Source organism: Brumicola blandensis, assembly GCF_031846165.1.
GTDB lineage: Bacteria > Pseudomonadota > Gammaproteobacteria > Enterobacterales > Alteromonadaceae > Glaciecola > Glaciecola blandensis.
Window position 1 is genome coordinate 576716 of sequence record NZ_JAVRIE010000001.1, and the last position, 57671, is coordinate 634386.

Below are 57671 nucleotides of genomic sequence, written 5' to 3' on the forward strand. Positions count from 1 at the left end.
TTGTCACAGGTCTCTGAGTTTGTAGGGATTGATCTAGCGGGTGATGAACGAGGATACCCCGCAGCATTGTTTGAGAGTCACTTTAAACAAGCGCGAGACAGTGGACTCCATGTAACCGTGCATGCCGGTGAAGCCGCGGGGCCGGAGAGTGTATGGGATGCAATAAAATTACTCGGTGCTGAAAGAATCGGTCATGGCGTTGCCGTCGTCAATGATAATAAACTCATAGATTATATGCTAAAGCATAATATCGGCATTGAGTCGTGTCTGACCTCGAATTATCAGACTGGCACATGGACTCAATTATCGACACATCCATTGAAACAGTTCTTAGATTTGGGGCTGTCCGTGAGTTTAAATACAGACGACCCTGCGATTTCCAATATTACGATTCAAGATGAGTATAAGTTAGCTGAGAAGGTTTTAGGGTTAAATACTCATCAAATAGAAACGTTACGTAAAAACGGCTATCGCCAAATTTTTAAAAAGTAATGTTTTCACGATGTAAAAAAAAGGCTACCTAACTAGGTAGCCTTCTCATTTGTTCTCTAGCGAACTAAGCAGCTTTCACTGCTTTGGTTGATTTGCGCTTAGCTGCCGGTTTCTTAACTTTTTTGCTGGTCGACATTAATAACTCTTGCGGATCAAAGTCATCCACGTTGATAGTTCTCAATCTGCCAGCTTCTGTTTCTATTAATAAATCAGCTTGTTCTTTATCAATAATACCGGCTTCAAGTGCGCGCTCAGCAACTAAGTCCAAGTTCGTCATCGGGAGCTTTTCACCTAACTCTTTGCATATCTTGTCGAAGATAGGTTCAACTTTCACGATATTGAGCAGCGTTTTCTCTAAATCACCAAACAAGTTACCTTCCTCTTGGGTCAAGTATTGACCATGACCCAGTCTGTCTCTGGTTTTATTCGGATGTTGTAAGATATGCGCAATTTTGTGTTCTATGTCATCAGATGGAGCAGAGTAGCGCTTACCAAACGGCAGAACTAGAGCTCTCAACGACACACCAATCACTTTATTAGGGAAATTACGCAGGAAGTCGTCTAAGGCTACTTCTAGCTTAGAAAGACAATCTTGCATCGCCCAATGGACAAAAGGTAAATCGTCATGGTTACGACCTTGCTCATCAAAGCGCTTAAGCACGGCAGAACCAAGATATAGATAACTTAGAATATCACCTAGTCGGGCTGACAGTCTTTCTCTTCGTTTTAAAGAACCACCTAAAACACCCATACTAACATCAGTGAGTAATGCTAGGTTTGCACTATATCCTTGCATACTTTTATAGTACTTCGCAGTTTCATCTTTGAATGGCGCAGAACTCAAACGGCCGCCGACCAAACTAAACCAGATAGAACGGAAGGTATTACTAACAGCAAAACGAATGTGCCCGAATACTGCTGAATCAAACGCTTCCAATTGTTCTTCTCTATCTTCCATTTGAGAGGCGTAGATCTCTTTCAATACGTAAGGGTGACAACGCATTGCGCCTTGGCCAAAGATCATCATATTTCGCGTCAGTATGTTTGCACCTTCAACGGTAATAGAAATAGGAACGCCTTGATATGCGCGGCCTAAGTAATTATTTGGACCTAAACAAATTCCCTTACCGCCATGAACGTCCATAGAGTCATTAACAATTTGACGCATTCTTTCAGTTAAGTGGTATTTACATATGGCAGAAATAACTGACGGCTTTTCGCCTAAGTCAACGCCCGCAGTAGACAGTGTTGTTACGGCATCCATCAGGTAGGCATTACCACCGATGCGACCTAACATCTCTTCAACACCCTCCATCTGACCAATTGGCATACGGAATTGTCGACGGATACGTGAGTAAGCGCCTGTTGAGAGTGCTAACGCTTTTGCACCACCAGCAGCGGATGATGGCAGGGTAATGCAGCGTCCAACTGATAAACACTCCATCAGCATACGCCAACCTTTACCAGCCATCGCTTCACCACCAATGATGTAACTCAGTGGTACAAAAATATCCTTTCCGCGCACCGGACCATTGTGAAATGGCACATTCAACGGGAAGTGACGACGACCACAATCGAGTCCTTTGGTATCTCTTGGAATCAATGCACAAGTAATACCCAGGTCCTTCGTTTCGCCGAGCAGACCCTCTGGATCCTTGAGTTTAAACGCTAACCCAATAACAGTAGCGACGGGGGCGAGTGTGATATAACGTTTTGAGAAAGTTAAACGCATCCCTAGCACTTCTTTACCGTCAAATTTCCCCTTGCAAACAATGCCTTCATCTGGAATTGCGCCTGCGTCAGAACCGGCTTCCGGACTTGTTAGAGCAAAACATGGGATTTCATCGCCGACAGCGAGGCGAGGGAGATAATGATCTTGCTGTTCTTTCGTACCATAGTGTTGAAGCAACTCACCCGGGCCGAGTGAATTTGGCACACCGACGGTGCTAGACAAAACAGCACTAACACCTGCTAATTTTTGTAATACTCTTGATTGTGCATAAGCAGAAAAGTCGAGACCGCCGTATTGCTTTTTAATGATCATGGCAAAGAATTTTTTGTCTTTCAAAAACTGCCAAATTTCATCAGATAGGTCAGCATCAACATGATTTATCTGCCATTCGTCAACCATATTGCAGACTTCTTCACAAGGTCCGTCAAGGAAAGCTTGCTCTTCTGCACTTAGTCGAGGCTGACTGATAGCATGAAATTTCTGCCAGTCTGGCTTACCGCTGAAAATGTCTCCGTCCCACCAAACAGTGCCGGCATCGATAGCCTCTTGTTCAGTCGTCGACATTTCAGGCATCACACTTTTGTAGAAAGCCAATAACTTTTTGGTGATAAATTCTTTACGCCAAGGTGCGTAACTTAGCGGAATAGCCACTACCGCAAATGCTATCCAACCAAAAATACCGACGCCATCAGCGACAGTACCCACAACCATCGCGACGGTGACCGCAACTAAGGTTGTTTGAGGAGAAGTTTGTTTATACGCCGTGGCGCCATAAACACTAAGTACAATAAGTAACCACAATAATTCGTTCATCTTTGCTCCCGCAGGTCTGACCAGATTAGGTAACGGTATTACTTGAGGACAAAAAGATCAAGTAAAACGGTACAAAAGAGGAGGCTTATCCTCACAAGATTGTTTACGTATTATACAGGATTTAGATGTTATTGTTTTGTATATGAAGAAAGCTGGATATCGCCTTGTTCTTCACCTTCTTTAAACTGTTGTAATCGTACGAGAACAAAGTCGAGGGAAGGGGCAAACCATGCATAGGTTTGGCGCTTATTTGAATCTCTATTGACCTTAACCTTGATTGCCTCAAGTTGACCAAAAGGTAAATCTACCGTTTCTGTTTTTACAACTTCTATAGAGTAACTGCGTTTTTCACCACGGTAATTTAGAAATTTGTAATCGAATTGATTTTTTCCTGAAACGAGTTGGCGTGAAATATCAATTCTGAAAAGTTGATTGTCATATTCGCCTTCCCATTTGAGCGTTTCACTTTTATTAATTTTTATCTCTTGTTTTTTCTTATCGAAAACAACCTTTAAGGATTTGTTAGGCCCCGTTCCTTTGCGAGCAAATTCGTATTTGGTCGGTGTAATAATACCTGCATTATAATTGAAAAAGCTCGTTTCATAGCGTTTGTCGGAAAGAAAGAAACGAGATACTTTAGATTGATAATCTAATTTATATGTTGATGACGCTACAAGAGACAGCGACAAACTGGCAGTACCAATTTTTTTGTCATGCCGTAAGGCATCGTATTTAGCGATAAATGGGGGAGGTAGGGAGACTTCAGATTCTGACTGAGCTAGCGCGGGCGGAGAATATCCGCCAGCAATGAGAGCGATGAATCCGACTAACTTCATTGTTCTAGTTAATGTGTCTAGTCCTTTGACCCATTTAATCGCTTGCATAACCTTGCTCCGAGAGTAATTCGTCATCTAAATACGCTTTATATTCTGCCAGCTTAACACGCTCAGCACACAACCAGCTAACAACAAGTGGATAAATATCATGCTCTTGCACCAACACTCTCTGTGCCAACTCGTCAGCAGTGTCGTCTTCGAACACCGGCACCTTTGCTTGTAATATAACGGGGCCACCATCAAGTTCTGGAGTGACAAAGTGCACAGAAGTCCCGTGTTCCTCGTCGCCGGCATCGATTGCTCGTTGATGTGTATTTAGTCCTGGGTACTTCGGCAACAAAGATGGGTGAATGTTCAATAATTTGCCCAAATACTTATTTACGAACTGCGTACTTAAAATACGCATGAAACCAGCGAGTACAATAACATCTGCGTGCGAAGTATCTATTTCGGCACTGAGGGCGATGTCAAATGCTTCTCTTGTATCAAATTGCGTGTGATCAACACAGACACCTTTAATGCCAGCTTGTTCTGCACGGTTTAGAACACCTGCACCGGGAATATTACTGATAACTTTGCACACTTCGCCAGATATTTTTTGATTAACGCATGCATCGATAATTACCTGAGCATTTGAACCGCCACCAGAAGCAATAATGACTATTTGCTTTTTGGCGGCGACAGTTGTTTGCGACTGAGACTGTTTGGTAGTGGCTGTCATTATTAATTAATAACCACTTGTTCTTGGTCTTCTTGGCGTTGCTTAATGTCACCGATTATCCATGCATTTTCACCAAGGTCGTTAAAAGCATCACTTATAGCTTGTGCATCTTTTTCTTCAACGGCCAATATCAAACCGACACCGCAGTTAAACGTACGATACATTTCATGAGTTGTGACATTGCCTTTCTTTTGAAGAAGTTCAAAAATCGCTGGCCACTGCCAAGAGGAACCATCGATTACCGCCTGCATATTATCAGGGAGCACGCGAGGTATATTTTCCCAAAAGCCGCCACCAGTAATATGGGAAATCGCGTTTACCTTAAATGATTCCAATACTTTTAATACAGATTTTACGTAGATTCTAGTCGGTTCTAATAAATGATCAGAAATCGTTTTTTCATTTAAGTTGGCCGACAAGTCGAGGTGACTGACTTCAATGATTTTTCGTATTAACGAGTAGCCATTTGAATGTGGACCGGAGGAGGCGAGAGCAATCAGTTTGTTACCCGTGGCAACATTACTACCATCAATGACATCTTCAGCTTCTACGACACCCACACAAAAACCGGCAACATCATAATCTTCGCCATCATACATGCCTGGCATCTCTGCAGTTTCGCCACCAATAAGTGCGCAACCAGCTAGTTGGCAACCTTCTCCAATGCCCGTGACAACACGCGTCGCTGTATCAACATCAAGTTTGCCTGTTGCATAATAATCTAGGAAGAAAAGGGGCTCTGCACCTTGAACGATCAGGTCATTCACGCACATCGCGACTAGGTCAATACCAATGCCATCGTGCTTATTTTCATCCATTGCAAGACGAAGCTTAGTGCCAACACCATCTGTACCAGACACGAGTAAAGGTTGTTTATATTTTGTAGGCAGCGAACAAAGCGCGCCGAAACCACCCAAACCACCTTTAACTTCTGGACGATGTGTTTTTTTCGTCACAGATTTAATTCTTTCTACTAACTGATTGCCAGCATCAATGTCTACACCAGCATCTTTATAACTAAGGGGTTTGTTTTGTTCAGCCACGCGCTTTCCTCTGAAAAATTTGAAGGCAGAATTTTAGCAGTTCATCGACATAAAAGGTATCAAAAAACAATGTGGAACAAATATCTGATGCAAAAAAGCATGAAATATCTCACAATAGCGGCTTAGATATGAATAGGAACAAACACTTTTGAATAAAACGCTGTTACTTTTTGCTGTTGCTTTATTGTTCACTTTCCCTGTGAGCAAGGTACACGCTCAGATTGATCACCTCAATGTGGGAGAAGTTGTGGTATCTGATCAATCTATTTACTCACAAAAACGCGCTGGTAAGAGAGCGTTTGAGCAAGTTGTCACTAAAATGAGTGGCGAAAGTACGAGCAACGAGAATATTACTGTTCGTCGTGCTGCCACAAACTTTGAACAATATTTGATCTCCAGTTCATACCGACAAGAAAAAGAAGCACTAATATACCGAGCTGAGTTTAACCAAGATAAAATTATTGACTTGTTACGATCTGAAGGGCTTAGAGTTTGGGGCAAACGCAGGCCATCAAGTCTGTTATGGATAGCCATTGAGGACGACACAACTAAAGATAAAACGTTGTTGACCCAAACTACAGAAAGTGATCTCAAGACCTTATTGAATACCGCTGCATTTCAGCGCGGTATCGAAGTTGTATTTCCATTAGGTGATTTGAGCGATTCGATGAACGTAAGTACCAATGATGTTTGGGGTTTATATTCTTCAAGTATCTATAATCACTCAATTCGGTACGGCACTAACTACGTCATTGGCGCTAAAATAGGCTTGGGTTTTGATGACTACAGCGCAAGTGAAAAATTCATTCTTAACTATTTTGTGACGGACGGTCAGTCTATAGAAACTGCGCAAGTTGCTGGTGATTCATTACCTGTGTTATTGGGCGAATTTATTAATCGCTACGCAGACGAACTGGGTTTGAAATATGCGGTGAGCTCAGATGATACGAACGAGACCTACGATATCGTATTAAAAGTATCCAACGTGAATAGTTTGCTAGATTACAGAACGGTATTAAGTATTCTTAGTTCTCTGACAATAACCAAGAGTGTGGAGTTAGTGGCGCAACAAAATGATGTGTCAGAATTTCACATCACAACAAACGTACCGGCTCTGCGTTTACGCTCCATATTGAAACTCGAAAACACTATCTACGAGGGAGAACCTGCTAGCGACGATGAGCAGAGTTTGACATATATCTGGCGAGGTAAATAGGTTTGCAGTTGAGTTTACCTGTCTCACTGAATGTTGATGAGACATTTGATTCTTTTTATTCCGCTGGTAATGATTTCGTTGTTGAGTATTTAAAACAGTTTTTATATTCCGAGAACGCAAGTTCAACCGTGATTTGCTATCTACATGGTAGCAGAGGCTTAGGCAAATCACATTTGCTATATGCGATGTGTCAACATGCCAATCAAATCGATCGCTCCGCGATGTATTTGGATATGTCGATCCTTGTGGAAATGCCAGTAGAAGTTGTAGCAGGGCTCACAGAATATCAACTTTTGTGTATCGATAACTTGCACATCATTGCTGGGGTTAGAGAGTGGGAAGTGGCGATTTTTGACCTCATTAATCAGTTTATCGAATTGGGAGGCAATCATCGCATTGTATTAGCCAGTGGATCTTCACCGATAAGCTCTGGCTTTGTCTTGCCAGATTTGGTCTCCAGACTCAGTTGGGGAGCCGTTTTTAAACTAGCTTCACGCAGTGAAGACGAGCTCTTAGCAATCATTTCGCTTAGGCTTAGTCTTCGTGGGCTTGATGCCAGTGACGAGTCTCTGCGATTCTTACTCAGCCGGGTAGGACGAGAATTAGGCAGTTTAATGGATATTCTCGATGAATTAGATAAAAAGTCACTACAAGAGCAGCGAAAAGTCACTATCCCATTCATTAAACAAGTGCTTAATGTTTAAATAATCGTGAGTTTACGCCATTCCTTTCTGTCTACTCTAAGGTAGGCCGCCCTTTATGAAGGTCTTGTGCTTCCAAAATGCTAGTTTCTTCAGGCCTTAACGGTATTTGTATGGCATTTTCACCTAGCTCAGACAAATCAATATTATCAAACCAGCCAATACCTGAACGCAATAGCAGGGGAGCGGGTAATTCGTTATCCTGAATATCACGGATGTTGCCAATTTGCGGCAATATTTGGCTGACCGTATATCTAGCACGCGCTTGCACTTTCGGGTCATTAAACCTATCCCGTTGCCCCCAAGTCACCAGCAGATTATTATTATTAACAGTATTCAAAATGCCCAAATCAGCTGAAGCGCCTAAGCGATATTGCATCATAAAGCGTTCAAACAATGTTGCGTAATCTTCGCGCTCGTTGAGGTAGGAATAATAGGATGACGCGCTATCAGGCGAGAAGAAGCTTTGGATGTCATCTGCAGCGTAGTTCCTTTGAGTTGCACTTGCTGTATCGCCAGCGAAACTCACTTGTGCCAAGCCTTTCATTTGGGATGAGGCTAAAGGAAAGTTTGCAATCATTTCGTCGGATTTCGCGCCGTTGTTGTTGAAGTATGAGCGAGGATCATCGCTATCACGTAAAGTCGACCAAACGGTATATGGGAAAAAATCATTGGCGTGAGCGAGTTCGTGATACATGAGCCATGAAATATCAGCTTCTAATACGTCAAAAGAACGCGACTCTCTTGCCGCGATCGGATATTGTCTGCCTGGCATATAAGCTTCGTTGTCCTTTACATATCGCCAAAATATTCGAAAAGACAAATCGGAGCTGAAGCCGCTCCGGTAGTCTGGCGCTTCATTTAAGGTATCTCTCTCTTCTGGGGTAACCCAAAAATTATCGGCATCTAAGTAAATCGCGCCCGTAGCAGTCAAATAAAATGAAGGTCTCACGTCGTAAGAAATGACAACCGCTGTCACTCCTCTTAACAGTTGCAACATATCGGGCCCTGCAAGTGACTGCTCTAAGTATTGCTTAAAGCGTTCGCCCATCCAATCGTGTGAAACCAGGGTGCGGTCCAGCACGTCCTGTATCGAAGGTGTATCGGTTTGCTGACCCAATAGAGGGAGTGTACCGAAGGTACAGGTACTGCTTAACGTATTCGTGTAAACACAACTTTCAAGTGCAGACTTGTATGGACTGTCGGGGTTAAATGCTCTGATATCTTGTGTCGTGATAATATTATTTGATGGAAAATAAGCGTCATCCGAGATGATTGCATCAGCAATCGTAATAAAAGTAAGGTCTGTTGCTTCGCTACCATCAGCAAAACTGACTTGTGCTTCAAACTGTAATATTTCATCCCGATTTACCGTGGGAATATCAAATGTCAGGAGGTTTGCTTGGGATTCTCCTACTGCCATATTGAGAACCGCAGAGCCGGCTAGCTGATTCCATTCGACTGTCGCTGTACTGATATCGTGACTTAAAGAGCCGACTCGAATCGATACCTTGCCTCGTTCTGTCACAGTATGGTCTAAGCGAATATTCGCATTCGCAACCTCGGCACTCGCTGCCGTAAAATCGTAAGACAACGCCTGTGTTCCAGATGTGGTATTTACAGTTACATCAATTGCATAATCACCTGCGACTGGAACATCGAAACCAATCGTGCGTGACTGTGTAGCTAGAATACTTAAGGAAGGGCCTGCTGTTTGTTCCCAATTAACCGAATTGATTCGGCTACCATCGTTCGTGATCACGGCAAAACCATAAGAGCCGCCCTCTGAAAACGATTGATCGCCATACAATTCGACATTGTTAACGGTAAGGATAGGATCTATGGAACCAACACTCTCTGTCATTTCAGGTGGTGGCAAAGGACTTCGACCAGAGCTTTGACCGTCATTAGAAGAGCCACCGCAAGCGCTGAGCGTGATGGCAATAGCAACAACAAAAGGAGTCGACTTAATCATCTGGTTTTCCCTCAAAAAATGTTTTCTCTTCTTCCATTACGGTTTTCAGTTTTGGTAAGCCTGTTCCGAGTTCCTGACCTCGTAATCTAGCAAACGCGCTACAGCCAACGAACATGCCTGTTGCGAAGATCAGTTCTATAATGGCATACAACATTTGTGTTGGTTCAGCATATATGACCGTAATACTGTGTAAAAAGTACAGCAGGACAATAAAACTTGCCCAAGCATGAGTGTAAGGTTTTCCTTGCACTACTCCATAAAAAGGTAGTAGCAATGGGAGAATGTAAATTAGAAACTTGAATAAAATTGAGTATTCCGCATTCATTGGTAAGAAGAAATACCAGATGCACATCCAGGCTAAGAGACCAATATGACTTACAAGCGCTAATATTCGAAGGTTTTTAACTTTTGCCGACATTGGCACGGATGTTTGGGCCTGTGATTCGCTTGTGTTCGAAGCAGGTGATGATGAACTCATGAATTATTCCTAGATTTTATGGCATGTTGTGCCAGTCTTTTACCAAAAGCAATGGCGATTGATTTTTCGTCATTGCTGAGAGTGCTTTTACCATCTCGGCTCAGTGCACTGGGCCCATAGGGCGTTCCACCGTCGCTTGTTTGATGTAATCCTGGCTCTGCATAAGGTACGCCAATGATGGCCATTCCATGATGAAGCAGAGGCAGCATCATGCTCAACAAGGTCGACTCTTGTCCACCGTGCAAGCTTGAAGAGCTTGTAAAAACGCCAGCCGGTTTATCGATGAGAGCACCTTTCAACCAAAGGCTCGATGTTGTATCAAGAAAGTGCTTCATTGCAGCCGCCATATTGCCAAAATGAGTTGGACTGCCCAATGCGAGGGCGTGGCATTGGATTAAATCTTCATGTGTGACGTAGGGCGCGCCGCTCTCTGGTACTGAGTCCTCAACAGCTTCTATTGTTGCTGATACACGGGGTACGGTGCGTAGGCACACATCAGCGCCTGCTTTCTCAGCGCCTAGCATTATTGACTCAGCCAGGGCTTTGGTGATGCCGTGTTGGCTGTAATACAAAACCAATACATTTGCTTTATTCATAGATGCATTATTACTCTTTGCTAAATGGAATGACTCTTTGCTTGATGAAATACTTACGCGTATTACCCATAAATAGATGCCTTTTTAGACAGTCTATTGTGTTTTGGCAATGCACTGTACAATATTTTCTAAGGGGCGACCGATTGCAGCATCTTTATCATTGCTTAGGATCGGGCGTTCAAGCAGTTTGGGATATTTTGCTATGGCTTCAAATATTTGTTGATTCTCTGAATCTTTGCTTAAGCCAGCCTCTTTAAATTCTTTTTCTTTGGTGCGAATCATGTCGATAGCATTATCAATGTTGAGTGCGTTAAATAGCGTCTTGATTTCTTCCAAGGTAAGTGGAACCTTTAGGTATTCTCTGATGTCTACTTCTAAGCCTGTTTGGCTTATATAATCTACTGCTTGCCGACTTTTGCTACATCTAGGGTTGTGAAGTAGTGTAAAATTAGCCATATTAACGGATTTCCTATTGTGTCTAATTGACGTTCAAAAAATAAAAAGCCTTAAGTTAATCTTACGGTATGCGTCAGGCTTTGAGCGATATTTATAAGGCGTAAAATACCATTAAACGTTTGGGAGTTACCATTGAAAAAAGTGTTTTTGTATGTGTTTGTTGGCATGCTGTCGTTATCTATTGGCGTGGCATATCAAATATACAGTCAAACCGACTTCTCTACTTTAGAGGGTAAAAGCTATACCTTTAAGGAACTTCAAGGCAAATGGCTGGTGATCAATTATTTTGCCGAATGGTGTGCCCCGTGTTTACGAGAAATTCCTGAACTCAATGAGTTTCACCACACAATGCAAGAGCAGGGTGATGTGGTGCTATTTGGTGTTAGTTATGATGCAATCCAAGACCATGAATTGTCCTTGCTAGCCGAAAAGTATGATATTCAGTTTCCATTGATCAATGAACTTGATACAGCTATGCCTTTTGACCCCCCTAAGTATTTGCCAGCTACTTACCTTATTAGACCGGATGGGACTCTAGCGGGGCAATTGCTCGGAGAACAATCCCAGCAGTCATTGCTAGAAGCGATTCAAGCAAAGTAGCCCGTCTAATCCTCAGTAGACCTCCACTGGCTTATAATCTCTCTAAGGTTTCCATACGATTGCGGAACTGCTGGATTCTCGCTTTAATTCTTTGTTTCTCTAAGTAATCTTCACCCGTTTCGTTATAAGCGAAATTGAGTTCATCTATTGCTTGCGGGTATGCCAATACAAGGCTAAAACGTTCGGCGCTCGCTTTGTACATTTCCCTTTTTTGACCCGTTCCAGTATAGGCATCAATAAGCAAGGTGTACGATAAGTAGTGTTCTGGATCGACTAGTAGTATATCTCGTAAAATTTGAATAGCCGGCGCAAACTGCTGGTCTTTTATCATTGCATTTGCTAGGTTCAACGCGAGTACCTTATTCTGTGGCTTGAAAGACCAAATCGGCTTAAGCAACTCGATTGCCTTCTTAGGCATATTTCGTTGAATATAAACGTCAGTCATGGCATCCAGATAAAATAAATTTTCTGGTTGATTGGCCAGCAACTCACTCAATATTTGATAAGCTGATGCATACTGTTCAGCTTCGAAATAGGATAATGCTAAGCCATATAGCGCAGCTTCTCTTATGACATATTGTTGATTTTGAAGTTGATAAGCAAAATAACTAATATTACGTTGTGGATTGCCCTCATATCTAGCGATAACACGCGCCTTAGCTAATTGAAATTGAAGGCTGGGAGGAACAGAACGACTGCCATAGGTCGCTGCTCTTGCACGCGTTTCAGAAATTCGATTCTCTGGCACTGGGTGAGTACGCAAGAATTCTAGTTCCTTACTGCTACCTCTGTTTTGCACTGCTAATTTACCAAAGAATGCAGGGGCACCCTGAGGGTCAAAGCCAGCTCTTGCAAGCATTGCGATGCCAATATTGTCGGCTTCTTGTTCCATGTTTCGAGTATAGTTTATTCGACTCTGTGCAGCACCTGCATTTCCCGCACTGATTGCTGCAACACCGGCTTCAGGATCTGCCATGGCTAATAATATTCCGCCAATCAGTGTCGCAATTTGCAATGGGGCGCTGCGTTTCTGCGCTTGGTTAGCCCGTGCTAAATGTCGTTGCGTTACGTGAGCCACTTCGTGGGCAAATACTGATGCTAGTTCACTTTCACTGTCTGCTTGAGTAATAAGGCCGCTATGAATGCCGACGTGGCCACCAAAGAATGCGAATGCATTTATTGTCGAATTATTGAGTGTAAAAAACGTAAATGGAAACTTTGCATTGTCAGCTTGAACAACAAGTTTGTTTCCCAAGTCTTGGATATATTCGTTTAAAACCGGGTCGTGAATGATAGGTGCTTGACCTCTCAATTGGCGCATAATGGCATTACCCACCAGGACTTCTTTATCAATCGTGAGAGTGTCTGAGGCAACAACGCCAATTTCAGGAAGCTTGTTTTTATCGCTATTAACACTCTGGCTGCTAGCAATAATTGGCAGCGAAAAGCAGGTAAGCACGATGAATAATTTACGAAAAGTAATATTGCGCATGAAAATAGTTTCAAATTCCTTTGTAGTTTCACAATGAAGAACGGTCTCATCTTCTTTAATACTCAGTATAGACCGATATAGTACAAGATAGTTTCAGTAAATCTGGTTTTCATACGAAACTAGGTTTACCATAAATGCATCAGAGCAATAAATCAAAATATAGGAATACTTTATTCATGTTCGGCGTTTTCGATAGATGGTACAAACGCAAGTTCTCAGACCCTAATGCAATGATGCTTTTGTTGTTGATTATCATATCAACAGTCGTATTGCTTGTCTGGGGTGGCATTTTAATGCCTGTTATTGTCGCTGCCATTATTGCTTATTTACTTGATTGGCCAGTAACTCGATTAAATAGACGCGGGATGAATAGAACCCTCGCTACAGCACTTACCCTAGTGGTGTTTATATTAGTGAGTATTTTGCTATTAGTCGGTCTTGTGCCCGTAATATCAAAACAGAGTGTCAATCTTGCTCAAGAATTACCCCTTATTTGGGATTCTGGTCAACGTTGGTTAACAAGTTTGCCAGAAAAGTACCCTGATTTAATTCAAGTTGATTACATAAAAAATACAATGGACAGCGTTAACGAACATCTTGTCGACTTGGGACAACAAGTCATCAGTGTATCGGTGAGTTCTATTGGTAACTTAGCAGCCTTGTTGATTTACATGATATTGGTACCCTTGATGGTATTCTTTATGTTGAAAGATAAGCAGATTTTTTTACAAAGCATTTCAAACATCTTACCAAAGGAACGCAGATTAATTACTCAAGTAGGTGAAGAAATGAATTTGCAAATTGCGAATTATATCCGCGGCAAAGTCATTGAAATCATTATTGTAGGTGGGGTCTCATCCGCAGCATTCGCTTTTATGGATTTACGCTATTCATTACTGCTTGGCGTGCTGGTTGGTTTCTCCGTTCTCATTCCTTATATTGGTGCGGCGGTAGTTACCATACCGGTGGCCATTGTTGCATTGTTTCAATTTGGGCTCAGTTCTGAATTCGGGTACCTGATGCTGGTGTATGCAATAATTCAAGCCTTAGATGGTAATTTACTTGTTCCTGTCTTGTTTTCTGAAGCCGTGAGTCTGCATCCACTTTATATCATCATAGCGGTGTTAGTCTTCGGTGGCATGTGGGGTTTTTGGGGCGTGTTTTTTGCAATCCCCTTAGCAACCTTGGTAAAGGCTGTGATCACGGCCTGGTCTACGCCAGTGCCAGAACAAGTTGATGAAGAAACGCCGTTAGCGTAATAAAAAAACGCGCTTTTTGTTTGGCGCGTTTCTCGATTATCGACTGCACTGGTCGTAGAAGACCAAGCACTAGTAGTTAAGCTAGTAAATCCAGTACCGCTTGGTGATGATCTTTCGTTTTAAACTTATTTAACACATGGCTAATTACGCCACTTTCATCGATAAGAAAACTCATACGATGTATCCCATCATACTCTTTACCCATGAATTTTTTGAGTCCCCAAACACCAAAGGCGTCGGCAACAGCATGATCTTCATCAGATAAGAGGGTGAAGTTTAGAGATTCTTTTTCTATAAATTTAGGTAGCCGTTTCACTGCATCAGGGCTGATGCCAAGTACAACCACGTTCTTGCTATCAAGCTCAGCTTTAACGTCACGTAAATTTTGGGCCTGAATGGTACAGCCAGGTGTCATTGCTTTCGGATAAAAGTACACCAATACTTTTTTACCTGAAAAGTCGTTTAGGCTGACATCTTCATTATCTTGGTTTTTAAGGACAAACTCGGGGGCTTTGTCACCAGCTTTCAATGTGTTCATTTTCTTCCTTAACTTCGTTATGGGTTACTTTACCTGACAGTCCCAAGGAGCACATCAGGGTTTTAACTTCGCTATCAAAAGCAATTAAATCGACTTCTTTGGGCGCACTTAGCACCATCTTACATTTTACAGACTGCTTATGCGTCGTCATGTCTGTAAAGGTCTTTTGCCTTAGGGCGCTGACAGATACTTTATTGTTCGCCAAAAACGTGGTGACTTTTTGAATCAAACCAGCAGTATCTTCGCCTGCAAATTCGAGATGGACTAGTTGTTCCAAATTCTGTTTTGCATGTCCGCTTGTACGCTTAATCATTGATAGAAGATCATGCTCAATACAGAGTGCTGATAAGGCCATTTCTAACTTCGTGATTGCAGATAAAGTACCTTCAACAATCATGGATAGTGAAAAGTCTTGGCCATAAATAGCGTGTCGGCTATCCAAAATGTTACAACATTTTTCGTGCACGCAAGCGCTTATTTCGCTCAAAATGCCGAGCTTGTCAGGACCTAAAATATTGACAATGACTTGATGTTTCATAGTGAATTTTTTTTGCAATAAAAGAGGCCGCAGAGTGTAGCATAGCTCTTTGCTGTGTCATATTTTTGGATGAAAATTAGACGATTAGAAGAAGAACAAAAAAAAGTACCCAGTATTACCTATATAAGCTTGTGTTTATGGGCTTTGAACACTAACATGACGGGCAAGTTTTAAGGGGGAATAATGTTTAAAGGAAGTTATGTTGCCTTGGTCACTCCAATGCACGCTGACGGAAAAGTCGACCAACGCAGTTTGGAAGCCTTAGTAAAGTTTCATATCGACAATGGCACTCACGGCATCGTTGCTGTTGGCACCACGGGTGAAAGTGCGACATTGCCTTTTAACGAGCACATAGATGTTGTCAAAGACGTAGTCAAACTGGTAGATAAAAAAATACCCGTTATGGCAGGCAGTGGCGCAAACTCGACAGCTGAGGCTATCTTTTTAAGCGAACAAATGGCTGACACGGGTGTTGACGGTTTCTTAAGTGTCGTCCCTTATTATAACAAGCCTCAACAGGCTGGTATGGTTGCTCACTTTGAAGCAATCGCTGACGCGACAGATATTCCTTTGATGTTATATAATGTACCCGGCAGAACCGTAGCCGATATGCTGCCTGATACTGTTGCTCAACTCGCTGAACATAAAAACATAGTCGGTATTAAAGACGCAACTGGCGATTTACAAAGATATGCGACGACGAAAGCACTAGTCCCTGACGATTTCTTGTTCTTCAGTGGCGATGATGAAACTGGATGCAATTTCATGTGTGAGGGTGGTGACGGCGTTATATCGGTAACGGCTAATGTTGTTCCCCAAGCGATGAGCAAAATGTGTAATGCTGCATTGAAAGGGGACGTTGAAGCGGCGCAAATGATTAACAAAGATATCACGGAGCTGCATCGTCAGCTCTTTATCGAACCAAATCCAGTTATGCCCAAGTGGGCGTTGTATAAAATGGGTTTAATCGAAGACGCTTTTTTAAGACTTCCTATGGTATTGCCTGAACTTAATAGTAAAAATGCAATCGAAGAAGTCCTAAGCGCGTTGAAATTAATTTAGTTAGGTTTTTAATGAATAGTAAAGTCATAGGTTTAAGTTTGTTCGCCCTTGCTGTAAGCGGGTGTGCCAGCAAAGAAGAACGTCAAATAGCATCTGGTAGTTATCAGTATTTAGAAGCCTCACAACAAAAAGTGTTGGAAGTCCCTGCTGAGTTAGATACACCGCAGTTTTCCAGACGGTATGAGCTTCCTGAGCTAGGTGAAAATGCTGATCCAAGTCTGGTAGGCGAACGCCTAAAAGTTGTTTCACCAGCGTTAATATTGCCGCTTGTGGCTGGTTCACACGTCGAGGAAGGTTCAGAAGATGCGAAAGTATTGTTTGATCAGATAGATGATAGCGAACCATTGCAAAAAACCGTTTGGGATACTGTCCTGAAGTATCTCGAAAAAAATCAAATTGGCGTTGAAAGTTTCGAACCTGACAATCGCTTATTGGTCACTGATTGGGTTGTTGAGATGGTAGAAACTGAAAGTGCATGGTATGACTTTACAGATAGTTTTAAACCAGTCAGAAAGAAATTTAAGTTCACAATGAATGTGGCACCTCACGGAAGAACCGCTTCGTTAAAAAGTAATTTAATTGCTTACGAAGATCCGGAAGACAATAAAACACTCTCTCAGGTAGATGTGATAAGTAAAAGAAATGAAGAGTCAGCATTTTTGAATTCTGTGATAGCTGAGTATGACTTTGGTCTGCGTTTGGCTCGTACTCAAAGAATCGCCATGATTCGTCAAGGTTTTGATAGTAATATGGGCTTTAATGAAGACGGTGAACCCGCCATCATGGTTGATGCTGAATATGAAAATACATGGCCACGTCTGTTGCTCGTTTTGAGAAAAATGGGATTTGATGTAAAAGACTTAGACCAATCTACCGGTTTGTTGTTTGTTCAATACACTGGAGCTGAACAGTCATGGTGGGGCAACCTATTCGGTTCATCTGAAGGCTTACAAATTGAGAAAGAAGACTATCGTTTGAAGGTCAGTGATGTCGGTGAGAAAACGGCAGTCACTTTTATGAACGATGAAAGTGCACCTTTTGATACCAAATTAATTACAGAAGTGTTTGCACCGTTTAAAGAGTATATGGGCACTGAAAATTTAGATATTTAGGAATAGGGTAGATGCAAAAGAAAGATGAGTTGTACCGCGGGAAGGCTAAAACTGTATTCCTAACAGATAGTGATGACAAGTTGGTGTTGTTTTTTAGAAACGATACCTCTGCATTCGACGGTGAAAAAATTGAACAGCTTGAGCGTAAAGGTGAGGTGAACAACAAGTTCAATCACTACATTATGCAAAAATTAGAAGCTGCGGGTATTCAAACACAGGTCGAAGAATTACTTTCTGACGCAGAATGTTTGGTGAAAAAGCTCGATATGATACCGGTTGAGTGTGTCGTCAGAAATATCGCTGCCGGTTCAATGGTCAAGCGTTTGGGCGTAGAAGAGGGTTTGGTCCTTAATCCTCCAACGTTTGAATTCTTCTTGAAGAATGATGCATTACACGACCCGATGGTGAACGATTATCATATTACCGCTTTTGGCTGGGCGACTCAGGACCAAATTGAGGAAATGAAACGACTGACTTTTGCTGTCAATAATGTGCTCAAACCATTATTTGAAGAAGGCGGTATGCTGCTGGTCGATTACAAACTAGAGTTTGGGCTCGACGCCGATGGCAACATCGTTTTAGGTGATGAGTTCACACCAGATGGTTGTCGTTTGTGGGATAAGGAAACGCGTAAAAAATTAGATAAGGATCGATTCCGTCAGGGTTTGGGTTCAGTTGTCGAATCATATATCGAAGTAGCAAAACGTATAGGTTTAGAGCTGTAAAACTATGCTAACATTTTTCATTTAAGAGTAGCTCAGGGCTACTCTTTTTGTTTCAAAACAGGAAATAAACATGTTTAAGAAAACGCTATTGGCTCTTTTTTCAATGACGCTTATGTCATGTGGTGATGCGACAAACGATGCAACAGCGGATACCGCTGCGACTGCAGAAGTCAGCCAATCACCAGGTGTCAATTCAGGGATAGTCGATAAAAGTCTTAGTTTAGACGAAGTTAAAGCGAATTTAGCGGCGGCAAATGTCAGATTTGGTGGTGCTAATATTGTTGTACACAGAGAGCTTAGTGAACTCAATTTACCTGGCCTTTACGAGGCATCCATTGATGGACAATCCCTTGTTGTAACTAGCGATGGAAAAACTGCAATTGTCGGTGATGTTTTCAGCTTATCTACAATGACGAACCTAACCCGATTGGAAAAACAAAAAGGTCAAGTCGTGCTTGCTGAACAAGAAATTGCGAAGTTGGATGAAAGCGACTTTGTGACTTATCCCGTCAGTGGAACAAAAGTCGGACAGCTATATGTGTTTTCTGATACGACCTGCGGTTATTGTAAAAAGCTGCACCTAGAAATTGAAAATTATCAACAAGCGGGTATTGAAGTTAAATATATACCTTATCCACGCAGTGCATTAATGGATGGTGAGCCAGCCTTTGAAAGAATGAAACAAGTCATGTGTGCTGAGGATAAAACAAAGGCGATGACAGAAATTAAAGCAGGTACTGATAATGGTGCATATGTGAAAGAGTCTTATCCTGACAGCTGTGTAGATAGCATCAGAAAAGGTCAGTTAGCAGGACGTAAAGTTGGATTAGAGGGAACCCCCCTCATGTACCTAGTTGGAGCTGACATCCAAATAATTCCTGGTTATCAAGCTTCAGAGAATGTTATTTCCTTATTTAAAAATAGCAGCAAATAAATTGTCTAAATAAAAAAGCCCGAGTGGACTTATCTCCTCTCGGGCTTTTTGTTATCTGCGCATAAATAAGAAGCTGGCTATGTAAATTGACCTAACCTTAGTAGAGCTTTATTTCGATATCAGATGTAGGTTTACAACAACAGGCTAGGATCTCATCGTCATCAATAAAGGCGAGGGGATCTGTTTGATATTCAACATCGCCTGAAATTAACTTTGTTCGACAAGCACCACAGTAACCTTCTCTGCAATGATAATGCACCTCTACTTTCTGCTTCTCTAAATGAACCAACAAGCTAGTGTCGTCTTCAATAATATATTGTGAGTCCGAGTGTTCTACTCGGACTTTGTACGTCCCTGATTCTTCAGACACCTTACAGTTCAAACGCCTCGAAGTCGTCTGATGCAACTTCACTGTCTATTTGGCCTACCAAGTAAGAGCTTATCTCAGTTTCCTGAGGTGCAACTTGGACGTTATCTGAATTCAAATAGTTATTCATCCATGGTAGCGGGTTACTTTTCACATCGAAAGGTTGCCCCATACCTATTGCTGCCATCCTATGGTTAGCAATATATTCTACATACTGGCTAAGAATCTCTTCATTTAGGCCTAACATTGAGCCATTCTTAAACAAATAGTGAGCCCATTCTTTTTCTTGTTGAACGGCTTTTAAGAAAATCTCTTTGGCTTCTTCGTGGCATTCTTCAGCGATTTCAGCCATTTCTGGATCATCTTTGCCTTTCGCCCACAAATTTAGAACGTGTTGAGTAGACGTTAGGTGGATATTCTCATCTCTGGCTATTAAGCGTATGATTTTTGAATTGCCTTCCATCAACTCTCGCTCGGCAAATGCAAAGGTACACGCGAAAGAAACATAAAAGCGGATAGCTTCAAGCGCATTCACAGAGTTCATGCATAGATATAGTTTCTTTTTCAGCTCGCGCATGGTGATAACAATTGTTTCACCATCCACTTCGTGTTCACCTTCACCTTTGGTTTGCCAAAGCTGTGTAGCAAAGATTAGATCGTCGTAGTACTTAGAAATATCAGTTGCTCTCTTCGCTATTTCTTCGTTTACCACGATATCATCAAAGATTTCACTCGGGTCAGTAAAAAGATTCCGCAATATGTGCGTGTAAGAACGAGAGTGAATAGTCTCAAAGAATGACCATGTTTCGACCCAAGTTTCTAATTCAGGAATAGAGATGATAGGTAAAAACGCAATGTTAGGGCTTCGGCCTTGAACTGAGTCCAACAAAGTTTGGTACTTTAAGTTCGAAGTGAAGATATGTTTCTCAGCATCAGTCAGCTTTTGAAAGTCCATTCTATCTTTACTTACATCAACCTCTTCTGGTCGCCAAAAGAAAGAAATTTGTTTTTCGATTAGCTTCTCAAAAATAGGGTGCTTTTGCTGGTCATAGCGAGCCACGTTTACCGGATTACCGAAAAACATTGGCTCTATCATTGTGTTATTACTTTCTTGATTAAAAGTCGTGTATTTCATTTTTATTTAGTCACTTATAGGATTAATCAATCAGGTTAAATTTTACATGCGCCGCCGGCACAATCGTCATCTTCTTCAATTACGACTTCTTGCACTGGCTTATCTACCGCCTCGGCAACGTAGGCCTTATCAGTACTGTCGGTAGCACCATCTCGGGTGTTATGGTAATACAAGGTTTTCACACCAAGCTTGTAGGTTGTTAATAGGTCTTTCAACAAGACTTTCATCGGTACCTTGTTTCCTTCGTACTTACTTGGGTCATAACTCGTATTAGCCGATATCGTTTGGTCGATAAATTTCTGCATGATGGCTACTAACTGCAAATATCCATCGTTAGATTTGATATCCCATAACAACTCGTAGTCATTCTTTAGATTTTGATAATCAGGAACAACCTGCTTCAAGACGCCGTCTTTACTAGCTTTTATACTAATATGACCGCGTGGTGGTTCAATACCGTTTGTTGCATTTGAAATCTGAGAAGAGGTTTCAGACGGCATTAGGGCTGAAAGAGTACTATTTCGTAAACCATGTTTTACGATATCTGCACGCAGAGTATCCCAATCGTAATGCAATGGTTCATTGCAGATACCATCCACATCTTTTTTGTAGGTGTCTACTGGCATTAAACCTTGTGAGTAGGTTGTCTCATTAAATTTAGGGCAAGCACCTTTTTCTTTCGCTAATTGCATAGACGCTTTTAGCAAATAATACTGCATTGCCTCAAATGTTCTGTGCACAAGGCCGTTGGCACTGTGGTCGCTATATTTCACACCATTCTTAGCGAGATAATAGGCAAAATTAATAACACCCACACCTAAAGTTCTTCGACCCATTGTTGCATTGTAAGCAGCTGGAACAGGGTAATCTTGGTAATCTAATAGACTGTCTAGCGCTCTTACTGCCAGATCCGATAGCTCTTCAAACTCATCTAAGCTCTTAATTTCACCGAGGTTAAAGGCAGAAAGAGTACAAAGCGCAATTTCACCTTCTTCATCGTTTACGTGCGATAAAGGTTTGGTTGGAAGGGCAATCTCTAAACATAAGTTACTCTGGCGAACAGGCGCAACTTTTGGATCAAATGGGCTGTGAGTATTACAGTGGTCAACGTTTTGCAAATATATACGACCTGTACTTGCACGCTCCTGCATAAACAAACTGAATAGTTCGATCGCTTTGATACGCTTTTTGCGAATGCTGTCATCAGCTTCATAAATAGCATACAAACGTTCAAATTCATCCTGGTCCGCAAAGAAAGCATCATATAAACCAGGCGTATCTGAAGGGCTGAACAAAGTGATGTAGTCATCCTTGATCATGCGGGTATACATTAACTTGTTAAATTGAACACCATAATCGAGGTGTCTAACGCGGTTCTCTTCTACGCCACGGTTATTCTTCAACACCAATAGTGATTCGACTTCCATATGCCACAGTGGATAGAACAAAGTTGCAGCACCACCACGAACACCACCTTGTGAACAACTTTTGACAGCTGTTTGGAAGTATTTGTAGAACGGAATACAACCAGTGTGGAATGCTTCACCGCCACGAATTGGGCTCCCTAAGGCTCTAATTCGACCAGCGTTTACACCGATACCGGCTCGTTGACTCACGTATTTTACGATAGCTGATGCAGTCGCATTGATTGAATCCAAGCTATCGCCTGCTTCGATGAGTACACAAGAGCTGAACTGACGAGTAGGGGTTCTTACACCAGCCATAATTGGCGTAGGTAGTGACAATTTAAAGGTAGATGCCGCATCGTAGAAGCGCTTGATATAATCCAAACGGCTTTCTTTCGGGTATTTCGCAAATAAACACGCAGCTACAAGTACATATAAAAACTGTGCACTTTCATAAATTTCGCCGCTAACGCGGTTTTGAACTAAATACTTTCCTTCAAGCTGCTTCACTGCGGCGTAGCTGAAGTTCATGTCTCGCCAATGATCGATGAAATCGTCCATTTGTTCAAATTCTTCTTTCGTGTAGTCGACCAGCAGATGATCGTCATATTTCTTCGCTGCAACCAATTTAGTGACATGGTCATACAGCGCTGGCGGCTCAAATTGGCCGTAAGCTTTTTTACGAAGATGGAAAATGGCCAGTCGAGCAGCAAGGTACTGATAATCAGGAGCATCAGTTGAAATGAGGTCGGCCGCTGATTTGATCATTGTCTCGTGAATTTCAGCTGACTTAATACCGTTATAAAACTGAATTTGTGCCTTTATTTCTACTTGAGATACTGAAACATCACTTAAGCCTTTTGCTGCCCATGTTACTACTTTGTGGATTTTGTCTAATTCGAGAGGTTCTTGAGTGCCATCTCTTTTTGTTACTAGCAGAGTGTTATTCATTTTTTATCGCTCTATGTGGTCGTCGCCGCTTGCGCTTAGCGTGTTTTAGTTCCCTTAATGCTTAATTCGCCGAATTCTTCTGACCTTAAGGTACTGTCAGGATTTGCTGAACGCTCTTATTGGGCGTCTTTGTGCATATTAAGAATGAGTGCCTAACTTGCCAAATTATGTATGACATTTGAGACTTATTAGATCACAGGTCGTAATTAAGTAAACACAAGATAGTGAGGTTTTGATGCTTATGCAACCCAATATATAGTGATTTTTACGTTTACTGACACTAGTTAATTTTAGGTTGGTATCTACTAACGTTGGGAACAAAACAAAACAAGGCTTATGTGTGTTGCAAGAAAAATTTAAAAATTAATTTTGAGCTAAATTAATTTAATCTAAAAAGCAGTTATTTATTCCTAATTGTTTTAATAAAAACACCTTATATAGTGTTGATTTTTCTATAACTCACTACATCTGGTGTTTACAGCGGTTTTTGACAATGAATGATGTAATTTACATCTACATTCTTCTTACTGAGGTAATATTGTTGTTTCAATGGATCAAGGTGTAAGCCTGTTATGTCTTTAGATACCAAAGCACTATTTTCTATCCAACTAGTTAGTTCTGCAGGTCGAATGAATTTAGCATGGTCATGCGTCCCTTTGGGAACCAAGTTCAGCACGTACTCAGCGCCAATAATGGCCATTAACCAACTTTTTATATTGCGATTTAAGGTAGAAAAGAAAACATCTCCGCCAGGCTTGACCAGATTGGCACAAGCGTTCACAACTGAAGTAGGGTCAGGGACATGTTCGAGCATTTCTAAGCAGCAAACGACATCAAAATGACCGGGGTCCTGTTCGGCCTTTTGTTCAGCTGAACAATATTCATAGTGCACCTGCAAACCGGATTCCAAACCATGCAGTTTAGCGACTTCAAGCGAGTCTTTTGCTAAGTCTATTCCCGTGACTTCCGCACCCAGTTTCACCATAGCTTCAGATAGGATTCCGCCACCGCACCCTACGTCTATTGCTTTTTTTCCGAACAAGCCACCAGACTTTTCCTCTATAAAGGAAAGTCGAATGGGATTTATATCGTGAAGTGGCTTAAACTCGCCGTTTAAATCCCACCATTTTGACGCTAGTGCTGAAAATTTTTCAATTTCGTTGTTATCGACATTAACTGACGGCATGCCTTCCTCTTCTATTTATGCGATTTAAGGGCGTCTTCACGCGGGATTGCATAATTCATCAAATTTTATGTAATTATTATGACATAAATCTACATATTCAACAGTCTTAATGATAATATCTTGAGGCTGAATAAAGTGGGTTATAAAAATAACAAGTGAGTGCGTCGCAACAGATTAACGTTCATTTAGAGAATGAATAGCATCAGTTAGTGATTCCTCTACAAATAACAAAGGACAGTGCAGTTCATGACTGATAACGCTAAAGAAATCCTACCGATTAATATCGAAGATGAATTAAAAAACTCTTACCTCGATTACGCGATGAGCGTTATCGTTGGCCGAGCATTACCAGATGTAAGAGACGGTTTAAAACCTGTGCATCGCCGCGTTCTATTCGCGATGAACGAATTAAAGAACGATTATAACAAACCCTATAAGAAGTCTGCGCGTGTCGTAGGTGATGTTATAGGTAAATATCACCCTCATGGTGACTCCGCGGTGTACGACACTATCGTCCGTATGGCCCAACCTTTTTCATTGCGTTACATGCTTGTCGACGGTCAAGGAAACTTTGGTTCTGTTGATGGTGACTCAGCCGCGGCAATGCGTTACACCGAAATTAGAATGGCTAAAATCGCACACGAATTGTTGGCTGACCTTGAAAAAGAAACCGTCAATTTCGTTCCAAACTATGACGGCCAAGAACATATTCCCGAAGTTTTGCCAACGAAAGTACCTAATCTATTAGTAAACGGTTCCTCAGGTATTGCTGTTGGTATGGCAACCAACATTCCACCGCACAATTTAACCGAAGTGATTAATGGCTGTATCGAGCTCATCAATAATCCAGAACTCACTTTTGAAGAACTGCTCGATATTATCCCTGGTCCAGATTTCCCAACGGCTGCAATTATCAGTGGTCGTAAGGGCATCATCGACGCCTACAAGACAGGACGAGGAAAAATTTATCTTCGTGCACGAGCGGAAATTGAACAAGAAGACAATGGTAAAGAGACCATTATTGTTCATGAGATTCCGTATCAGGTAAACAAGGCTCGATTGATTGAAAAAATCGCAGAGCTAGTGAAAGAAAAACGTGTCGAAGGTATCTCAGCCTTACGGGATGAATCAGATAAAGACGGCATGCGCATCGTTATTGAAGTCAAACGTAATGAATCTGCGGAAGTCCTATTGAACCACTTATATGCCAACACGCAGTTGCAAACGGTGTTTGGTATCAACATGGTTGCCCTTGATAATACGCAGCCACGTGTATTTAATCTGAAAGATATTTTACAAAAGTTCATACTACACCGCCGTGAAGTCGTGACCCGTCGTACCGTTTTCGAATTGAAGAAGGCGCGTGACCGGGCACACATCCTTGAAGGTTTAGCAATTGCACTGGCAAATATCGACCCCATTATTGAGTTAATCAAGAAGTCGCAGAGCCCGTCTGACGCGAAAAAATCACTTATCGCTCAGGGGTGGGACTTAGGTGATGTGGCTGAGATGCTAGCGAGAGCGGGCAACGATGCAGCTCGCCCAGATTGGTTAGCGCCAGAGTTTGGTATTCGAGATGGTCAATATTTCCTAACGGAAGAGCAGGCTCAGGCCATTCTTGACTTAAGACTGAATAAATTGACAGGTCTTGAGCATGATAAAATTCTTGAAGAATACAAAGCCTTGCTTGATATCATTGCAGAACTATTGCATATCCTTGCTAGTTCAGAGCGTTTGATGGAAGTTATTCGTGAAGAGCTTGAGGCTGTAAGAGAAGAGTTTGGTGACGAACGTCGTACCGAAATTACCGCAGCGAGTCATGACATCGATATTGAAGACTTAATAGAAAGAGAAGATGTTGTTGTTACATTGTCACGCGAAGGTTATGTCAAATATCAGAAGCTGTCTGATTATGAGGCGCAACGCCGTGGTGGTAAAGGTAAGTCGGCTACGAAGATGAAAGATGAAGATTTCATTGAGAAATTATTAGTCGCAAACACACATGACCATATCTTGTGCTTCTCAACGCGTGGACGTTTGTATTGGCTGAAAGTTTATCAATTGCCGCTTGCAAGTCGTAACGCAAGAGGAAGACCTATCGTTAATATTCTACCTCTTGAAGAGGGCGAACGTATTACAGCTATATTGCCTATCCAAGAATTTGAAGCGGGCAAATACGTTTTCATGGCAACAACCAATGGTACAGTGAAGAAAACCGAGTTAACTCAATATTCACGTCCGCGTGCTAACGGTATCATTGCGGTGAACCTGAATGACGGAAATGAGCTAATTGGCGTCGACTTAACTGATGGCAGCAGTGAAATCATGCTGTTCTCTGATGCGGGTAAAGTAGTCAGGTTCTCAGAAGACCAAGTTCGCCCTATGGGCCGAACTGCAACAGGTGTTCGCGGTATTCGTTTGATGGATAATGAGAAAGTCGTTTCACTCATCGTTCCTCAAGGGGAAGGTGACATCCTAACCGCCACTGAAAATGGTTTTGGTAAACGCACACCCATCGGTGAATATCCTGCTAAGAGCCGAGCGACTAAAGGGGTTGTTTCTATTAAAGTCTCTGAACGCAATGGTTTAGTTGTTGGCGCTATTCAAGTAGACGAAAGCAAAGAAATCATGTTGATCAGCGACCAAGGCACTCTAGTAAGAACGCGAGCGTCTGAAGTGTCTACAGTAGGCCGGAATACGCAAGGTGTACGTCTGATTAGAACTGCTGAGGATGAAACAGTGGTTGGCTTGCAACGTATCGACGAAATCGAAGATGAAGGTGTAGAGCTAGATGAAGATGGTAATCCCATTGTAGTCGAAACTGCAGATGCTGCTGAAGATGCAACCAATGCTGAAGGCACTGCAACACCGGATGACGCGCCTGACGCTGAATAGTGAATTGTTCGATAGCCGAATAATTTGAATTAGATAAGCGGCATGGTGCCGCTTATTTTTTTTGTGGAAAGTGAAAGTAGATGCAAAATATATTTAATTTTAGTGCCGGACCAGCGATGCTGCCAAAAGAAGTTATGCAGCAAGCGCAAGATGAAATGCTAAATTGGAGAGGATTAGGCACCTCAGTAATGGAGGTAAGCCACCGAGGCAAACCCTTTATAGAGGTAGCAGAAAAAGCAGAAGCCGATTTGCGAGAGCTTTTATCTATTCCATGTAATTACACTGTGTTGTTTATGCAAGGTGGTGGCCGAGGTCAGTTTTCAGCTGTACCGATGAATATTTCAAAACAAGGTGGTGTGAGCCAACATTTGTTAACTGGTCAATGGTCAGTCTCAGCTGAGGCTGAGGCGAGAAAATATACCAAAACTGAAATACTCGCTGAGTCGGCATTAGTCGATGGCAAAATCGTTGTGCCGGATCAAACGCTATGGTCCATATCTGATCAGGCTGATTATTTTCACTATTGTACCAACGAGACGGTTGATGGTGTGGAAATTGACTGGGTACCTAAATCGGACAACGATGCCGTACCCATTGTGGCAGATATGTCTTCCAATATTTTATCTAAACCTCTTAACATTGAAGAATACGGCGTCATATATGCCGGAGCTCAAAAAAATATTGGTCCGTCGGGTTTAGCGTTGGTCATTGTACGAAACGATTTGATTGGCATCGAAAGAGAACAAACTCCTTCTATTTTCAATTACCAACTGCAGGCAAAAAGTGGTTCGATGTACAACACGCCTCCAACCTTTTCATGGTATTTAGCTGGGCTCGTATTCGAGTGGCTGAAAACCAAAGGGGGGTTAGCGAAGATGGCACAGAGGAACCAAGAGAAAAGTGAGCTTTTGTACCAGCAAATAGACAGCACTGGTTTTTATAAAAATAACGTCCATGAGAGCTTCCGTTCAAAAATGAATGTGACCTTTCAATTGCAAGACAGTAGCTTAGATGCGATGTTTTTGGAGCAAGCGGAGTCACATGGTTTAGTTGCGTTAAAAGGGCATCGAGCTGTAGGCGGTATGCGAGCAAGTATTTATAACGCTATGCCACTTGAGGGTGTTCAAGCATTAGCGGGTTTTATGAAAGAATTTGAAAGGAAACATGGATAAATGGAAAGTTTAACTTTAGAACCAATCAATGCAGTTGCAGGTGAAGTCAACGTACCAGGTTCAAAAAGTCTATCTAATCGTGCACTATTGCTAGCGGCAGTATCGACGGGTACAACGACACTCACTAACTTATTGGACAGTGACGATATACGACACATGCTTAATGCTCTATCTGCTCTTGGCGTGCAGTTTGATCTTAGTCCAGACAAAACGAAATGTACCGTGCAAGGCATGGGTGGTCGATTCTCGTGTGAAAAAGAGCTCTCTTTGTTCTTAGGGAACGCAGGCACAGCTATGAGGCCTCTTTGTGCGGCTTTAGCATTTTCAGATGTGAATGTTGAATTGACCGGTGAGCCGCGCATGGAAGAACGCCCTATTGGTGATTTAGTTGACCCACTAATCGCATCAGGCGCCCATATTACGTACTTAAAAGAAACTGGTTTTCCACCCTTAAAAATCCAAGGTCAAGCAATAGATGCTTCCCGTTTGGAGGTGGATGGTACAGTCTCCTCACAGTTTTTGACTGCATTACTTATGGCAGCTCCATTGCTCACCAATGATTTGGAAATAGTGATTAAAGGGGAATTAGTGTCGAAACCCTATATCGACATAACACTAAAAACGATGCAGGCGTTTGGTGTCAGTGTCGACAATAATGAATATAAGTCTTTCCACATTTCAGCAGACGCACAATATCAATCACCGGGTGAATTTTTAGTCGAGGGTGACGCTTCATCTGCTTCTTACTTTTTGGCGGCAGCGGCAATTAAAGGTGGCACGGTAAAAGTGACCGGAGTAGGAAAAGCTTCTATTCAGGGCGATGTTGCGTTTGCTGATGTACTTGAAAAGATGGGCGCGATAGTAGAGTGGGGCGATGATTTTATTCAAGTGACAGGTGCACCACTAAATGCTGTTGATATGGACATGAATCATATTCCTGATGCCGCCATGACTATTGCTACAACGGCGCTGTTTGCAAAAGGCACGACACGCATATCAAATGTGTATAACTGGCGAGTAAAGGAAACAGATAGATTGCACGCAATGGCAACTGAATTGAAAAAGGTGGGTGCTAGCGTCGTAGAAGGCCATGACTTTATCGAAGTCACTCCTCCTACAACTGGATTACAGCATGCTAGTATTGATACCTATAATGACCATCGCATGGCAATGTGTTTTAGCCTCTTGGCCCTAGGTGATGCTGGAATTACCATCAATGATCCAAAGTGTACGGCGAAAACCTTCCCGACTTACTTCCAGACGTTTAGCACCATCTCGAGATAACACGTACGTTTAAGTGAACTTTTTATGATATCGCTCAGTGCAATTACTATAAGGCATTGCACTGAGCTTCTATGCGCGTATAATTGCCGCGTTTTTTCGGCCATGCAGATACGGAGCAATTATGGATAAAGTCCCAGTAGTTACAGTCGATGGGCCAAGTGGCGCGGGCAAAGGAACGCTCAGTACCCTTATTGCCGAACATTATCATTGGCGATTCTTAGATAGCGGTGCTATCTATCGAGTGCTTGCAGTTGCAGCCACTCACCATGGTATTAGCCCGGACGATGAGCTTGGTATCGTGCCACTCGCGTCAAGCTTAGATGTGACTTTTGAAACGATTAACGGCCATACCAGAGTGATTCTGGAAGGCGAGGATGTGTCAGACGATATACGCACCGAGGACGTTGGTGCATTGGCATCAAAAGTCGCCGCATTACCAACCGTTAGAGAGGCCTTATTGCGTCGTCAACGAGCATTTGCTGAGGAGCCAGGTTTAGTTGCAGATGGTCGCGATATGGGCACGGTTGTTTTCCCAAATGCCGATGTGAAAATATTCCTAACAGCTAGCGCCGAAGCCAGAGCGCAAAGACGCTACGATCAGTTGAAAGACAAGGGCTTTGATGTTACACTTTCGCGCCTTTTATCTGACATAGAGGCTCGTGACAAGCGAGATTCGGGCAGATCTGTTGCTCCTTTGGTGGCAGCGAGTGATGCTTTAGTACTTGATTCTACTTCAATGAGTATTAAGCAAGTGCTTGATAAAGCAAAGGATTTCATCGATTCCAAATTGTTTGGTATTGATGTTTAAAGCAGTTGCCAGGACGACGACTGTATTATTAACAACCCCGTAATCCTATGGATGATATTACGGATTAAAAAAGACTATCAAATAAAATGACTGAAAATTTTGCAGAGCTTTTTGAAGAAAGCTTACTACAGCTAGAAACTCGCCCAGGCGCAATTGTGAAAGGTACAGTAGTATCTATCGATAAAGACATCGTTCTTGTTGACGCCGGCTTGAAATCAGAAAGCGCTATTCCAGTAGACCAATTCAAAGCAGCAGATGGTTCTCTTGAAATCGCCGTTGGTGATTCAGTAGACGTTGCTCTTGATGCAGTTGAAGATGGTTTCGGTGAAACTATCCTTTCTCGTGAGAAAGCTAAACGCCACGAAGCGTGGGTTGAACTTGAAAAAGCTTACGAAGAAAAAGAAACGATTAAAGGTATCATTAACGGTAAGGTTAAAGGCGGTTTTACAGTTGAAGTTAATACTGTACGTGCGTTCTTACCTGGTTCACTTGTTGATGTGCGTCCTGTTCGTGAAACAGTACACCTTGAAGGCAAAGAATTAGAATTTAAAGTTATTAAGCTTGATGCTAAGCGTAATAACGTTGTTGTTTCTCGTCGTGCGGTTATCGAAGCAGAGAGCAGCGCAGAACGTGACCAACTTCTTTCTAACTTGGAAGAAGGTGATGAAGTTAAGGGTATCGTTAAGAACTTAACTGATTACGGTGCGTTCGTAGATTTAGGTGGCGTAGATGGTCTTCTACACATCACAGATATGGCTTGGAAACGCGTTAAGCACCCAAGTGAAATTGTAAACGTTGGTGATGAAATCAACGTTAAAGTACTTAAGTTCGACAAAGAGAAATCACGTGTTTCTCTTGGTATGAAGCAAATGGGCAACGATCCATGGCAGGAAATTGCTAATCGTTACCCAGAAGGCGCTAAATTAAGCGGTGCTGTGACTAACCTAACTGACTACGGTTGTTTCGTAGAAATCGAAGACGGTGTTGAAGGTTTGGTTCACGTTTCTGAAATGGATTGGACTAACAAAAACATCCACCCATCTAAAGTTGTTAACTTAGGTGATGTTGTGGAAGTGATGGTTCTTGAAATTGACGAAGAACGTCGTCGTATCTCTCTAGGTCTTAAGCAGTGCATCGACAACCCGTGGGAAACATTCGCTAAGTCACACGAAAAAGGTGACAAAGTGTCTGGTAAGATCAAGTCTATCACTGACTTTGGTATCTTTATCGGTCTTGACGGTGGCATCGACGGTCTTGTTCACTTATCTGACATTTCATGGCAGAAAACAGGTGAAGAAGCGGTTCGTGACTATAAGAAAGGCGATGAAATCTCAGCTGTTGTTCTTCAAGTTGACCCTGAGCGTGAGCGTATCTCTCTTGGCGTTAAGCAAATCGAAGAAGACCCATTCAATAAGTATCTGACAGATAACAAGAAAGGTGCTATTGTTAATGGAACAGTAATCGAGGCCGATGCTAAAGGTGTGTCAGTACAACTTGGTGAAGAAGTTGTTGGTTATATCCGCATTGGTGACCTTGCACGCGATAGAGTGGAAGATGCAAGTGAAGTAGCGAAGGTTGGAGATTCAATCGAAGCTAAGTTCATGGGCGTTGACCGTAAGAACCGTGTTGTAAACCTTTCTGTTAAAGCAAAAGATCAGGCTGATGAAAAAGAAGCTCTTGATCAAGTTAACAATCAAGGTGAAGACGCTGGTTTCGCTAACGCGATGGCAGAAGCATTTAAAGCTGCTAAAGGCGAGTAATGCAATTCGGAGCGGCAGTTCCTGTCGCTCCAATTTCTTCCCGGTTGCTTGACTTCATTCTTATATAGGAGATTTTTTTGTGACCAAATCAGAACTTATCGAACGTTTAGGCGAAAAAGCACAGCACCTTCAAGGTAAAGAGCTTGAACTCGCAATCAAAGAATTACTAGAGCAAATGGCACAGACCCTTCAACGCGGCGACCGTATTGAAATTAGAGGGTTTGGTAGTTTCTCATTACATTACCGTGCACCACGAACTGGCAGAAACCCAAAAACGGGGGAAACAGTTGAATTAACAGGTAAGCACGTACCACACTTCAAAGCAGGCAAAGAACTCAGAGACAGAGTTAATCTGTAATCAGGAAGACGGTTGAATAGGGTGCATCGATGAAAGGAATAATCGTTTTTGTTGTCATAATTTTGCTGTTTATGTTTGCGATTGTCATTGGCTCTCAAAATACCCAAATTATTTCCGTTAATTACCTTATAGCAAAAGCCGAGATGAGAGTGGCTACCTTTATGGTCATTTCTTTGGCCATTGGTTTCGTTATTGGTTTCTTATTAATGCTTTTACGCTTCTTGGCGCTAAAGATGCAGAACAAATTGCTGCAGAGACGCATTAAGAAACTTTCAAAAGAAAATAGTTAAATGTTAGAGGCTCTCTTTCTTGCCTTACCAGTCGCCGTTGCTTATGGCTGGGTAATGGGGCGCAACAGCCTTCGTAAAGCACAACGTAAACAATCCTCGATATTATCTAAGCACTATTATAAAGGGCTGAATTTCTTGTTGTCCGACGAGCCAGATAAGGCAGTCGACACCTTAATGAAAATGATCAGTGTAAATAATGACACTGTTGAGACCCACATCGCGATGGGTAACTTTTTCCGGCATCGGGGCGAGTTAGACCGTGCTATTCGCGTGCATCAAAACTTAATTAGTCGTGACGAAATCAGCAGCAGGCAAGAAGCACTCGCACTTGTTGAGTTAGGGACTGATTATCTTATGGCTGGCTTTTTAGAACGTGCCGAAGGTGTTTTCTTGCAGTTGCTAGAGCAGACTCAGCATTTTGATCTTGCACAGCAAAAACTATTTAACATTTACCAAATTACCAAAGAGTGGAATAAGGCAATAGATTTAGCCAGTGCGAGTATACAAATAACGCCAAATGACAAACATTTGTACGTTTTGCTTTCACACTTCTACTGCGAACAAGCAAAATTATTGCTCGAAGACGAAAATGTCGATGAAGCTAGATCATTTTTGAAGAAAGCAATTGTAATCGATGGCAGCCAAGTCAGAGCGTGGCTAGACCTTGGGCGTTTGGCCTTAGAGTCTGGAAATTACAAAGAGGCGTTTAATTATTTATCCGAAATTCCTAAACGAGACCTAGACTGGTTGAGTGAGGCTGTTCCACTGTTGGAAGAGTGGGCAGCTAAATGTGATGGCTGGGAAGAATTAGATAAGCTTCTTGAACCCTACTGGCAAAAATGTGCATCCTCTTATATTGCCAAAGTAAACATTATTGCCAAACGTGGTGAAAATAATCTTGCGATTGATACCTTAAATACGCAATTGCAGAAACATCCAACAATGCGCGGATTTAAAACGCTACTGAGTTTATATCAGGAAGACTTTAAGGAAAGTGAGCAAGCGCAAAGAAGCATTGAGCACCTGAAGTCTTTACTTGATAAACAAATCGGTCAACGACCTAAGTATCGTTGCCATAGTTGTGGTTTTTCCGGGCGTCAATTGCACTGGTTATGCCCTTCATGTAAAACATGGTCAAGTAATAAGCCTATAAAAGGGCTAGATGGAGAATAAAAAATGAAAATTAGAGACGCAAAAGTCATTGTTGCTCTAGATTTTGATGATGTCACTCTTGCCAATGACTTAATAGCAAAACTCGACCCTAATGCATGCCGTTTGAAGATAGGTAAAGAAATGTTTACCTACTTTGGCCCAGAGTGGGTAAAGCAAGTTATTGAGATGGGGTTTGATGTATTCTTAGATTTGAAATTTCATGATATTCCTAATACGGTGGCAAAAGCTTGTAAAGCGGCCGCATCACTGGGTGTGTGGATGGTGAATGTGCATGCTAGCGGCGGTGAAGTCATGATGAAAGCCGCGAAAGAAGCCTTGGATTCTGTGTCAGGCCGCCGCCCTTTACTAACGGCAGTGACGGTGCTGACAAGTATGGATCAAGAGCAGTTAGACGCCGTGATGGGTAATACGCCCATTCAAGAGCAGGTGAAAAAATTGGCTTTGTTGGCGCAAAATTGTGGTCTTGATGGAATAGTTTGTTCTGCACAGGAAGCAAAAGCACTGCGCACCCTTGTTGATCCGAATTTTGCCCTAGTGACTCCAGGTATACGTCCAGAAGGCAGTGACAAAGGAGATCAAAAACGCATTGCCACACCTAAAACTGCGATGGCTGATGGCGTCAGTTATTTGGTCATTGGCCGTCCAATTACTCAATCAGATTCACCATTAGATAGTTTGGATGCTATTAATCAGAGCATTATTGACTATTTAAGATGATAGTTTGTTTTGAATAAGCATAAAAAAAGGAGCAGATAAGTCTGCTCCTTTTTTGTATTTCTTATGACCCAAAATTACAGCGCTAATGCTTCCGCTGCATTTTGATAGGTCAAGCCTAAACTGTCGCCTAAAGCATCGACAACGGCTTTATAAGTCACTATTCCTTTGTGTACGTTCAAACCATTCAACAAATGCGGGTCATCAAGCATCGCTTGCTTAGGTCCTTTGTTCGCCAGGGCTAAACCGAATGGAAGCGTGGCGTTGTTTAATGCCATGGTAGATGTTCTAGCAACACCGCCTGGCATGTTTGCTACGCAGTAATGAACGACATCATCAATAATATATACAGGATCTTGATGAGTCGTTGCCTTAGAGGTTTCAAAACAGCCACCTTGGTCAATAGCAACGTCAACTAGCACAGAGCCTGGCTTCATATTTTTGATATGCTCGCGCGTTAACAGCTTGGGTGCGGCAGCGCCGGGAACGAGAACTGCTCCAACAACTAAATCTGCTCGAGATGAATAATAGTCAATCGCATCAGAAGTTGAAAAGACAGTGGTGAGGCGACCTTCAAAAATATCATCAAGCTCTCGCAACCGATTTAAAGAGCGGTCTAAAATTGTGACATCTGCACCAAGTCCCATCGCCATTTTAGCAGCGTTAAGCCCAACAACGCCGCCACCTATTATTAATACTTTGCCTGGTGCAACGCCCGGCACGCCACCAAGCAGAGTGCCGCTTCCGCCATTGGCTTTTTCTAGGTAATGCGCACCCGCTTGAATAGACATTCTACCTGCAACTTCGCTCATTGGAGCAAGGAGTGGCAAAGTGCCGCGGTTGTCGGTGACAGTTTCATATGCGATGCAGGTAGCACCAGATTCAACTAATAATTGAGTCTGTACAGGGTCAGGTGCTAAGTGTAAGTAAGTGTAGAGAGTTTGGCCTTCACGCAACATTTTACACTCGTTAGGCTGAGGCTCTTTCACTTTAACAATCATATCTGCGGTGGCAAAGATTTCTTCTGGGGTTTCAATCATTGTTGCGCCAGCAGCTAGATATAAATCATCTGTAAAACCAATTGACGTGCCAGCATTCACTTGAACAAGGACAGCGTGCCCATTATTTGTGAACTCTTGCACTGCGGCAGGTGTTAAACCGACGCGGTATTCGTGATTCTTAATTTCCTTTGGTACACCTACAATCATCTTATTTACCTTAGCTAAAAAATTCGATAGCAGTGTACTGTATTTTTTGAAAACAAAAATATCGAAGATTTTAACTTTCTGGTAGTATGTTTTGTACTTGGCAACAAAGGCGGTATAAAATGCTGGTTAAAACTCCCAAACATATTGATAGAATCGATAGAAAAATCCTGACAGAACTTCAAAATGATGGAAAGCTAGCTAACGTTGAATTGGCGAAGCGAGTAGGCTTAAGTCCAAGCCCCTGTTTAGAAAGAGTAAAGAGGCTAGAGCAGCAGGGGTATATTGTCGGTTATACAGCGAATGTCGATCCAGCAAAACTTGGGGCGGCAATGTTGGTGTTTGTCGAAATAACACTCTCAAAAACGTCGGTAGATATCTTTGCAGAATTTTCTGCGGCTGTACAGAGCCAGGATGATATTCAAGAATGTCATTTGGTGTCAGGCAATTTTGACTTCCTTTTAAAGGCTAGGGTTGCGGATATGTCCAGTTATCGAAAGTTGTTGGGAGATACGCTATTGCGCTTGCCTGGTGTGAGTGAATCACGAACCTACGTCGTGATGGAAGAAGTGAAGCATACAAACAAGATAAAAATTAACGATAAATAGCATTCATTCTGTGTTCAGTCATTTGGATTATGATATTCTTAGCACTGAAAACATATAATAAGAACTAAACATACAAAAGATGTAGGGAATATGGCGCGATTGTCCGGAACTCAGCGACTAATGGAAGTAGGCATGATGTTATCATGCGCCACTGCTTTCTTTTTATTGATCGCTTTAGCTTCATTTCACCCAAGTGACCCAGGTTGGTCTCAGGCGGGTTTACACAATGAAATTCAGAATCTAATGGGCTCAATGGGTGCATGGTCTGCTGACATCTTATTGTTTACCTTCGGCATTACCGCGTACGCTCTGCCGTTTGCCTTGGCGTTTTGTGGCTGGTTTATTTTCCTACACGTCAAAAGTGTCGCTAAGCTCGATTACCTCACTATTAGCCTCCGTTTAATTGGTGCCTTGTTCATGGTTTTCGGTTTTACAGGTATAGCAAGTATCAATTTCGATGACTTTTATAGCGTATCTGCTGGCGGAGCAATGGGCGATATTATCAGTACCGCACTCATTCCGCATTTTAGTTTTGTAGGCACAATATTGTTGCTTATCAGCTTTTTTTGTACGGGCTTTACACTCGCAACAGGTATCTCTTGGCTAACTATCATTGATAGCATTGGCTCGTTTACGATCAACCGAGCACTGGATGTTTATCGTTTGCCTTCTAAATTAAGTTCAGTGTCGCTGCCGGCTCTCAAGAAACCAGAGGCGCAAGGGCTTGCTGATATCGATGCCCATTTACCAAAAGAAAGTGAAACAGCCGAACTCAATATTACCGCGCTCCGGGCTGAGCCGGAACCAGAAGCAGCGGACTATTCGCAAGCAGAAGCGGCAACAGAAACAAATAACGATACACCTCAACGCACTGAGCCGAAGTTCCATATTCCTGATGCTGTATTTATGTCTGAGGAAGACGAACCCCTTGAAAATAAATTAAGCCCGTTTGAAGTGTCAGAGGAAGAAGATGAACCGCAAGTACAAAAACCAGAAGCACAGCGAATAAAGGTAGTACGAGCGTCAAAAAGTGTAGGGCAGGGCGGATTACGTGCAGAGCAAAGTATTCAGCCACCAACAATTAATCAAGGCGCTAACGCAGCCAAACCGGCAACAGAAAAGCCGGTGATGCCATCGTTTGACTTGTTAGAGAGAGCGGACAAGCATGAGAACCCGATCACTCAAGAAGAACTCGATCAGGTCTCTCGCCTATTAGAGGCCAAACTTGCTGACTTTAATGTCGTTGCAAAAGTGGTTGATGTGTTACCTGGTCCAGTGATTACAAGATTTGAACTCGATTTAGCACCGGGTGTGAAAGTCAGCAAAATAACGGCTTTGTCTAAAGATTTAGCCAGGGCGATGTCGGCTATCTCTGTGCGAGTTGTTGAAGTTATTCCGGGTAAGTCAGTGATTGGTCTGGAATTACCAAACAAACATCGCGAAATGGTGCGTCTCAGTGAGGTCATCGAAACAAAAGCTTTTCAGGCGAATGAATCACCATTGACGATGGTTTTAGGTGCTGATATCTCGGGTAAACCTGTTGTTGTTGATTTGGGTAAAATGCCACACTTACTGGTTGCTGGTACAACTGGTTCTGGTAAGTCGGTCGGTGTAAACGTCATGATTTTGAGTCTGTTGTATAAATCAACACCAGAAGATGTGCGTTTGATCATGATTGACCCAAAAATGCTCGAGTTGTCGGTTTATGAAGGTATCCCACATCTGCTTGCAGAAGTTGTGACCGATATGAAGGAAGCTTCAAATGCGCTTCGCTGGTGTGTTGGTGAAATGGAACGCCGTTATCGATTGATGTCTGCCTTGGGCGTGCGAAACCTGAAAGGGTACAACAAGAAAATTAAAGAAGCGAAAGCGAATGGTCAACCAATACTAGACCCATTATGGAAGTCTGAAGATAGCATGGAAGAAACGGCGCCAGAATTAGATAAATTGCCTAGCATCGTAGTGATAGTAGATGAATTCGCTGACATGATGATGATTGTCGGTAAAAAAGTAGAAGAATTGATAGCGCGTATCGCCCAAAAAGCAAGGGCTGCTGGTATTCATTTGATACTTGCAACGCAACGACCATCAGTTGATGTTATTACTGGGCTAATAAAAGCGAATATCCCTACGCGTATCGCCTTCCAAGTTTCTAGCAAAATAGATTCAAGAACGATACTCGACCAACAAGGCGCAGAATCGCTATTGGGCGCGGGTGACATGCTTTATAATCCGCCAGGAACAAGTATTACAACGCGTGTTCATGGCGCATTTGTAGATGATCACGAAGTACATGCTGTTGTTGCAGACTGGAAAGCAAGAGGTGAGCCACAGTACATTGATGAAATCCTAAATGGTGAGGCCACAGCTGAAGTATTATTACCAGGTGAGCAAGCTGATGGAGAAGATCAAGAGTTAGATGCATTTTACGATGAAGCTGTTGCATTTATTACTCAAACTCGAAGAGCATCAGTTTCTAGTGTTCAGCGTAAATTTAGAATTGGTTACAATCGGGCCGCAAGGCTCGTGGAACAAATGGAACAGAGCGGTGTCGTAAGTGCGCCGGGTCATAACGGTAATCGTGAAGTATTAGCTCCGCCTCCGCCTAAGGAATAATTAGTGAAAAACATTGCCATTTATCGAAAAACGATCGGAACCTTATTTGTTTTGCTCTCTTGTTTAAGTACTTCTGTTTTTGCACAAACGCCTATCAAGGCTGCAATAAGCGCGAAGGCTGAACTACAAGACATATTGTCTGACTTTTCATCGTTTCAAGCGACTTTTTCCCAACTCATAACCGACGCTGAAGGGGAAGAGTTGCAACGCTCCTCTGGAAATATTAGCTTGCTGACACCCAACAAAATTCGGTGGGAGACAAGCGAGCCGGATGAGTCCCTGTTAATCGCTGATGGCGAAACAGTCTGGAATATTGACCCGTTCGTTGAACAAGTGACCGTCATGGACCAAAAAGCCTTGACGGATAGCAATCCTCTTATGTTGCTAGTCTCAGACGATAACTCGCAGTGGGAGAAAGTTTCGGTAAGCAAAAACAAAAGCACTTTTACCGTTGTTTCCACTGATCCTGAAGCGAGTATCAGTCAGCTTGATTTAGTGTTTGTTTCAGGAAGCCTAAGGTCTTTAACTTCTTACGACCGGCAAGAACAGACTAGCTTATTAGTGTTTACTGATGTTAAGCAGAACCAAGGAATAATTGACGACACTTTCGGTTTCTCGGTACCCGATACTTATATCATTGATGATCAACGCACTAAATAATTATCTATCGTCATGCCTAGTGCCACTTATCAACCCTTAGCGAGTCTTTTAAGACCAGTTTCGCTGTCTGACTATGTCGGCCAAAGTCACTTGGTTGGCGAGCATGGTACCATTTCAAAAATGCTTGCGCAGTCCACCTGCTACTCTATGATTTTTTGGGGGCCACCCGGTACTGGTAAAACAAGTTTAGTGCATCTCATTGCTAAACAGTTAGATGCAGACGTTATAGAGTTATCCGCCATTAATGCCGGTGTAAAAGAGATACGTGCTGCCATTGGTGACAGTGACAACGTAGATTTATTTCAGAAACAAAAAGTCGTCTTTGTTGATGAAATTCATCGCTTCAATAAAAGCCAGCAAGATGCATTTCTACCTTATGTAGAAAGTGGCCATATTATCCTAATCGGAGCGACCACTGAAAATCCCAGTTTTTCTGTAAATCGAGCCTTGTTATCGAGAATGCGTGTTTTTATTCTTGAAAAACTTCAAGCAGAAGACCTAGAACAACTTTTCTCTCGTGCAATCAGTTTTATAAAAGCGCGTGATGAATCGACATTCGAAATTGATGATGAAGCTAAACAGGCTCTGTTAATGCACGCCAACGGCGATGCAAGAACCTTACTCATGTCAATTGAGATATGTGCGGATATGTTAGCCAATGAGTCACAAATAAACCTTTCGATGGTTCAAAAAGCGACTGGCTCGAAGGTACTTGCGTTCGACAAAGACGGTGATCATTATTATGACTTGTTGTCAGCCTTTCATAAATCTGTTCGAGGCTCTTCAGCAGATGGTGCTTTGTATTGGTTTGCAAAGCTCATTAGAAGCGGAGGGGATCCCTTAGTTATTGCTAGAAGGTTACTCGCTATTGCATCCGAAGATATTGGAAACGCGGACCCAAGAGCCTTGCAAGTGTGTCTAAACGCCTGGGACTTATATCATCGCGTTGGCCCAGCAGAGGGAGAGAGAGCACTAGCACAAGCTGTTATCTATTGTGCATTGGCACCAAAAAGTAACGCAGTGTATAAAGCGTTTAAGGCAGCAATGAAGGCAGTCGAGAACCATACAGATGGCGAGGTACCAGTGCATTTACGAAACGCGCCAACGGCCTTAGCCAAAGAAATGGGACACGGCAGTGGATATCGTTATGCGCACAATGAACCACACGCTTATGCAGCAGGCGAAACTTATTTGCCTGATGCTTTAATCGGTGAGCGTTTTTATGAGCCCAGTGATCGTGGTCTAGAGAAACAATTAAAAGCGAAGATGGCGTTTTTACGTTCCTTGGATGAACAACAATGATGGGAAAACTCATCTTGATTGATAGGATGTAGACTCATGTCACAGATACAAATCTATCTGTTTGTAGCAGTCGGCGGTGCATTAGGCGCATGTTTGCGTTATTTTGTCACACAAATTGCATTGAACCTATTGGGAAAGGGCTTTCCATTTGCTACCCTTGCGGTCAATGTGGTCGGTTCATTCTTTCTTGGGCTGGTATATTCTTATATTCAAGGCAGTACTAATGATACCGAAGGCTTACGAGCGCTTGTGATGGTCGGAATCTTGGGTGCTTTTACCACTTTTTCAACATTTTCGTTGGAAACTATTTTACTCATTCAACAAGGCGATATACTTAAAGCCGGTTTGAACTTATTACTCAACGTGGTCGTTTGCCTATTGGCAGTGTGGGCCGCACTATTATTATTCAAAGGATAGTATAAAAAATGTTAGATCCTCGTTTGCTCAGAAACAATTTAGATGAAATTGCCGAAAAATTGAAACTTCGAGGTTACACTTTAGACGTTTCATCCTTGACTGAGCTTGAAGATAGACGCAAATCACTGCAAGTAGCCACACAAGAACTACAAAATGAACGAACCGTGCGTTCAAAAGCCATTGGCAAAGCCAAAGCATCTGGCGAAGATATAGCGCCTTTATTAGCCGAGGTAAGTGGGCTTGGTGAAAAGCTAGAGGAAGCAAAAAGTAGCCTCGAACAAGTAATGAACGCGCTAAATATTATTTATCAAGAAACACCGAATATTCCTGCAGAAGAAGTCCCTTATGGTAAAGACGAAAATGATAACCAAGAAGTCTTGGTATGGGGTGATATTCCAAGCTTTGATTTCGAAGTACAGGACCATGTAGATGTTGCTGCTGGCTTAGCAAATGGTTTGGACTTTGAGACCGCCGCTAAGCTGTCGGGTTCACGTTTTGTTGTCATGAACGGCCCTGTCGCTAGAATGCACAGAGCACTAGCTCAGTTCATGCTAGACACACATACTCAAGAGCATGGCTATCAAGAAATATATGTGCCATATCTCGTTAATTCAGACAGTTTGTACGGTACTGGTCAGTTACCTAAGTTTGGTGAAGACTTATTCCACACCAAACCTGCGACTGAAGAAGGTCAGGGGATGTCATTGATTCCGACGGCTGAAGTGCCGTTAACGAATATCGCAAGAGACGAGATTATTCCTGAAGGTAGTTTGCCAATGAAAATGACAGCACACACCCCATGCTTTAGGAGCGAAGCGGGCTCATATGGTAGAGATACGCGAGGACTTATTAGACAACATCAGTTTGATAAAGTTGAAATGGTTCAGTTAGTTCATCCGGAAGTATCTATGCAAGCCTTGGAAGAGTTGACGGGTCATGCTGAGACTATCCTACAAAAATTAGGTTTAGCTTATCGCAAGGTACTATTGTGCACCGGAGATATGGGCTTTGGTTCTACTAAGACATACGATTTGGAAGTATGGTTGCCGGCCCAAAATACGTATCGCGAGATTTCGTCATGTTCAAATATGGGTGATTTCCAAGCACGTAGAATGCAAGCAAGATACAAATCTAATGAAATGAAAAAGCCTGAATTCTTACACACATTGAATGGTTCGGGTTTGGCTGTTGGTCGTACTTTGGTGGCGATACTGGAAAATTACCAACTTGCTGATGGTAGTGTGAAAGTACCGGAAGCATTGTTGCCTTATATGAATGGCGTTGAAACCATTCTAGCAAGCTAGAAAATACTTACTTGCTTATAGACATTTAGCAGGCTTGGGTAAGCCTGCTATTTTAGTTGCTTGCTTTGCTGGACCTTTCGGAAACAAACGCTGCACATATCTACTATTACCAACGTCCGGGCCAAATTCAGCGCTCAATGATTTAACCAATACTCTTATTGCTGGACTGGTTTCGTATTCTTCATAAAATTGACGAACAAAACGCACTACCTGCCAATGCTCAGCTGTAAGTTCAATATTCTCTTGTTCAGCCATTTTTTCAGCTAAGGCTTCGTTCCATTCTGTGTGGTCCACTAAATAGCCATTCCCATCTAGTGCGATATCTTGACCATTGAATTTTATACTGCTGTTCATGTGCAACCTGATGATTTGTTTGAGAGTAAGATAATAGAATGTAAATTATACCGTAATAACTGGCGTATTCTCTATGCTTAGTGAAACCCAATCTTCATAAGCAATTAGTTTAACTTTTGCAGTGTCAGGCAGGCCCGCAAGCAAATAGTCATCTCGCAATACAAGAACACGAGCGCTGGGGAACATTTGACGAATGGCTATATGGTGATAAATAGCATCACCAATACACAAAATAGTGGTTTTGCAAAGAGGGTCATTATCAGTTTTGCAGGCACTATCATCGATTATCGATTTGAGTTTGTTCAGGTCCTTAGAAGAAAAATTAATTAACATAAATCATTCTCAATCTAGTAAATGCATGATCAGAAAGTAAGTACATGAACGCTATCCCTCATCAGTGCTTCGAGTGTCGATTGTGGAATCACTTCAGCAATCGTTTGAGACTCAATTATGTCCGAAACGAGCGTGTTGTCGTCCGTGGGTGTCACAACATAAAGTGCTTCAATGTCGTAGAGCTCAAATGCTTTAAGTTGTTTGTAAATTGATTTTCGTTTTTGTTTGCCGCTGTCTGCATTGCTAGCGAGTTGGTAAGCCCCATCATGAAGAAGTACGAACGAAACGCTCAAGCCAGTATTACTAGCACCTAATGCAGCCTCTATAGCGTCCTGTGCAAAGTTGGAAAAGTAGGGTGCATGAGTAGATAGAATCAGTATTTTACCGGAAATCAAAATTGGATACTCACTAGTGTCGGTTCATTTTGATGTAGTGCTGAAAAGTAGTCTGCCATACCGCAAACTGAAAAAGCCTCAGACACACTTTCTTGTTGATTTCCAGCACTAACGAGACCTCGCTTTTCAGCAGCGGTTATACAAAGGTTGAGTGCGGCTCCAGAAATGCGCTTGATATCTATCCATTGGGCTAGTAGAGGAGTCTCTCCGCTGACGGGTAATGCATGACAATTGGCATGGTTAACACCATCGCCATAAAAAAATATCTGTTGAATTTGATGACCTGCAGCCATAGCGGCCTGACAAAACTTGATCGCATGTCGGCCATTGATGGAATTGAGAGGTGCCGTATTTACAAAAATCACGAAGGTTGTCATGGCTGAGTCTACTTTTTGCCTTACTGTCAGGAGTAGTATGGCGTATAAACTTGATTGTTGAAACAAAAACACCCCTAAAAAGGGGTGTTTAAACATTTATAGAACGAAGTCTACCTTAATCATCGCCACCAAAAGCATTTAGAAGTGCAAGTAACGAAGTGAATAGATTGTAGATATTCAAATACAAGGCAACGGTGGCCATGATGTAATTAGTTTCACCACCTTTCACAATGCGGCTCGTGTCATACAAAATGAAGCCCGACATGATGAATACAATTACCGCGTTGATCGCTAGGTGAAGCGCTGGGATTTGGAAAAATAGGTTAGCAATGATCGCGATGAGTGCGAACACTAAACCTATCGTTAAAAAGCCACCCATAAAGCTGAAGTCTTTCTTACTAACTAAAGCATAACCTGAAAGTGCTACAAAGATGATAGCTGTTGTGCCGAACGCTTCCATGATTAATCCTGGATGCCCAACATTCAAATAGTAAGTTAGCAATGGACCTAAGCTTGCGCCCATTAGACCAGTGAATAAAAACACCAAGCCCAAGCCGGCTGTTGAATTAGCAAACTTAGATACAGCAAATAAAGAAGCGATAGCGGCAATGAACAATCCTATTCTAGCGCCAAAGCCCAAATTCATGTTCATTGTTATCGCAGCACATATGGCACTGAATACTAATGTCATGGACAAAAGCAAATAAGTATTTTTCAATACTTTATTAACCTCAATCGCCGACCGAGTGTCGGAAGTTGAGTAAACTGAACGTTGTTCCATTTTTACGTCTCCACCTTAATTAATAATTGAGTAAATTGCTGGGGTATTTCTTAGGTACTTTGTATGGTGTTTAGTTCCAAATTTCAAGTCATTTCTCTGTGATTAGGTATACATTTATACGAAACGGGTGAAATTTGGTCAAACGATCAAAAAAATTAAAATATTTCTTTGTAAAGACTTTACAACAGCCTATTTCATCCTTAATATGCGCACCTCTTACGGAGAGTTGGCAGAGTCCGGCTGAATGCACCTGACTTGAAATCAGACGAAGGGTCAAACCTTCCGGGGGTTCGAATCCCTCACTCTCCGCCACATTTAAAGCCCTGACCTTTGGTCGGGGCTTTCTCGTTTTAGAACTTCAATATATCCAAGCCAATATTATCGCTTTAGCTTTCTATTATCTATTCCATTATGCACGCTTTTGTAAGATACTCATTAAGTTAACGTGACATACTTTTAATAAATAATAAGAAATTGAGGCTCCTACGTGATCAAGATTTTATTGGTTGATGACCATGAACTCGTCAGGACAGGGATCAGTCGTATACTAAATGATGTGAATGATTTTGAAGTCGTCGCTGCTGTGGGCAGTGGTGAAGATGCGGTGGATCATTGCAGAAAAGCGGCGCCAGATATCATAATGATGGATGTGAGCATGCCAGGTATCGGTGGATTAGAAGCCACTCGAAAAATACTGCGCTTTTGTGAAGATACCAAGGTTATATGCCTTTCAATGCATAAAGAAAACCCAATCCCTACCAAAATAATGCAAGCAGGTGCACATGGTTTTCTGACAAAAGATGCCGAGCCGGCTGAAATGGTAAATGCAATTTACAAAGTATCAGCAGGTCAACGTTATATTTCCGCTGAAGTTGCCCAGGAACTCGCTATAGGTGTTACGAATCCGAATAACGACAATCCTTTTGCTAGTTTATCCGACCGGGAACTAGAAATTACATTAATGCTGACGCGTGGTACTCGTGTACCTGAGATCGCTACAAACTTAAATATTAGTGCTAAGACAGTCAATACGTATAGATATCGTATGTTCGATAAATTAGGCGTACAGTCCGATGTTGAACTGACCCACCTAGCATTGCGCCATAAGCTAATTCAAACAGAAGTGTAATGACCGACGGAACACCTTTCAATTCCGAAGCCTTTTTAAAGAACTTGAGTTCCAAACCTGGCGTTTACCGTATGTATAACGCTAGGGATGAAGTTATTTATGTAGGTAAGGCGAAGAATTTAAAAAAACGCGTTTCTTCCTATTTTAGAAAGAACGTTGATAGCGTAAAGACTCAATCACTAGTAACACATATAGCGAAAATGGACGTTACAGTAGTTTCTAGTGAGACCGAAGCGTTTCTCCTTGAAAACAACTTCATAAAAAAATATCGTCCTCGTTATAACGTGGTCTTACGAGATGATAAATCTTACCCTTTTATTTTTCTGTCGGAACACAAACATCCCAAATTAGGTTTTCATCGGGGCACGAAGAAATTAAAAGGTACCTATTTTGGGCCGTATCCGAGTGCTTGGGCGGTGCGAGAAAGTCTGCGGTCGATGCAACGCATTTTCCCTATTAGGCAGTGTGACGATAGTTATTATCGAGCGCGCAGCAGACCTTGTTTACAGTATCAAATGAAAAGGTGTTCAGCCCCCTGTGTTGAGGGGTATGTTACTGAAGATGAATATTCAGAGCAGGTAAATCTAGCCACCTTATTCCTCAAAGGCAAAAACAATGAAGTGATCGGCACGCTGGTTGGCAAAATGGAAAAAGCCAGTGAGGCTCTTAATTTTGAAGCTGCAGCTCGCTACCGAGACCAAATTAGCGCGTTAAAAAGGGTACAAGAACAACAGTTTGTTACCGGCGAACAAGAAGAAATGGACGTATTTGGCTATGCATTCAGAAATGGATTAGCCTGTGTCCAAGGGCTTTTTATACGCGATGGACAACTTCTGGGAAGCAAGTCATTCTTCCCAAAAATTCCCAAAGGCATTGATGCTGACAGCACGTTCCAGTCATTTATTTTGCAATTCTACTTGGCCGGCAACAAAACCATTCCGAAACAAATTGTATTACCGTTAAAATTTGAAGAGTTTGAAGAAGTCGAAAAAGTCCTCAGCGTAGAGGCTGGACACAGAGTGCGTTTTTACACTGGAGTGCGAGACGAAAAACGACAATACCTCCAGTTAGCGAACAAAAACGCTGACAACGCATTAGAAACACAACAGAATCAGCAAAAATCGATGTTTGCCCGATTTGTCGACCTTGAAAAACTGATTGAGAGAGACACACCGATTCAGCGGATGGAATGCTTCGATATTAGTCATACTTCAGGTCAACAAACGGTAGCCTCTTGTGTCGTATTCAACCGTGATGGTCCGTTAAAGGCGGACTATAGAACGTTTAATATAGAGGGGATAATACCTGGGGACGACTATGCTGCTATGGCACAGGCGTTGAGGCGGCGGTATAAAAAACCAAGTGAAGAAGCCAAGATACCCGATATACTCTTTATTGATGGAGGAAAAGGACAGCTGTCTCAAGCTGAGGCCCACTTTGAAGATTGGCCTTCGGAATTCAAACCCACCTTGATTGGTGTTGCAAAAGGGACATCTCGAAAACCTGGCTTAGAAACCTTAATTTTGTCTGGATCGTACGAAACGATTCCTATTGAAAGTGATTCACCGGGTTTGCATTTGATTCAACATATTCGAGACGAATCTCATCGTTTCGCAATATCGGGGCATAGAAATCGTCGTCAAAAAGTGAAAAAAACATCTACGCTTGAAGGGATTCCGGGTGTAGGTCCTAAAAAGCGCCAAGCTTTATTAAAATATTCGGGTGGTTTACAGGGCCTTAAAAAAGCCAGCAAACAAGAAATTAGCAAAGTTCCTGGGATTAGCGACGATCTGGCCGATATCATTTATGATTATTTGCATTCTTAACGCTTGTCATCTGCTATGATTAGTTATTGAAACGAGCAGTAAAGTAAGGTTTTTAGTATATATGTGGACAATTCCCAATATCATCACCATTTTTCGGGTTCTTCTTATCCCTGTATTCGTGGTGGTATACTTCTTAGATTGGCGCTGGGCACAAGAGCTTGGTGCGTTTATTTTTTGGCTTGCGGCGATCACCGATTGGTTCGACGGCTATCTTGCCCGTAAGTTAAAACAGTCCAGTGCTTTTGGCGCGTTCCTCGATCCTGTTGCAGATAAGTTAATTGTTGCAGCCGCTTTGTTGATGGTCACCCACACTTACGCTAGTGTTTGGATTACTGTACCAGCCATCGTTTTGTTGATGCGTGAGATATACGTGTCAGCGTTACGTGAGTGGATGGGGCAGAACGGGAGCTCTGCTACCGTTAAGGTATCTTTCATTGGTAAGTCGAAAACAATGGCGCAGATGTTAGCGCTAATTGGCTTACTTTCCGGTCTAGAGTATTTTATGGGCTTCCCAATATATTGGGTGACGCTTGGTAAGATTTTATTATACTTCTCGGCGGTTTTATCGCTTTGGTCAATGGTTGCCTATACTCGAGCTGCCTGGAAAGATTTATCTAAGTCATAGGAAACTAAGACAAAAGCCATTGTTTTGGCTGTTTCAGTGTAAAATAACCACGAACTGTACAATTTTTAATAAAACAGAATATTTCTTTGCTATTTGGTGTTGACACCTTTCATTTTGAGGGTAGAATGCACCCCACATTTCAGAGCGGGAATAGCTCAGCTGGTAGAGCACGACCTTGCCAAGGTCGGGGTCGCGAGTTCGAATCTCGTTTCCCGCTCCAATTTTTGATTGACGAAATGTAATCAGTAACAAGGTAACATTGTTGCGGCGGAATGGCAGAATGGCTATGCAGCGGATTGCAAATCCGTGGATCTCGGTTCGACTCCGGGTTCCGCCTCCAACCTTGCCAAAGAACGTTGTAACATCAGTGCCCGGGTGGTGAAATTGGTAGACACAAGGGATTTAAAATCCCTCGTCGGTAACGACGTGCCGGTTCAAGTCCGGCCCCGGGCACCATTCCTCTTATTTTTAAAGGCTTTAAGGCCTGTTATTAAAAAAACACACCATAAAACATACCATCAAGTAAATTGTGAATTCAGGTGCAATTTTCTTTTTATATGTCATCATGTTTTTATTACATTAATTTAAAGACAAACCTAATAATGAATGAAGACGATTTAGAAAAAGAAATAGAAAGGTTAGATAAGCAAATTAGCAAAGCTGAGGCTATGATAGATTATCAAAGAAAGCATAAAGCAAATATGAGAGTATCCCCAGAACAAATATTTGTAAAAACGGCACGAGAAAAAATAAGACAGCTAGATTCGCAGTTAAATGACTTGAGGCGAAAACGTTAGCTCTTGACTGCTTTGCATTTGATGAGCGTAAATATAGTATCTCAATATAAATAACATGGAGTAGTTGAAATGAAACTATTATTAGCGTTAGCTTTACTCGTCTTAACCTTTTCCTCTAAAGCTGGGTCGGGAAACGAACTATATGAACAATATTTGATTTATCAGGGTGCTATAAAGGGTGAGAGAACATCCATTGAAGATGTTTCAAAAGGCGCGCATTACATGGGTTATGTATATGGGGTCGCTTCAACCTTGTCCGCTGATGGCAAAATTTGTATACCTGAAAACGTGACTACTGCACAGTTAGCTGATGTTGTGGGGAAGTTTCTTGATGATTCTCCAGCAATTAGAAATAAAGAAAGCATAGTCCTGACTTATGCTGCTCTATTGTCGTCCTTTCGTTGCGAAGAAGAATAACCATCCATGGCTCGGTTCTTTAGAGTGTATCTGGGTCAACTCTATTTTCTAATGCTTGAGCGTCAGTAAAACCATTTACAGCACCATTTAATTTATCGTAATACTTCGTTAGGTGTCTTGCATGGTTCTCGCTGCGCTCTATCTCTTGTCGTTTTGTCTCTAGCTCTGGCATAAGCTTGTGCAAAGATGACATTTGAAGCTCTTTCATTTCTGAATTATTTAGCTTGAAATAATCTGCGGGGAATTCATTACTAGCTTGAACATATCGGATATCCGATTCCATTAAGCTTTTAGCGCTATCTTTTTTGTCTCTTAAATCCATCGCCAAGACTAAGTTAACTAACTTGTCTCCACTTTTTAAAGTGCTATCAATCGTATCTTGATAAAGGGCTTTTTCGGACTGAATGACCTCAAACGCGATACCTAACGTTTCTGCTAATTCACTGTCTATTTTCTTTGATACTTTTGCATAGAGTGGGGCTTTTTCGGAGCGAACTCTGCTTGTATCGTTTTTGATGTTTCTAACCTTTTCTACTACTGAGTTGAATTGGTTATTAAAAACACCAGACAATGATTGGAGTTTAGGTATTACACGATTGTTCGTTGTTGCTGAGCTAACAAGCCCGCTTTCTATCAGTTGATTAATATCCATGGTTCTATTCCTATAGTTATACAAATTCAAAGAAACTTTGGTCTATCTTTCCGCGTGTTCGTCTTTGCGCGCAAACATACGCTAATCCCGCTACAGCATTGGCTAAGTCGTCGTGACCCCTAGGCGGATGGTCGATACTATCTTTACCGCCTCTCGTGGTTCGCCTTTCAAGGTTTACTAGCTCGCTCTGTAATTGCTGGTTAGGTGGTAGTTCAATCTTTTCTGAGTTAAGCAACGGTAAAAGGTCGCGGTAAAGCTCGTTTTTATTCTTGGTAGACGTGTTATAGCGAACATGCCTTTTTTGAAATTGCTCTCTAGGCCACATACCCGCATACGCATCACCATACACAGTTTTCACTCTGTAGGGCTTCAATTGATCACAAACAATATTTGTTACTAGTTCGGGTGAAAATGGCGCGGGGTGAGAATGAACAAAATCGACAATGATAACTTCATTTTCAATATGCCCAATAGCAACGGTAAAAGCGTCAGCGCTGCCACCACTTGGATCAACAAAAGCAAAGTAAGTATTATTATAAATTGGGGCAATTTGAACAGGTGAATGACGCGTACAACGCTCAAGCACATCAATTGAAATATAGCTTTCAATATCGCCTCTAAATTCGGCTAGGTATTCAGCAGACGCGCTCGCTTTATCCTCTTTTAGCGCTTGCTCTACAACGCTAGTCGGTAAAGATGGATTCATAATCAAACTAGGCGCTTTGGCTACTAATACGTTTGTATCTTCTCCAAAGTACCGCTTGAAATTGTTCCATAACACGCCTTTACGCGCATAAGGTGAACTAAGGGCGATTAACTTACCATTTAGCGTAGCTAGAGACGGTCTTACCGCGCTTATGATTTCTCTATCTGGATTCGCTCCATCTGAATAGAAAAAGGCTATTTCATCAAGAATTACAGCACCAACTGTATAGCCTCGAATGCCTCTATGGTTAGCGGTCATGATTTCAATAATGCACTTATTGTTAAGCTCAATACTATCGCTCGACTCATTGATTACCATTGAACGTAGCATAGGGTTTTCAAGTAGTAAGCCTTGAATATAACGCATCACTGAGCGAGCCTGTTTTCTGTCGCTTGCCACTACCATAATAGTCGCTAGTTCGCCTTTGCTTAGTTTGTCTTTGTGTGTGTTAAATATGGCTTCATACACAGCGAGTAAGGCCGCCATTTGTGATTTTCCACCACGTCTACCTATGACCATCCAAAGCTCGTCACAAGGGGTTTTAGGTGGCTTTCTATTGGTCAGTTTGCGAAAGGTTTTGTTATCGGTTTTAAGGCCATAAAAGCCAGCAAGTAGGGCTTTCCAGTTGTTCCATGTTTCGCTAGTAAACTGAGTGCCTAGAATTTCTTGATCTTCCATGAACTCAATAATTGAAATCATGATTTAGCCTTACTTGATAGATACTCTGTTATATCCTTTGTATGCTTAGCCTTTGCTAGTCCTAGCTTAGAATACAAGCCCTGTAAGCTATTGGTCGCTTGTACCCATTTGCCTATGTCTAGTTCAAAGCCTGTTGCTAACAATCGCTCTTGGTCAGCAAGCCAATATTCAAGCCATAATGCGCGCTCAACAAGTGAGCGCTGCTGGTAACTTAGTGCATCTGTACCGCCTAGGTCGTAGGTCAGTGCATCAAAGCGCAGACGCATAACCTGAGCGATACCAGTTCTACCGTCTAGTTCATCTAACCAGCCGTTTTGAAAGCTAAATGGCACTGCTTTTGATTTTGGCATTACCCACCTATTTACTGTCTAATATAGGGGTAATTGTAATATGTTAGCGGTTTTAATGGTGTGCTTTATGGTAGGTAAATAATCCATATACGTCTAAGGTCAATAAATATATGCAATATGTAGCCTGATGTCGGCTTTTAACTGTTGGTGATTTCGATTTTTAAGGGTAGGGGGCGCATATATCGAAATTTGTTCGCCCAAAAGAAAAAGCCCCAACATACGGTTAGGGCTTAGTATCGAGCGGCCATTGCAATACGTTATAGCCGAAAGACAAGCATATAATAATCGTTAGCCTTGTCTTGTGTAACTGTACCTCGGGCTAGTTTTCTTCTGTATCTATTATGCCAAATTCTTTCTCGATAGTTATTTTTACGCGGCGGAAATCTAATTCATATTGTGAAAGTTGGGTAATCATTTCATCACGTACAAACTGAGTAAATTGCAACTCTGCCATAAAAATAAGACACTTCTCGCATGTTGTGGGTAGACTTTCGTATTTCTGCATCACACCATTTAGCGCTAATGATTTCAGAAGTTCTAATACAGAGTTCTTTACCCGTTTAGTGAATGAGGGGATTGGATCTCTTATCGCGTCATCTAATGCTAAATCAACTTCTATTAAATGACTTAGAAGAATATAGGTTTTCTGACGATCATTTTCTTTTTCTTTTTTTTTATTTCCGTCAATAGTGAACAGAATTGCTATTAACGACAATATTGCGGCTATCGCTGCAGCGCCTGCACTTACAATGCTAGCCCAGTCTGCTGTGCTTAGTGTGTTCGATATTTCTTGAGCTTCCATGACTTTCCTTAGTTTTTATTTAGGCTTGATAGCAAATAGATTGCTATATACATTCTTACCTTTTTATTTAATTGTGCAATGTGGGTATTTAAAAAATATAGAATATTTAATATTTTTAGGAAATTAAAGAATTTAAGAAAATATAAGAAATAAAGCAATGGCGGGCTTCTTAGCTTGATTGGCAGACTCAATTAGGTTGTTATTTTACTTATTTAATTGGTAAAGCTTTTGCTCCTGAGCTTTTAATATTTTAATTTCTCAAATTTTCTAATTTTCCAGAGTGCGGGGATTAACAGAATCTAGTGCATAAAAAAGCCCTGCATAAAGCAAGGCTAATTCATTACACGTTAACTTATTCACCATACTTAACTTGTTCATAGGTTAGCGCATCATCTCCACTATAATCAGTGATTAGTCGATAAAGATAGCTATGCTTTTCTCCTTTGCGTTTCGACCATCTGTGGCCCTTGGTCCAATCTTTTCCAGTGTGCGCATTTAATGCTCTAGTAACGCGTTCTTTGGAAACACCCGAAAGTCGGTGAGCGGTTTCGATTAAATCCGTTTTTGGCATTTCTCCACTCTCGAGTGCCTCCTTTATTGCATCAATAATCGACGCATTTTTGTCTAATCTTTCTTGTATTTGTACCAGACTTTTTGCTAGTTGCGCTTGTTGCTCACTAACTCTGCTTACTGAGGTCAGCAATGCTGAATAGCCACCGTCGGCATTAGTTACCTTATTTAAATATTTGAAAGCTGCATCTTGCTCTACATCACCACGACTTTTAATATTCTCAAAGACGACTGTCTTATATAAACCGTCGCTTCCTTCTGTAACATCTATGGTATAAGCGCAATCAACATCATCAACGATATCACTAGTGCCTGAAAAAACGACTTTCCCATCATTGTCGCGGTTCTTGTTAGTGTGGGCTAATAGGATCATAGTGCCGCCTTTGCTAACGAATCCGCGCATGACTTTGCCGAAGTCACTCGACACCTTCTTGTCCATAATGTTTGTGAACTTCTTTAGTGTATCTAGAATAATTACCTTACCTTGGCATTGATCAATTCTAATCATGGCATCCATATATTGACTAAACTCATTTACGTTGAAGCCGTTAAAGCCAGGTGCAAGCATATTGAACTTATATTTTTCTGCAATTTCTAGTTTAGTCACAATACCTTTGAAGTTGTCATCAGCATTGACATAGAAAACATCCTCAGCGTTAAGCTCACCGCTTTTTATGCCTTCACAAATTAGATGAATGGTGAGTAATGTTTTACCGCTGTTAGGCTTTGCATAAAGTGCTGTTGCTTGTCCGAGAATCGCTATACCATTCAGTACAAATTTGTCATCTAACATTTGTTGCCTCATTTCTGATGAACTGCCGTTTAGGGAAAATGAACCAAAGTCGAAAGGCATTGGCGTAACGCCTCCTTTTAGTCTAATTGGTTCAGGTTGTGCTTTTGCCTCTGCATAGTCTCTTTGCCTTTGCTTTTGTCCATCTCTATCGAGTTCATTAGCATAGTGTTGAATTGCCGCTGAAACATCTCCATCGTGCTTTAGGCAACACAAAACATCAAAGGTATCTAATGAATGTCCATCGTGATTCAAATTCGATAGGGGATCGCTGTCGCCATGATGTGAGTAAAGCCTTTCTCCATCAAATATATGAACACCAGCGCAGCCAGTTGTGCTGAAAGGTGAAAGATAGGTTTTGCCATCCTTTTTATAACCAAATGAGCTTATGACCGTTTCTATGTCGTAGGCTTCATTTACCATGCTTATTATGCTGTCATTTGAGCTATGGCCTTTTTTAGGTTTCATACTGGCTTGTGTAGCGACTAGCTTTTTCTGTGCTTCTTTTTCCTTGTACGCTTTGATTGCTTCCACCAATAAAGAGCTTTCAACTTCTGTATCAAGGTAGGCTAAATCATTCTTAATTATGTAGTCATAAGGTGCGGTTTTACACACTTTATTAGGTGCAAAAAATACTTGTTGTGGTCTTGTTTGTGCCGCATCAGCATTCATTAATAAGGTGATTCCAATTGATAAGACACTAAACTTTTTACAGTCTATTGGCTTTGACAAAGGAATAATGACTTTCCAACGGTTTCCAGTGATACCATTTTTGTCTTGCTGGTGTGAGCTTGTTGTAAACGCAATATAGTTAATATTGAATTCATCATACTTTGAACAAAGCTGCTCTCTGTTTAGGTCATCATCATCATGATCTACAACTATCGCGTGATACTTAGCGCTCAAAGCATCTTTTTTCGTTTTGCCATTCGCTAAATAGGGAGTAATCGCTTGAGCTTTTGACTTTGAACCAACAGACGGTTTTTTAGCCTTACTAATAAAGCTGTCTAGACTGATTTTCTCAGTGGGGGCTTTGTCGCTCAAGTTTGTATACAAGGGTAGTTGTAGCATATACTTTGATTGCTGATTATCTTGCGTTTGCGCGTTTGATTTCGGTTCGTCCTGAGTACCAGTTGCCGCTGGTACTTGGGCATCTATTTTGTTATTCATTATCAGAATCCACCTTCTTTTTATTATTTGGGATTTCGTTCTTAACAAGTCTGAAATATTGTCTACGATATCTATGAGATGCGTTTTTAAGACTCATAACTCAGCCTTTTGGCTTTCTTTCGATTCCCATTTTTCCAAATCTTCTAATTTCCATCTTGTAGATGTTCCGTGAAGTTTGATTGGCTTTGGTATCTTTCCTTCTTTTACGCGCAACCATACTGTAGATATTGCGATGTCATAGCGATGAGCGATAGATTTAACTGAGAGAAATTGCATATAAATAGACCTTATTGAATAGATTGTGACTGATTTCACAAATCAAGGTCTAAGGATATTAGTTTTATGAATTCAAATTCAGAACTCTAATAGGGCACGTATTAAAGTGCCTAAGAATTATGTTCCTTTTGTATTTCTTTTTATCCAAATATTCTTTACATTGCACTGTATACTAAACACCTCGAGAAGAATTATTTGTGTTATGTTGCATACTGTTTCTGGGTAGTCATCATTATGTATAGGAGGCCCAAAGCCTTTTCCACGTGCAACTGAGTGGCAAATGATAGTGTTGCGAATAGGGTTCAAAGTTTTTGATCCTGCTTTATTTCTTGGTCGTTTTTCTTTGTTTTGTAGTACTTTCCTACCAAATTCCTCCAAACCTTTTGATTTTTCTAGGTGCTTGCCTGCTAGGTAGCAGCAAAAATCAAATGTAAGGGCATCTTCTTTTGCTGTCTCAATATATTTCAGTATTTCATCTTCAGAGTAATTAAACTCGTCAACATATAGATCGTCATCAAAGGGGTCATATCCCTCGAGCGCTGGTTTAATATATTTACCAACATTACATTCGGCTAAATATTGAATTACCGCATTGGCAACTTTCCTAGCCTCATCTGATAGGGGAGTACAAATTTTGACGTATGCTTGTTTTTGTTTTTCGCTTAAATTATCCATTTTTTGCTTTCCCTTTCTCTACATCATCACTTGTTTTTTGTTCACAATATTCCGCCCATTCTTTCATTAATGGTCTACGCTCTTCAATTAGCGCATCTCTTGCATAGGCCGCTCTCGTGCTGTCATTGTTGACATGAGCTAAAGCTAGCTCGGTTAGGTCATCATCAAAAGGTTGGTGATTAAACTTCACGTATTGTCTAGCCCAGTCTTTAAAAGTACTTCTAAAACCATGCGCAGTAACATCGTATCCAATACGTTTTGGTACTTTTGAAACAGTAGCATCCGTTAATACACCGTCTCGATTGCTAGGGAAAATATATTTAGATGTTCGGGGCATTCTTTCTAAGATAGATAAAGCAGATTGGCTTAGCGGTATATTGTGATCTTTTGGGTTCTCGCCTTTCATTCTTTTAGCTGGAATTTTCCAGATAGCCTGTTCAAAGTCAATTTCTGACCATAAAGCTCCTCTCATTTCACTAGAGCGAGTACCTGTTAATATCCCAAAACTAAGAACCTTTGCACCCATCCAATCTTGTTGAATAAGTTTAGACCAGAATATTGGTAATTCTTCGACAGGTAGTGCTTTATGGTGCTTAGTCTTACTGACTTTTTGTGGAGCAGGGAGAAGTGTTTTTAAACCACCATCCCATCTAGCTGGGTTTAGCTCCTTATAAATACCTCTTGCAATTGCAATATCAAAAACATGACCAACATAAATTCTCAGTCTATTGGCTGTTTCTGTTTTTGTGTGCCATATGGGATCTAGCATGGCTTTTATAGCATTTAAGTCTATATCTTGAACTCTGATCGCACCAATCGCAGGATAAGCGTAATTATCAAACATACTAGTTAGCTTTCTTAGTTGTTGAGTAGTTTTAAATTCACTTGAGCGCTTCTCTATGTATTCAGAAGCTAATCTTTTGAATGTATAGTCAGAATACTCAGCTACTTTAGCTAGGGAGCGTCTTTTTAAGCGTTCTTCTACTGGATCGTACCCATCTAGTCTGATCTTTCTTT

General features: G+C 41.8%; 58 protein-coding genes and 4 tRNA genes (2 of these 62 running past the window's edge). 33 read left to right on the forward strand and 29 right to left on the reverse strand.

What is annotated here, in order from left to right:
- Positions 1 to 492: the 3' portion of an adenosine deaminase gene (gene add / locus RM544_RS02450; RefSeq protein WP_311360188.1), read on the forward strand. It extends 477 nt beyond the left edge of the window; the window shows 492 of its 969 coding nt (coding positions 478-969); its start codon lies beyond the left edge, outside the window; its stop codon occupies positions 490 to 492.
- Between the two features lie 64 nt (positions 493 to 556).
- Here the strand turns inward: add and fadE are convergent, their stop codons facing one another.
- The 4 genes from fadE to purM all read right to left on the reverse strand — a co-directional run bounded on the left by fadE (position 557) and on the right by purM (position 5637).
- The gene (fadE, locus tag RM544_RS02455; RefSeq protein WP_311360189.1) at positions 557 to 3037 is read right to left on the reverse strand and encodes an acyl-CoA dehydrogenase FadE; all 2481 of its coding nucleotides are present in this window, start codon (positions 3035 to 3037) and stop codon (positions 557 to 559) included.
- A 128-nt stretch (positions 3038 to 3165) separates the two neighbouring features.
- Entirely contained in the window at positions 3166 to 3921 is a 756-nt protein-coding gene (locus RM544_RS02460; protein WP_311360190.1) for a DUF3108 domain-containing protein, read from the reverse strand.
- The gene (purN, locus tag RM544_RS02465) at positions 3908 to 4594 is read right to left on the reverse strand and encodes a phosphoribosylglycinamide formyltransferase (protein WP_311360191.1); all 687 of its coding nucleotides are present in this window, start codon (positions 4592 to 4594) and stop codon (positions 3908 to 3910) included. Before purN ends, RM544_RS02460 begins: the two co-directional genes overlap by 14 nt.
- A gap of 2 nt (positions 4595 to 4596) precedes the next feature.
- On the reverse strand, positions 4597 to 5637 hold the full coding sequence (purM, locus tag RM544_RS02470) for a phosphoribosylformylglycinamidine cyclo-ligase (protein ID WP_311360192.1): 1041 nt from the start codon (positions 5635 to 5637) through the stop codon (positions 4597 to 4599).
- Between the two features lie 148 nt (positions 5638 to 5785).
- On the opposite strand from purM, the gene RM544_RS02475 reads away from it, so the two are divergent.
- Both RM544_RS02475 and hda read left to right on the forward strand, forming a co-directional pair.
- The gene (locus RM544_RS02475) at positions 5786 to 6853 is read left to right on the forward strand and encodes a DUF2066 domain-containing protein (RefSeq protein ID WP_311360193.1); all 1068 of its coding nucleotides are present in this window, start codon (positions 5786 to 5788) and stop codon (positions 6851 to 6853) included.
- Between the two features lie 8 nt (positions 6854 to 6861).
- Positions 6862 to 7557: a DnaA regulatory inactivator Hda gene (hda, locus tag RM544_RS02480; protein WP_311360194.1), complete on the forward strand. Its 696-nt coding sequence runs from the start codon at positions 6862 to 6864 to the stop codon at positions 7555 to 7557.
- Positions 7558 to 7588: 31 nt separating this feature from the next.
- Here the strand turns inward: hda and RM544_RS02485 are convergent, their stop codons facing one another.
- The 4 genes from RM544_RS02485 to arsC all read right to left on the reverse strand — a co-directional run bounded on the left by RM544_RS02485 (position 7589) and on the right by arsC (position 11059).
- Complete coding sequence (locus RM544_RS02485; protein ID WP_311360195.1) at positions 7589 to 9529, reverse strand: hypothetical protein; 1941 nt, start codon at positions 9527 to 9529, stop codon at positions 7589 to 7591.
- On the reverse strand, positions 9522 to 10007 hold the full coding sequence (locus RM544_RS02490; protein ID WP_409220036.1) for a DUF2069 domain-containing protein: 486 nt from the start codon (positions 10005 to 10007) through the stop codon (positions 9522 to 9524). Before RM544_RS02490 ends, RM544_RS02485 begins: the two co-directional genes overlap by 8 nt.
- The gene (gene wrbA / locus RM544_RS02495) at positions 10004 to 10603 is read right to left on the reverse strand and encodes an NAD(P)H:quinone oxidoreductase (protein ID WP_311360196.1); all 600 of its coding nucleotides are present in this window, start codon (positions 10601 to 10603) and stop codon (positions 10004 to 10006) included. The genes RM544_RS02490 and wrbA overlap by 4 nt, the downstream gene beginning before the upstream one ends.
- 93 nt (positions 10604 to 10696) lie before the next feature.
- The gene (arsC, locus tag RM544_RS02500) at positions 10697 to 11059 is read right to left on the reverse strand and encodes an arsenate reductase (glutaredoxin) (RefSeq protein ID WP_311360197.1); all 363 of its coding nucleotides are present in this window, start codon (positions 11057 to 11059) and stop codon (positions 10697 to 10699) included.
- A gap of 141 nt (positions 11060 to 11200) precedes the next feature.
- Between arsC and RM544_RS02505 the strand changes: the two genes are divergently transcribed.
- Positions 11201 to 11659 (forward strand): TlpA family protein disulfide reductase, encoded by a 459-nt coding sequence (locus RM544_RS02505; RefSeq protein WP_311360715.1) that lies wholly within the window; start codon positions 11201 to 11203, stop codon positions 11657 to 11659.
- Between the two features lie 31 nt (positions 11660 to 11690).
- Here the strand turns inward: RM544_RS02505 and bepA are convergent, their stop codons facing one another.
- The gene (gene bepA / locus RM544_RS02510) at positions 11691 to 13151 is read right to left on the reverse strand and encodes a beta-barrel assembly-enhancing protease (RefSeq protein WP_311360198.1); all 1461 of its coding nucleotides are present in this window, start codon (positions 13149 to 13151) and stop codon (positions 11691 to 11693) included.
- 176 nt (positions 13152 to 13327) lie between these two features.
- On the opposite strand from bepA, the gene RM544_RS02515 reads away from it, so the two are divergent.
- Positions 13328 to 14410: an AI-2E family transporter gene (locus tag RM544_RS02515; protein ID WP_311360199.1), complete on the forward strand. Its 1083-nt coding sequence runs from the start codon at positions 13328 to 13330 to the stop codon at positions 14408 to 14410.
- A 76-nt stretch (positions 14411 to 14486) separates the two neighbouring features.
- On the opposite strand, the gene bcp is transcribed toward RM544_RS02515, so the two are convergent.
- Both bcp and RM544_RS02525 read right to left on the reverse strand, forming a co-directional pair.
- The gene (bcp, locus tag RM544_RS02520) at positions 14487 to 14948 is read right to left on the reverse strand and encodes a thioredoxin-dependent thiol peroxidase (RefSeq protein ID WP_311360200.1); all 462 of its coding nucleotides are present in this window, start codon (positions 14946 to 14948) and stop codon (positions 14487 to 14489) included.
- Positions 14926 to 15486 carry a glycine cleavage system transcriptional repressor gene (locus tag RM544_RS02525; protein ID WP_311360201.1) on the reverse strand — a complete coding sequence of 187 codons (561 nt, stop codon included), beginning with the start codon at positions 15484 to 15486 and terminating at the stop codon, positions 14926 to 14928. The genes bcp and RM544_RS02525 overlap by 23 nt, the downstream gene beginning before the upstream one ends.
- Positions 15487 to 15669: 183 nt before the next feature.
- On the opposite strand from RM544_RS02525, the gene dapA reads away from it, so the two are divergent.
- From dapA to RM544_RS02545, 4 genes are all read left to right on the forward strand, one after another.
- The gene (gene dapA / locus RM544_RS02530) at positions 15670 to 16548 is read left to right on the forward strand and encodes a 4-hydroxy-tetrahydrodipicolinate synthase (protein ID WP_311360202.1); all 879 of its coding nucleotides are present in this window, start codon (positions 15670 to 15672) and stop codon (positions 16546 to 16548) included.
- Between the two features lie 11 nt (positions 16549 to 16559).
- The gene (gene bamC / locus RM544_RS02535) at positions 16560 to 17660 is read left to right on the forward strand and encodes an NlpB/DapX family lipoprotein (protein ID WP_311360203.1); all 1101 of its coding nucleotides are present in this window, start codon (positions 16560 to 16562) and stop codon (positions 17658 to 17660) included.
- 11 nt (positions 17661 to 17671) lie between these two features.
- Positions 17672 to 18385 (forward strand): phosphoribosylaminoimidazolesuccinocarboxamide synthase, encoded by a 714-nt coding sequence (gene purC / locus RM544_RS02540; protein WP_311360204.1) that lies wholly within the window; start codon positions 17672 to 17674, stop codon positions 18383 to 18385.
- A 70-nt stretch (positions 18386 to 18455) separates the two neighbouring features.
- Positions 18456 to 19319, forward strand: coding sequence for a DsbC family protein (locus RM544_RS02545; protein WP_311360205.1), 864 nt, complete (start codon positions 18456 to 18458; stop codon positions 19317 to 19319).
- 97 nt (positions 19320 to 19416) lie between these two features.
- Here the strand turns inward: RM544_RS02545 and yfaE are convergent, their stop codons facing one another.
- From yfaE to ubiG, 4 genes are all read right to left on the reverse strand, one after another.
- The gene (gene yfaE / locus RM544_RS02550) at positions 19417 to 19689 is read right to left on the reverse strand and encodes a class I ribonucleotide reductase maintenance protein YfaE (RefSeq protein WP_311360206.1); all 273 of its coding nucleotides are present in this window, start codon (positions 19687 to 19689) and stop codon (positions 19417 to 19419) included.
- A 1-nt stretch (position 19690) separates the two neighbouring features.
- Positions 19691 to 20821 carry a class Ia ribonucleoside-diphosphate reductase subunit beta gene (nrdB, locus tag RM544_RS02555; protein WP_311360207.1) on the reverse strand — a complete coding sequence of 377 codons (1131 nt, stop codon included), beginning with the start codon at positions 20819 to 20821 and terminating at the stop codon, positions 19691 to 19693.
- 35 nt (positions 20822 to 20856) lie between these two features.
- The gene (nrdA, locus tag RM544_RS02560; RefSeq protein WP_311360208.1) at positions 20857 to 23178 is read right to left on the reverse strand and encodes a class 1a ribonucleoside-diphosphate reductase subunit alpha; all 2322 of its coding nucleotides are present in this window, start codon (positions 23176 to 23178) and stop codon (positions 20857 to 20859) included.
- 475 nt (positions 23179 to 23653) lie between these two features.
- On the reverse strand, positions 23654 to 24364 hold the full coding sequence (gene ubiG / locus RM544_RS02565; protein WP_311360209.1) for a bifunctional 2-polyprenyl-6-hydroxyphenol methylase/3-demethylubiquinol 3-O-methyltransferase UbiG: 711 nt from the start codon (positions 24362 to 24364) through the stop codon (positions 23654 to 23656).
- A gap of 246 nt (positions 24365 to 24610) precedes the next feature.
- Between ubiG and gyrA the strand changes: the two genes are divergently transcribed.
- The 9 genes from gyrA to pyrF all read left to right on the forward strand — a co-directional run bounded on the left by gyrA (position 24611) and on the right by pyrF (position 34821).
- Positions 24611 to 27259, forward strand: a complete 2649-nt coding sequence (gene gyrA / locus RM544_RS02570; RefSeq protein WP_311360210.1) for a DNA topoisomerase (ATP-hydrolyzing) subunit A — start codon at positions 24611 to 24613, stop codon at positions 27257 to 27259.
- 80 nt (positions 27260 to 27339) lie between these two features.
- Positions 27340 to 28431: a 3-phosphoserine/phosphohydroxythreonine transaminase gene (gene serC, locus RM544_RS02575; protein WP_311360211.1), complete on the forward strand. Its 1092-nt coding sequence runs from the start codon at positions 27340 to 27342 to the stop codon at positions 28429 to 28431.
- A complete protein-coding gene (aroA, locus tag RM544_RS02580; RefSeq protein ID WP_311360212.1) occupies positions 28432 to 29715 on the forward strand; it encodes a 3-phosphoshikimate 1-carboxyvinyltransferase in 1284 nt (427 codons plus the stop codon).
- Between the two features lie 121 nt (positions 29716 to 29836).
- Positions 29837 to 30523 carry a (d)CMP kinase gene (cmk, locus tag RM544_RS02585; protein ID WP_311360213.1) on the forward strand — a complete coding sequence of 229 codons (687 nt, stop codon included), beginning with the start codon at positions 29837 to 29839 and terminating at the stop codon, positions 30521 to 30523.
- An 86-nt stretch (positions 30524 to 30609) separates the two neighbouring features.
- Complete coding sequence (gene rpsA / locus RM544_RS02590; RefSeq protein WP_311360214.1) at positions 30610 to 32283, forward strand: 30S ribosomal protein S1; 1674 nt, start codon at positions 30610 to 30612, stop codon at positions 32281 to 32283.
- 79 nt (positions 32284 to 32362) lie between these two features.
- Complete coding sequence (gene ihfB / locus RM544_RS02595) at positions 32363 to 32641, forward strand: integration host factor subunit beta (protein WP_311360215.1); 279 nt, start codon at positions 32363 to 32365, stop codon at positions 32639 to 32641.
- A 29-nt stretch (positions 32642 to 32670) separates the two neighbouring features.
- The gene (locus tag RM544_RS02600) at positions 32671 to 32931 is read left to right on the forward strand and encodes a LapA family protein (protein WP_311360216.1); all 261 of its coding nucleotides are present in this window, start codon (positions 32671 to 32673) and stop codon (positions 32929 to 32931) included.
- Positions 32932 to 34104 carry a lipopolysaccharide assembly protein LapB gene (lapB, locus tag RM544_RS02605; protein WP_311360217.1) on the forward strand — a complete coding sequence of 391 codons (1173 nt, stop codon included), beginning with the start codon at positions 32932 to 32934 and terminating at the stop codon, positions 34102 to 34104.
- A 3-nt stretch (positions 34105 to 34107) separates the two neighbouring features.
- The gene (gene pyrF, locus RM544_RS02610; RefSeq protein ID WP_311360218.1) at positions 34108 to 34821 is read left to right on the forward strand and encodes an orotidine-5'-phosphate decarboxylase; all 714 of its coding nucleotides are present in this window, start codon (positions 34108 to 34110) and stop codon (positions 34819 to 34821) included.
- 74 nt (positions 34822 to 34895) lie between these two features.
- On the opposite strand, the gene ald is transcribed toward pyrF, so the two are convergent.
- Positions 34896 to 36026, reverse strand: a complete 1131-nt coding sequence (gene ald, locus RM544_RS02615; RefSeq protein WP_311360219.1) for an alanine dehydrogenase — start codon at positions 36024 to 36026, stop codon at positions 34896 to 34898.
- Positions 36027 to 36145: 119 nt separating this feature from the next.
- Here ald and lrp point away from each other — a divergent pair, with 119 nt between their 5' ends.
- From lrp to serS, 6 genes are all read left to right on the forward strand, one after another.
- Positions 36146 to 36631, forward strand: coding sequence for a leucine-responsive transcriptional regulator Lrp (gene lrp / locus RM544_RS02620; RefSeq protein WP_311360220.1), 486 nt, complete (start codon positions 36146 to 36148; stop codon positions 36629 to 36631).
- A gap of 90 nt (positions 36632 to 36721) precedes the next feature.
- Positions 36722 to 39247, forward strand: a complete 2526-nt coding sequence (locus RM544_RS02625; RefSeq protein ID WP_311360221.1) for a DNA translocase FtsK — start codon at positions 36722 to 36724, stop codon at positions 39245 to 39247.
- A 3-nt stretch (positions 39248 to 39250) separates the two neighbouring features.
- On the forward strand, positions 39251 to 39907 hold the full coding sequence (gene lolA / locus RM544_RS02630; RefSeq protein ID WP_311360222.1) for an outer membrane lipoprotein periplasmic chaperone LolA: 657 nt from the start codon (positions 39251 to 39253) through the stop codon (positions 39905 to 39907).
- A 12-nt stretch (positions 39908 to 39919) separates the two neighbouring features.
- Complete coding sequence (locus RM544_RS02635; protein WP_311360223.1) at positions 39920 to 41209, forward strand: replication-associated recombination protein A; 1290 nt, start codon at positions 39920 to 39922, stop codon at positions 41207 to 41209.
- A gap of 36 nt (positions 41210 to 41245) precedes the next feature.
- Complete coding sequence (gene crcB, locus RM544_RS02640; RefSeq protein WP_311360224.1) at positions 41246 to 41626, forward strand: fluoride efflux transporter CrcB; 381 nt, start codon at positions 41246 to 41248, stop codon at positions 41624 to 41626.
- Positions 41627 to 41634: 8 nt separating this feature from the next.
- Entirely contained in the window at positions 41635 to 42930 is a 1296-nt protein-coding gene (gene serS / locus RM544_RS02645; RefSeq protein WP_311360225.1) for a serine--tRNA ligase, read from the forward strand.
- Positions 42931 to 42945: 15 nt separating this feature from the next.
- On the opposite strand, the gene RM544_RS02650 is transcribed toward serS, so the two are convergent.
- From RM544_RS02650 to RM544_RS02670, 5 genes are read right to left on the reverse strand one after another with little or no spacing between them, the layout of a single operon-like run.
- On the reverse strand, positions 42946 to 43284 hold the full coding sequence (locus tag RM544_RS02650) for a TusE/DsrC/DsvC family sulfur relay protein (RefSeq protein ID WP_311360226.1): 339 nt from the start codon (positions 43282 to 43284) through the stop codon (positions 42946 to 42948).
- 45 nt (positions 43285 to 43329) lie between these two features.
- A complete protein-coding gene (locus tag RM544_RS02655; RefSeq protein WP_311360227.1) occupies positions 43330 to 43617 on the reverse strand; it encodes a DsrH/TusB family sulfur metabolism protein in 288 nt (95 codons plus the stop codon).
- Between the two features lie 29 nt (positions 43618 to 43646).
- On the reverse strand, positions 43647 to 44012 hold the full coding sequence (locus RM544_RS02660) for a DsrE family protein (RefSeq protein WP_311360228.1): 366 nt from the start codon (positions 44010 to 44012) through the stop codon (positions 43647 to 43649).
- Positions 44009 to 44455 (reverse strand): sulfurtransferase complex subunit TusD, encoded by a 447-nt coding sequence (gene tusD / locus RM544_RS02665; RefSeq protein WP_311360229.1) that lies wholly within the window; start codon positions 44453 to 44455, stop codon positions 44009 to 44011. Before tusD ends, RM544_RS02660 begins: the two co-directional genes overlap by 4 nt.
- 49 nt (positions 44456 to 44504) lie before the next feature.
- Positions 44505 to 45170 (reverse strand): Bax inhibitor-1/YccA family protein, encoded by a 666-nt coding sequence (locus tag RM544_RS02670; RefSeq protein WP_311360230.1) that lies wholly within the window; start codon positions 45168 to 45170, stop codon positions 44505 to 44507.
- A 220-nt stretch (positions 45171 to 45390) separates the two neighbouring features.
- Between RM544_RS02670 and RM544_RS02675 the strand changes: the two genes are divergently transcribed.
- The 9 genes from RM544_RS02675 (at position 45391) to RM544_RS02715 (ending at position 49964) form a co-directional block, all read left to right on the forward strand.
- A tRNA-Ser gene (locus tag RM544_RS02675) sits at positions 45391 to 45482 on the forward strand.
- 175 nt (positions 45483 to 45657) lie between these two features.
- Positions 45658 to 46299: a UvrY/SirA/GacA family response regulator transcription factor gene (uvrY, locus tag RM544_RS02680; RefSeq protein WP_311360231.1), complete on the forward strand. Its 642-nt coding sequence runs from the start codon at positions 45658 to 45660 to the stop codon at positions 46297 to 46299.
- Positions 46299 to 48125 carry an excinuclease ABC subunit UvrC gene (gene uvrC, locus RM544_RS02685; protein WP_311360232.1) on the forward strand — a complete coding sequence of 609 codons (1827 nt, stop codon included), beginning with the start codon at positions 46299 to 46301 and terminating at the stop codon, positions 48123 to 48125. The genes uvrY and uvrC overlap by 1 nt, the downstream gene beginning before the upstream one ends.
- A gap of 61 nt (positions 48126 to 48186) precedes the next feature.
- A complete protein-coding gene (gene pgsA, locus RM544_RS02690) occupies positions 48187 to 48750 on the forward strand; it encodes a CDP-diacylglycerol--glycerol-3-phosphate 3-phosphatidyltransferase (protein ID WP_311360233.1) in 564 nt (187 codons plus the stop codon).
- A gap of 144 nt (positions 48751 to 48894) precedes the next feature.
- Positions 48895 to 48970 (forward strand) — tRNA-Gly (locus RM544_RS02695).
- Between the two features lie 46 nt (positions 48971 to 49016).
- Positions 49017 to 49090: transfer RNA gene (locus tag RM544_RS02700), tRNA-Cys, on the forward strand.
- Positions 49091 to 49119: 29 nt separating this feature from the next.
- Positions 49120 to 49206 (forward strand) — tRNA-Leu (locus tag RM544_RS02705).
- A gap of 146 nt (positions 49207 to 49352) precedes the next feature.
- Positions 49353 to 49547 (forward strand): hypothetical protein, encoded by a 195-nt coding sequence (locus RM544_RS02710; RefSeq protein ID WP_311360234.1) that lies wholly within the window; start codon positions 49353 to 49355, stop codon positions 49545 to 49547.
- A gap of 69 nt (positions 49548 to 49616) precedes the next feature.
- Positions 49617 to 49964, forward strand: coding sequence for a Rap1a/Tai family immunity protein (locus RM544_RS02715; RefSeq protein ID WP_311360235.1), 348 nt, complete (start codon positions 49617 to 49619; stop codon positions 49962 to 49964).
- A gap of 19 nt (positions 49965 to 49983) precedes the next feature.
- Here RM544_RS02715 and RM544_RS02720 read toward each other — a convergent pair whose 3' ends face one another.
- From RM544_RS02720 to RM544_RS02755, 8 genes are all read right to left on the reverse strand, one after another.
- Positions 49984 to 50616: a hypothetical protein gene (locus RM544_RS02720; RefSeq protein ID WP_311360236.1), complete on the reverse strand. Its 633-nt coding sequence runs from the start codon at positions 50614 to 50616 to the stop codon at positions 49984 to 49986.
- Between the two features lie 16 nt (positions 50617 to 50632).
- Positions 50633 to 52021, reverse strand: a complete 1389-nt coding sequence (locus RM544_RS02725; protein ID WP_311360237.1) for a hypothetical protein — start codon at positions 52019 to 52021, stop codon at positions 50633 to 50635.
- Positions 52018 to 52371: a hypothetical protein gene (locus tag RM544_RS02730; protein ID WP_311360238.1), complete on the reverse strand. Its 354-nt coding sequence runs from the start codon at positions 52369 to 52371 to the stop codon at positions 52018 to 52020. Before RM544_RS02730 ends, RM544_RS02725 begins: the two co-directional genes overlap by 4 nt.
- A gap of 319 nt (positions 52372 to 52690) precedes the next feature.
- Positions 52691 to 53173 carry a hypothetical protein gene (locus RM544_RS02735; RefSeq protein ID WP_311360239.1) on the reverse strand — a complete coding sequence of 161 codons (483 nt, stop codon included), beginning with the start codon at positions 53171 to 53173 and terminating at the stop codon, positions 52691 to 52693.
- A gap of 352 nt (positions 53174 to 53525) precedes the next feature.
- On the reverse strand, positions 53526 to 55703 hold the full coding sequence (locus RM544_RS02740; protein ID WP_311360240.1) for an AAA family ATPase: 2178 nt from the start codon (positions 55701 to 55703) through the stop codon (positions 53526 to 53528).
- 93 nt (positions 55704 to 55796) lie between these two features.
- Positions 55797 to 55979, reverse strand: coding sequence for a helix-turn-helix transcriptional regulator (locus RM544_RS02745; protein WP_311360241.1), 183 nt, complete (start codon positions 55977 to 55979; stop codon positions 55797 to 55799).
- 117 nt (positions 55980 to 56096) lie between these two features.
- The gene (locus RM544_RS02750; RefSeq protein ID WP_311360242.1) at positions 56097 to 56654 is read right to left on the reverse strand and encodes a hypothetical protein; all 558 of its coding nucleotides are present in this window, start codon (positions 56652 to 56654) and stop codon (positions 56097 to 56099) included.
- Positions 56647 to 57671, reverse strand: partial view of a tyrosine-type recombinase/integrase gene (locus RM544_RS02755; RefSeq protein ID WP_311360243.1) — the 3' portion only. It continues 235 nt past the right edge of the window; 1025 of the gene's 1260 nt are visible here — the last part of the coding sequence; its start codon lies off the right edge, out of view; it ends in the stop codon at positions 56647 to 56649. Before RM544_RS02755 ends, RM544_RS02750 begins: the two co-directional genes overlap by 8 nt.

Coding starts and splice junctions, on each gene's coding strand:
- RM544_RS02460 (WP_311360190.1), bottom strand. CDS start 3,921: ATGCAAGCGATTAAATGGGTCAAAGGACTAGACACATTAACTAGAACA.
- RM544_RS02715 (WP_311360235.1), top strand. CDS start 49,617: ATGAAACTATTATTAGCGTTAGCTTTACTCGTCTTAACCTTTTCCTCT.
- nrdA (WP_311360208.1), bottom strand. CDS start 23,178: ATGAATAACACTCTGCTAGTAACAAAAAGAGATGGCACTCAAGAACCT.
- RM544_RS02740 (WP_311360240.1), bottom strand. CDS start 55,703: ATGAATAACAAAATAGATGCCCAAGTACCAGCGGCAACTGGTACTCAG.
- rpsA (WP_311360214.1), top strand. CDS start 30,610: ATGACTGAAAATTTTGCAGAGCTTTTTGAAGAAAGCTTACTACAGCTA.
- uvrC (WP_311360232.1), top strand. CDS start 46,299: ATGACCGACGGAACACCTTTCAATTCCGAAGCCTTTTTAAAGAACTTG.
- bepA (WP_311360198.1), bottom strand. CDS start 13,151: ATGCGCAATATTACTTTTCGTAAATTATTCATCGTGCTTACCTGCTTT.
- RM544_RS02490 (WP_409220036.1), bottom strand. CDS start 10,007: ATGAGTTCATCATCACCTGCTTCGAACACAAGCGAATCACAGGCCCAA.
- fadE (WP_311360189.1), bottom strand. CDS start 3,037: ATGAACGAATTATTGTGGTTACTTATTGTACTTAGTGTTTATGGCGCC.
- RM544_RS02600 (WP_311360216.1), top strand. CDS start 32,671: ATGAAAGGAATAATCGTTTTTGTTGTCATAATTTTGCTGTTTATGTTT.
- serS (WP_311360225.1), top strand. CDS start 41,635: ATGTTAGATCCTCGTTTGCTCAGAAACAATTTAGATGAAATTGCCGAA.
- dapA (WP_311360202.1), top strand. CDS start 15,670: ATGTTTAAAGGAAGTTATGTTGCCTTGGTCACTCCAATGCACGCTGAC.
- RM544_RS02545 (WP_311360205.1), top strand. CDS start 18,456: ATGTTTAAGAAAACGCTATTGGCTCTTTTTTCAATGACGCTTATGTCA.
- RM544_RS02735 (WP_311360239.1), bottom strand. CDS start 53,173: ATGGAAGCTCAAGAAATATCGAACACACTAAGCACAGCAGACTGGGCT.
- RM544_RS02515 (WP_311360199.1), top strand. CDS start 13,328: ATGTTCGGCGTTTTCGATAGATGGTACAAACGCAAGTTCTCAGACCCT.
- ald (WP_311360219.1), bottom strand. CDS start 36,026: ATGATTGTAGGTGTACCAAAGGAAATTAAGAATCACGAATACCGCGTC.
- lrp (WP_311360220.1), top strand. CDS start 36,146: ATGCTGGTTAAAACTCCCAAACATATTGATAGAATCGATAGAAAAATC.
- RM544_RS02485 (WP_311360195.1), bottom strand. CDS start 9,529: ATGATTAAGTCGACTCCTTTTGTTGTTGCTATTGCCATCACGCTCAGC.
- RM544_RS02710 (WP_311360234.1), top strand. CDS start 49,353: ATGAATGAAGACGATTTAGAAAAAGAAATAGAAAGGTTAGATAAGCAA.
- RM544_RS02670 (WP_311360230.1), bottom strand. CDS start 45,170: ATGGAACAACGTTCAGTTTACTCAACTTCCGACACTCGGTCGGCGATT.
- RM544_RS02525 (WP_311360201.1), bottom strand. CDS start 15,486: ATGAAACATCAAGTCATTGTCAATATTTTAGGTCCTGACAAGCTCGGC.
- RM544_RS02730 (WP_311360238.1), bottom strand. CDS start 52,371: ATGCCAAAATCAAAAGCAGTGCCATTTAGCTTTCAAAACGGCTGGTTA.
- RM544_RS02720 (WP_311360236.1), bottom strand. CDS start 50,616: ATGGATATTAATCAACTGATAGAAAGCGGGCTTGTTAGCTCAGCAACA.
- RM544_RS02635 (WP_311360223.1), top strand. CDS start 39,920: ATGCCTAGTGCCACTTATCAACCCTTAGCGAGTCTTTTAAGACCAGTT.
- RM544_RS02625 (WP_311360221.1), top strand. CDS start 36,722: ATGGCGCGATTGTCCGGAACTCAGCGACTAATGGAAGTAGGCATGATG.
- RM544_RS02655 (WP_311360227.1), bottom strand. CDS start 43,617: ATGTTAATTAATTTTTCTTCTAAGGACCTGAACAAACTCAAATCGATA.
- serC (WP_311360211.1), top strand. CDS start 27,340: ATGCAAAATATATTTAATTTTAGTGCCGGACCAGCGATGCTGCCAAAA.
- RM544_RS02750 (WP_311360242.1), bottom strand. CDS start 56,654: ATGGATAATTTAAGCGAAAAACAAAAACAAGCATACGTCAAAATTTGT.
- gyrA (WP_311360210.1), top strand. CDS start 24,611: ATGACTGATAACGCTAAAGAAATCCTACCGATTAATATCGAAGATGAA.
- pyrF (WP_311360218.1), top strand. CDS start 34,108: ATGAAAATTAGAGACGCAAAAGTCATTGTTGCTCTAGATTTTGATGAT.
- arsC (WP_311360197.1), bottom strand. CDS start 11,059: ATGGCTAATTTTACACTACTTCACAACCCTAGATGTAGCAAAAGTCGG.
- lapB (WP_311360217.1), top strand. CDS start 32,932: ATGTTAGAGGCTCTCTTTCTTGCCTTACCAGTCGCCGTTGCTTATGGC.
- cmk (WP_311360213.1), top strand. CDS start 29,837: ATGGATAAAGTCCCAGTAGTTACAGTCGATGGGCCAAGTGGCGCGGGC.
- ubiG (WP_311360209.1), bottom strand. CDS start 24,364: ATGCCGTCAGTTAATGTCGATAACAACGAAATTGAAAAATTTTCAGCA.
- bamC (WP_311360203.1), top strand. CDS start 16,560: ATGAATAGTAAAGTCATAGGTTTAAGTTTGTTCGCCCTTGCTGTAAGC.
- bcp (WP_311360200.1), bottom strand. CDS start 14,948: ATGAACACATTGAAAGCTGGTGACAAAGCCCCCGAGTTTGTCCTTAAA.
- crcB (WP_311360224.1), top strand. CDS start 41,246: ATGTCACAGATACAAATCTATCTGTTTGTAGCAGTCGGCGGTGCATTA.
- purN (WP_311360191.1), bottom strand. CDS start 4,594: ATGACAGCCACTACCAAACAGTCTCAGTCGCAAACAACTGTCGCCGCC.
- RM544_RS02650 (WP_311360226.1), bottom strand. CDS start 43,284: ATGAACAGCAGTATAAAATTCAATGGTCAAGATATCGCACTAGATGGG.
- aroA (WP_311360212.1), top strand. CDS start 28,432: ATGGAAAGTTTAACTTTAGAACCAATCAATGCAGTTGCAGGTGAAGTC.
- wrbA (WP_311360196.1), bottom strand. CDS start 10,603: ATGAATAAAGCAAATGTATTGGTTTTGTATTACAGCCAACACGGCATC.
- purC (WP_311360204.1), top strand. CDS start 17,672: ATGCAAAAGAAAGATGAGTTGTACCGCGGGAAGGCTAAAACTGTATTC.
- nrdB (WP_311360207.1), bottom strand. CDS start 20,821: ATGAAATACACGACTTTTAATCAAGAAAGTAATAACACAATGATAGAG.
- pgsA (WP_311360233.1), top strand. CDS start 48,187: ATGTGGACAATTCCCAATATCATCACCATTTTTCGGGTTCTTCTTATC.
- RM544_RS02745 (WP_311360241.1), bottom strand. CDS start 55,979: ATGCAATTTCTCTCAGTTAAATCTATCGCTCATCGCTATGACATCGCA.
- RM544_RS02725 (WP_311360237.1), bottom strand. CDS start 52,021: ATGATTTCAATTATTGAGTTCATGGAAGATCAAGAAATTCTAGGCACT.